Here is a 55831-nt window from a genome sequence, read left to right as displayed (position 1 = left end):
TTCCGAAAAAGCGAAAATTTGAAGAAGCTCGCGGAATGTCAACAGCCAGTGCTAAACTTAAAGGTTTACCATTGTCTTTTGCTTCGGCTTCAGCTAAATCGACCAATTTTTCTTCAATTAAATCTGCAATTTTCAGAAGAATTCGGCTGCGTTCGTCGATGGTTGTATTGCTCCATTTTGGGAATGCTTCTTTCGCGGCCTGATATGCATTTTCAATATCTTCTTTATTTGAATTCGCTATCTGTGAATACACTTCGCCATTGGATGGGTTATAATTGTCCAACCATTTTTTTGATAGTGGTTCAACGTATTCGCCGTTTATGTAGTTTAGGATTTTTTGCATATTTAACAACTTCCTTGAATTTCGAAAATCAAAATGCCTTCAGTAAGCAACTTAGTTTTAAGTTCATTTAAATAATCGAAAAATGGTTTTATGTTTTCTGAATTAATAGATTTTTTTTCCGGAATTGATTCGATTAATTTTTTTGAAATACTCCTTTGGATCTCTTGCAAATCTTTATCTTTTTTCCAGGATAGGATTAAAAAGCTTGACATTACTGAGTAGGATTCATTATAAACAAATTGAACATTAGGTTGGTGAAATTTTAGGAGTTCCATTTCTTTGGGTTCTAACTCAATAAGTCGTTGACCCATCGGATACTCCAAAATATCGCTATGGGAAATCGTTGAAATGTTTTTAAATGCTACTACTTTTTTATTTTGTTTTAGTGTAAAATCGACATCGCTAAACCCTAATTTATAAGTTGAAACAAAAGGATAAATCGGAATAGAATCCATTGGTTTGGCTTCTAAAAAAAAGCGTTTAATATCACTACCGTAATTTTGGACGTCAAATTCCTTATAGCTTCCAATATAAATATAGCCAGATATAGAATCTGAGCTATTTGTTACAACTACAACGCTGAATCGATATGTATTACCAGCATCTGCAAACATAGTCGAGATTGAAAAAATAAAAAATAGTATAGTAAATAGCGTCTTCATAAATTCAATTGTAACTGCATACTGCTACTGATTTCTGCGAACTGGTTTATACGCCATAGCCTTAATTTCCACCACTAACTGCGGATGTGGCAATTGATGCACCGCAACAGTAGTTCTGGCTGGCCCAGTTTCTTTATTGAAGTATTTAGCATACACTTCATTATAACCAGCAAAGTCATTCATATTCACTAAAAAGCTAGTTACATCAACTACGTCGGCCAATGTTGCGCCTTCGGTTGCAAGATAATCCTTGATGTTTTCCAAGACCACGCGAGTTTGTTCTCTAATATCGAAATGCATTGTGCCCATTTCATCAATTTTATTTACGCCTGCAATGGTATTGTCGGGCAAGCGTGAACTTGTGCCGCTGATAAATATGAAATCGCCCACGCGCTTTACGTGAGGATATGCGCCACGTGGCGTTGCTTTTCCTTCTACCACATTCCCGCGGAGGTTGGAATCTTTTTGATTGTTAGCCATAGTTTATTTTTTTCAAATTAGTTACTGGAAATTACCCCTTCCGTCTTCCAAATCGCTTTGGGCGATTTAGAATCCACCTTCCCCTGAAAAGGGGAAAGAACCATTATTTTTATCCAAATGCCACTTCATCATCGTGAAGGATGGCTTCGGTATGTTTTTTTACTAGTTCTAGTTTTTGTTTTAAAGACATTTCCTCTGTGATTTTACCATCGTCCAAAAGGTTTAAAATTGCTTTGTCTTGGGCTCTTCCGCGTTTCATTGCTTCGGAATATGTTATTGATTCTTTAAAGGTAACCAAAGAATATTTGCTGTAATAATCTTGTGGAAACTCTGCCTCAAAAGCTGTTTCCAGTTTTCGTTTTTTCTGAAAGATTTCCATCGCCGTGTGTTCTTTCATTTCGTGAAAATTGTCTACAGCCAAATCTGCAATTGCATCGGCGTCTTTTTTCCGAAGCGCTTCGTATTCTTTAAATATAACTTCCCAGTTTAACTCTTTCTCAGAATTGTATTTCTCTAAAACTTCGTCAAAAACCACGACATCTTCAAAGGAAGCGTTCATTCCTTGTCCGTAAAATGGTACGATTGCGTGAGCCGCATCGCCCATTAAAAGCACTTTTCCGAAGCTATTCCACGGAGCGCATTTTACAGTGCCGAGTGGACCAATTGGGTTATTGAAAAATTCTTCGGAAAGGTTTGGAATCATTTCAACTACATCTGGAAATTCCTTTTTGAAATATTCGTTCACCATTTCTGGAGTGGTCAAATTCGCGAAACAATATTCGCTGTTTTCATACGGAAGAAACAGTGTTACGGTAAAACTTCCATCTAGATTTGGGAGCGCAATGAGCATATCTTCGCCACGTGGCCAAATATGCAAAGCGTTTTTATAAGTTCGGTATCCAGCATTTTCAGCTGCTGGAATTTCAAGTTCTTTATAACCGTGACTAAGCCATTGTTGTGAAAAACTAAAAAGAAACTTATGACTATCGAACATACTTTTGCGAACTGAAGACCCTGCGCCGTCGGTTCCAAAAACAATATCTGCGGTAATCGTAGTTTCTTCTTTTGAATTGAAGTCTCTAAAAGTTGCCGAAGCATTTTCCAAATCAACACTTTCGCAACTCTGATTGAAAATGATACTTACATTCGTCATTTTTTCCGCTTCATCTAACAGCAGCATATTTAAGCCAGGTCGAGAAATGGAATTGATATATTCATCTTTACGACCGCTATACGGACTCAAAAATGTGTTTCCTGCTTTGTCGTGAATCATGCGCCCATTCATTGGGATACATTGCTTTTTAGCAGCTTCCTCAACTCCCGCTAAACGCAAACCGCGAAGTCCGCGATCACTTAGGGCGAGATTAATGGAGCGTCCGGCGTCTTGTGTGATTTTTCGTAAATCGGGACGCTTTTCTACTAAAGTAACTTGATAGCCACGTTGCGCCATTCGCAAAGCGAGTAAACTTCCGCAAAGGCCGGCGCCGATGATAAGTATATTATGGTTTTTACTCATATAATATTTCGTTGGACATTGGACGGAAAGACTTAAGACGTAGGACAAATATTGCAGAGTATGAGTCTTACGTCTTATGTCAATCAGTCCTGAGTCAATTTTTTAAAACTTCTTTTAATTTTTCCGAAAAGCGAAACACATCCTCGAAACTATTGTAAAGTGGGGCAGGGGCAACGCGAATTACATCGGGCTCGCGCCAATCGCTTATTACACCAGCTTCGGTGAGTTTAGTGTGTAACCTTTTGTCTGCATTTTTAACTTGAATTGAAAGCTGGCAGCCACGGTCGTCTGGATTACGTGGAGTTATAATTTTAATTGAATCATTTTTCATTTCGTCCAACAAAAACTCTAAATAGCCCGTTAGTTTTTCAGATTTCTTTCTAATATTTTCAAAACCTGCTTCGGAAAACGTGTCTAAAGAAGCACGAATTGCAGCCATTGAAAGTATTGGCGGATTGCTTAATTGCCATCCTTCAGCGCCGGGAAGTGCATCAAATTCATGGCGCATATTGAAACGTGTTTTTTTATTATGACCCCACCAACCCGCAAATCTATTTAGGTTTTCGTTATTTGCGTGGCGTTCGTGAACGAAGCAGCCGCCCAAACTTCCGGGGCCGCTGTTTAAATATTTGTAAGAACACCAAACAGCAAAATCGGCTCCCGTCTCGTGCAGATTTGGCTGGATATTTCCCGCACCATGCGCTAAATCGAAACCGACCATACAGTCGTATTTATGCCCCAGTTCTGTTATTTTTTTCAGTGGAAAAGATTGACCTGTGTAATAATTGGTGCTGCCAATCATTAACAAAGCAATTTCATCTCCGTGGTTTTTCATTATTTCTTCCAAATCCTCAAATCGGCAAAGTTCTTCGCCTTTTCTGGGTTTCCAAAGAATTAAGCCATCTTTTGGGTCTATTCCGTGAAATTTCAACTGACTTTCAACGGCATATTTATCGCTCGGAAAAGCATCGCTTTCCACTACAATTTTATATTTGGTTTTTGTGGGTTGGTAAAATGAAACCATCATTAAATGAAGATTAGTTGTAAGGGTGTTCATTACTACTACTTCCGAGGGTTTTGCGCCCACGATTTTTGCCATGTTTTCGGCTAAAAACTCGTGATACGGGAGCCAAGGATGCTCTCCTTCGGTATGCCCATCCACACCAAAATTTGCCCAATCTGTAAGTTCTTCTTTTATGTATTCTGCAGTAATTTTTGGTTGTAAACCAAGTGAGTTTCCGCAGAGATAAATAAGCGATTCGCCTGAAGCATTTTTTGGAATGTGAAATTTATTTCTGAAAGAGGCCAAAGAATCTTCGGCGTCTTGTGTTTTTGCGTATTCTAAAGAGTTTTGGAACATTTGGATACGTTGTATTTTATAGGCTTTTTACAAAAATAGGAATTTATATTCGTTTAATTTTCAGTTTCTTTTTTCACTGAAATGTTGGTGAAATACAGCTTAAAACCGGCTGTGCTATCCTTATGCATTTTTGCAATTTCAATTCCGTTGAAGTTTTCATAATCTTCCCAAGTGGTAATCATAGAAGGTTTTTCGGCATTTGCTTTTCTATAATTCCATTCTTTTATTTTGAAATTTTTATCATAAAAAAAATCGTAGGCATCGCCTGGAGTGTATCCACCTTCGTTTTTGTAAACAATTGTAAGTTGGTTTAACGTGTCTTTGGAAATTGGAGCGACAACATTTTCCTTTTCAGAAATCGTAATACCTTCATCCCAAATTAATTGAAAAGGTGCCAATAGCCAATATTTATCGTTAATAAAAGAAGCATCGGTTTTCATGATAATGCTGTCCATATTTGAATGGTTGTAGCTAACATTTTGTGTGGCGGTCCTCATTAGCACATTACCCGTTTTTGGTTTCCAAACCCAAGAGCGATCAAAATGATTTTCTCCCCGGTCTACGTTGAATGTAAACGCAATTTCTGAAACGTCTTTCCAATTTTGAAAGCCGTTGGCCTTTGCAATTTTATACCGAATATCTGTTTTTTGAAGTGAATTATTACCTTCCAATAATTCGTTCGAAGTAGATTTTTCAGTGTTATTACAGCTTATAAAAGTGAAAAATGTAAATAAAAGAGTGATAGTAATTTTCATAAAAAATATGTTTCTTGTAAAAGTAAGGAATACTTTTGGCTTTCATATTTTTTGTATTTTTAATCTGTAGAAACAATATAACTTCTGATTGGTATGCGAGTGATTGATAATAAAGAAAAGCATCGGTTTGAGGCCGAAGAGAATGGCTACAAAGCCATTATTGAATATTCTGTGAAGCCTGGCATCTTATCTCTTAACCATACCGAAGTGCCAAAAGAACTTAAAGGACAAGGTGTGGCCAGCGAAATGACCGAGAAAGTTTTATTGCAAATAGAACTTCGGGGTTTAAAAGTAGATCCCGTTTGCGCTTTTACTAAAAATTACATTGAAAGGCATCCTGAATGGAAATCTATTGTAGCCGAATAGGCCAAAATTAAAAGCCCTCTCAATTTTCTTGAATGGGCTTTTGTTTTAAATGTTTTGTATTATTAATCAACGGCGTCTTCTATATCGTCCGCTACGTCTTCAATTTTGTCTCCTACTGATTCCTTTTCTCTACAGCTAATAAAGCTAGTGCTTACTAATCCTGCTGCAAATAAAATTAAAAATACCTTTTTCATAATAGTTTGAGTTTAATAATTAATGGATAGTTTTTATTTTAATTATGGTCTGCGGCCGGTTGCTAATCGGTATAAAATACCAATAATTGCTAAGACCAATAAAATGTGAATTAGGCTTCCTACAGCGTCACCGAAACCGAAAAAACCTACGAGCCATCCTATAATAAGGAGTACTACAATTAACCAAATGATGTCACCCATGATGTTAGTGTTTAAATGTTAGTGTGATTAAAACTACAATAAAAGCAAATATCTTTTAAATTTTTAACCGATGTTTAACGAAAACAGTTCATAAATGTGAAAAGCATTAGTAAATGTGTTTTTTGAGTTAATTATATACCTTTATCAAAAACTAATATTTTGGATCATTCAGAAAAATTTGAAACTAATAGGAAAACATGGAATACTAAAGTCGCAGTTCATGCGAAGAGTGATTTTTACGATTTGGAAAATTTCAAAAAGGGTGAAACTTCATTAAATAAATACGAATTGAATGCTTTAGGCGATATCTCAGAGAAGAGCATTCTTCATCTTCAATGTCACTTTGGACAAGATACGTTGAGCCTTTCTAGAATGGGAGCCAAATGCACTGGCGTTGATCTTTCTGATGACGGAATTGAACTCGCACAGCAATTAAATGCAGAATTAAAGCTTGACGCAAAATTTGTTTGTTGCAATGTTTTGGATACTTCGGAATATGTTTCAGAAAAATTCGATATCGTGTTTACAAGCTACGGTACTATAGGTTGGCTGCCAGATTTAAGACCATGGGCAAAAATGATTTCAGAGAGATTAAAGCCCGGAGGTTTCTTTTATATTGTGGAGTTTCATCCAATTGCTTGGATGTTTGATTATACTGTTTCTCCACCCGTTATGAAATACGGCTACCATCAAAAGGATACTATTTATGGAGAATATGAAGGAACTTACGCCGATGCATCTTCAAAAATGAAAAGCAAGGAATACGGTTGGAATCACAGTTTGGGTGAAGTAATTACGTCGCTTTCAGAAGCGGGACTTCAAATTCAATATTTAAAAGAACACGACGCCTCGCCCTATGATATTTTTCCGGGTTTGGTGAAAAATGAGGAAGGCATGTTTGAGCTTAAAGACAAGCTTTATCCATTGATTTTTGAAGTAAAAGCAATAAAAAATTCCACAGTTTGAAGCTGTGGAATTTTTAAAAATATATGATTTTAGTGAAATTTAATGTCCAGAGTTTTTCTTTAACAACTCGGGTAGTTTTGCCTTAAACTTATTCAATCTAGGGATGGAAACATTCTGGATATATGGATTTCCGGGATTGTTGCGTTCGTAATTTTGGTGATAAGCTTCGGCTTCCCAAAATTTTTGGAACGGTAAAACTTGTGCCGCCACTTTATCTCCGCCTAATTCCTTGCTTAATGTGACTATTTTTTCATCAATTATTTTCTTTTCAGCATCATTTTGATAAAATGCGATGGAACGGTAAGAGGCGCCGTGGTCTGGTCCTTGTCCGTTTACTTGCGTAATGTTTTGTGAAGCAAAATACACATCTACCAATTGGCTGAAACTTACAACTGCGGGATCATAAATAACCTCTACCGCTTCGGCGTGGTCTGCGTGATTTTTGTAAGTTGGGTTTTCTGTTTTACCTCCGCTATAACCAGAAACCGCTTCTTTAACTCCGTTTACACTTTCGTATACTGCTTCTACACACCAGAAACATCCGCTGGCGAAATAGGCTTTTTTTAATCCATCTGCCGCGTCCGTCTGAACTGGAGTTTGTTCTTTTAGTGCCAAAGCTTCTTCTTTCTTAGAATCATTGGAAGGTTTGCAAGCAGCTTGAAGAGAAAATAGAAGAATACTTGCGATTAAAACTGTTATCTTTTTCATACGTTTTTTTTTGACGTTGGTCTTTTATAAAATAAAAACCTTGCATTTAAGGTACAAAAAAAGCCTTCACTTTATGTGAAGGCTTTGTTATAATAAATTTTAGACGCTTATTTAAGCTTGGTAAACAAAGCTTCCATTTTTTCGCGTTCTTCTGTAGCTAAATCTGGATCAACCAAAATACGGCCACTGTGTTCGTCTGTAATAATTTTTTTACGACCAGCAATTTCCATTTGCACTTGTGGTGGAATGGTAAAGAAAGAACCTCCAGATGCACCGCGCTCTACAGCAACTACTGCCAAGCCGTTTTTTACATTTGTACGGATTCTTTTGTATGCTTTTATAAGGCGTGGCTCGATCTGAGTTTCGTAATTTTCAGATTGCTTTAGTAGCGTTTGCTCTTCCTTTTCAGTCTCTTTTAAGATTTCATCAAGCTCGCTTTGTTTGTGCTTCAAGTGCTCAGAGCGTTCGTCGAAACGTGTTTTAGTTTCTTCGATTACCTGACTTTTTTGCTCAATCTGTGCGCGATATTCTTTGATATTCTTATCTGCAAGTTGAATTTCAAGTTCTTGGAATTCAATTTCTTTGGTTAAGGAGTTGTATTCGCGATTATTGCGAACGTTGTCCTGCTGGGTAGCATATTTTTTCATCAGAGTCTTAGACTCTTCGATGTTGTTCTTCTTTTCTTTAATTTGATCTTCAATAATTTCAAGATCAGATTTAAGTTTTTCCAAACGAGTGTTCATTCCTGCTACTTCGTCTTCAAGATCTTCTACTTCTAGAGGAAGTTCACCGCGAACATTTCTAATTTCATCTATTCTTGAATCAATAAGCTGAAGGTCATAAAGTGCTCTTAACTTCTCTTCAACAGTAACTTCGGTTTTTGTTGCCATAAATTATAAATAGCTAATAGGATTGGTATTTGTTTGTGATAAAAGGACTGCAAAATTAGTCATTTTTTTCTTAAGGAAAGAATGTAAAAGATCTTTTGTGTATTGTTCACTTTCATAATGCCCAATATCAGCCAAAAGCATAGTGTTTTCAGCCTTAAAGAAGTCGTGATATTTGAAATCTGCCGAAATAAAAGCGTCAGCTCCAGCGTTTTTTGCACTGTCAATAGCAAAACTACCGCTTCCGCCGAGCACAGCAACCTTTTTAATAGGCTTATTTAATAGTGCTGAATGACGTACACAATCTGTTTTCATGGTTTTTTTCAAAAATTGCAGAAATTCAGTTTCATCCATCGCATTTTTAAATTCACCTATCATTCCTGAACCCAAATGTTGATTTGAATTTTCTAGTGTAGTAATCTCATAAGCAACTTCTTCGTATGGATGCGCTTCAAAAAGTGCCTTTAAAATATGGCTTTGAAGATGTTTCGCATAAGTAATTCCTATCTGTGTTTCTTCTTCAAAGTGAATCTTCCCTTTCGTGCCAATAACGGGGTTTGAATCTTTATTTCCTTTAAAACTTCCGCTGCCTTGAATATTAAAACTGCAGTTTTCATAATTGCCTATGCTTCCGGCACCAGCTGCAAATAGTGCATTTCGCACTTTTTCAGCATTTTTTGACGGCACAAAAGTGATGAGTTTTTTAATCGTTTCTTTTTGTGGAATTAAAACCGATCCTTTAATTAGTCCGAGTTTTTCGCAAATCATTGCATTCACTCCATTCCAGGAATTGTCCAGTGCCGTATGGTTTGAAAAAATGGCAATATCGTTTTTTATTGCTTTTTGAACTACCCGTTCAACGTATGTTTTGCCTGTGATTTTTTTCAATCCAGAAAAAATAATTGGGTGAAAGCTAACGATTAAGTTGCAGTTTTTTTCAATGGCTTCATCCACCACAGCTTCTAACGTATCGAGCGTTACCAATACTCCTGTAATAGTTGCATTTGCATCGCCAACGAGCAAACCCGTGTTATCAAAACCTTCGGAATAAGAGAGTGGTGAGAGTTGCTCGAGGAGCGAAATGACTTCCTTTACCTTCATTTTTTTATAGTTTCAGTAAAGATAGTAGTTTAAATAATTTTTGAAGAAAATGGGCTCCACTTAAAATTTCGAAATGTTTGCAGTGTAGATTTCCACTTTCGTGGGAATTTGTACTTTCGTGAAATGAATTTGCTCCGAAAACTTCTTTTTCCCTTTTCGTTGTTATACGGTGGTATTACGGCGCTGCGTAATTGGCTTTACGATAATAACTGGCTTAAAAGTAAAGCATACGATATTCCAGTTATTTGCGTGGGAAACCTATCTACGGGCGGAACGGGAAAATCGCCGATGATAGAATTGCTCGTTTCATTTTTAAAAAATGACCATAGAATTGCAGTTTTAAGCCGTGGATATAAAAGAAAAACTACGGGATATCGTAATGTTTTATCATGCGATTCTGTAGAAGAAGTGGGGGACGAACCACTTCAGTTTAAAAAGAAATTTCCTGAGATTAGCGTTGCTGTCTGCGAAGATCGACAAACAGGTATTGAAAAATTGCAGAATACCGCTGAGGTAATTTTACTCGATGATGCTTTTCAGCATAGAAAAGTTAAGGCTTCGCTGAATATTTTATTAACGTCTTTTGATTCGTTGTATATAAAGGATTGTATGCTTCCAACGGGTAATCTGCGCGAACCTAAATTTGGAGCAAAACGTGCCGATGTAATTGTGGTAACAAAATGTCCAGAAAATATAAGCGAATCTACAATTGACACAATAAAACTTAATCTAAAACCCAAAAACAATCAAGAAATCTATTTTTCAAAAATTGGTTATGATTCTGAAATTTATAACGGCAACGAACAAAAACCGCTATCGTATTTGGCCCACCGAGAGTTCGTTTTAGTAACTGGAATTGCCAATCCGAAGCCTCTGATTTCGTATTTAAAAAATGAAGGGTTGCGTTTTGAAGAAAAGACTTTTGCTGACCATCATAATTTCACTATTTCTGAAATGGATGAGTTGAAAAAACAACCATTGATACTTACTACCGAAAAAGATTTTATGCGGTTGCAACCAATTGCTAGCACAACGGAAATTTATTATTTACCAATAAAAACGGTGATTCTAAATGATGCCGAGGCCGCTTTTAAAAGTAGAATTAAAAGTGCGGTAGCGTTGAAGAAGTAGTTACTTTATTAAAAATTCATTGCCGCGAATGGCGCGATTAATTTTTTCGAAGAAATCTTCGGCGTTGAAGGGTTTTGGGATAAATTCATTGAAACCTGCTTTGTAGAAATCTTCCAAATTTTCCTCAATAGTTATTGCCGTTAATGCAATAATAGGAACAGTTTTATTGAACTCACGAATCTTTCTAGTAGCCTCAATTCCGCTTATTCCAGGCATGTGAATATCCATTAATATAACGTCGAAGTCGGTCTCTTTTACATTCGCTATTGCATCCATTCCATTATCTACAACGGTACAGATCATTTTCTTCTTCTCGAGAATTTTCTTGGTAATCATTTGGTTAATTTTGTTGTCTTCAACAATCAAAACCTTTTTATCTTCGAGCATATTACTTTCAACTACTACTTCTAAGTTTTTAATGTTTTTACTATCCTTTTCAACCTCGGCGATATCATAACTTATATTAAACCAAAACTTGGAACCTTCACCCAATTTACTCTCCAGAAATATCTTACTTCCCATAAGTTCTAAGAGGTTTTTCACAATGGAAAGTCCTAATCCGGTGCCGCCGTATTTTCTATTTATTTGAAGTGATCCTTGCGAAAATGATTCGAAAATTGTGTTTTGTTTCTTTTTTGAAATACCGTCTCCAGTATCTTCAACTTCAAAATGAACTACTACTTTCTTTGCAGATTTTTCGGCGCTTACTATCCGAACCCATATATCACCGTTTTCTGTAAACTTGATTGAATTACTAATAAGATTGATTAAAATCTGAGAAATTTTTAAAGAATCGCCTAATACTATATTTGGGAGTGTAGTGTCGTAATCATAGTTTAGGTTGTTGTTTTTGGCCTCGGCAGATTTTTTTAAAGCTATTAAAACGCCGTCTATTCGCTTCTTTAAATTGAAAGGAACTTTTTCAATCTCCACTTTATTTGCCTCCAGTTTGTTGAGGTCTAAAATATTATTGATTAACGAAAGCAAATATTCTCCAGAAAATTTAAGGGAATTTAGGTGTTCTTTTTGTTCTGGTTTGGGGTCTTCTTCCAAAAGTAAATGGGTTAAACCAGTTACAGTGTACATTGGGGTTCGTAATTCATGCGTAATTGTAGAGAGAAACTGAGCTTTGGCTTGCGAGGCGCGTTCTGCATTTTCTTTTGCTTCTTGAAGTTCAGTATTTTTGTCTTGTAAAAGTTCGTTAGCCTTCGCTCTTAGATTGTTGTTTTTATAAAGTGAAAGCGTTAAAAGTGACAAAATTAGAATTAAAGCTATACTAAGCCAGCCTGTAAGTTTGCCAAAAAACAACGATTTATCTTGCTTCTTTAAATCGTTTTGCTGATTTTCAATAATTAGATTTAAGTCGCCAATGTCAGATTCTTCCTTTAATCCACGCTCAATTGCTTTTAAATGTACTTGACGCAGCGAGTCTTTTTGAGCTAAATAAAATTTAAACTCCTCTTCAGCTTGAGAACTCTTTTTCTCTGCAATAAAAATTTGTGAATTGATTCGGTGATTTTCTATCAGTATTTTTGTGTACCCTTTATCGGATGCAATATCAGTAGCATACTTTAAAAGTATTTTTGCTTCTGTCAAAGGAGATGGGTAGGTGGACGGATCTATAAGTGAAAGTGCGTCTGCAAGATTGCAATACGCAATTGCCTCTTGATAAGGCAATTGTTGAGTTTTAAAATCATTTGCTGCGCTTTTTAAATACTTAATGGCCTCGGCGTAATTTCCAAGACGGTGTTCTAGTAATCCTTTGCCATAAAGAAAATCTGCTTTACTATTTCGGGCGTTAAGTACAGTGTAAATAGAATCTGCTTTATCTAGATATATTTCAGCTTTGGCAGTCTTACCTTGAGAAATTAGAATTAAGGCATAAAGATTATAAGCTTTTCCCTGCTTAAAAGTATTTTTATAAATTTCTCCGTTCGCAATCGCTTTCTCGGTCTCTTCTTTTGCCTTTTCAAAATACTCCAATTTATAATAAAGCTCGGCTATATTAAGCTCTACATCTGTTTTGTAACTTTTATATTTCGGAATAGATGCAAGCTTATTGGCATCGTTAAGATGTTTAATAGCCTCCATAAATTTTTCAGCTTCCACGGCTTTACTTGCCGAAAACTGCAACTGTTTTATGGTTACAATGGTATCTTCTATTTGAATGGAAAATGACTTAACTGAAATCAGTAAACACAAAATAAGAGGCAAGAAGATTTTGTATTTTAGAATCAATTGGCGCATTTGTTGGTTTAAGAAGTCAATAAATATAGTTATTTCACAGAAATTCTTTCTATTAAATCAACAATTCTAGCTGAATAGCCGATTTCATTGTCGTACCAACCAATTATTTTCACCATTTTCCCAATTACCGAAGTCATTCCTGCATCAAAAATACATGAGTGTGGATTGCCAACAATATCTATGGAAACAATAGGGTCTTCGGTATATTCAAGTATTCCGGCTAAAGAGTTTTCAGCAGCTTTTTTAAAGGCTTCGTTTATCTCTTCAATAGAAACTTCTCTTTTTACGTTTAGTGTTATATCTGTTAAAGAGCCATCCGGCACTGGAACGCGAATTCCGCAACCCCCAATCACGTCGGATAATTCTGGGAAGATTTTCGTTAGCGCCTTTGCGGCTCCCGTTGTAGTAGGAACAATGGATTGTCCAGCTGCACGAGCTCTGCGAAGATCTCGATGTGGCTGATCGTGCAAACTCTGATCTGTTGTATAACTGTGAACCGTTGTAATATACGCCTGCTCAATACCACAAAGCTCGTTTATAATTTTGAGCATTGGTGCGGCATTGTTGGTGGTACAAGATGCATTCGAAATTATTAAATCGTCTGGTTCGAGAATAGAATCATTTACGCCAAGAACTACTGTTTTTATGTCATCATCCTCGGGTGGGACGCTAAGAATAACTTTTTTAGCGCCATTTTTTAAATGATTTTCAAGCTGACTTTTGGTCTTAAACTTGCCCGTACTTTCTATAACAACATCTACGTTGCCCCATGAAATGGCTTCAATGTTTTTTTCTGAAGTAAACGTGACTTTATTTCCGGCAACGATAATTTGGTTTTCAGTATGTACAATTTCTTCCTTTAAAACGCCGTGAATGCTGTCGTATTTTAATAGATGGCTCAACGTTCGAGTATCTGCCAAATCGTTAACTGCCACAACTTTTATGGAAGGATGGTTGAGCAATAATCTAAACACATTGCGGCCAATGCGACCAAAACCATTGATACCTACCGTTATTTTTTTGTCCATTTCAGAAATACTAATTAGGTAAGATGTTTTTGCGCTTTATACGAAGACCGCACTAAAGCACCACTTTCTACGTGGCGGAAACCCATCTCTAAACCTACGGTTTCATATATTTTGAATTGCTCTGGGGTAATAAATTCTTTTACCGGAAGGTGTTTTTTTGAAGGTTGCAAATATTGCCCGATGGTTAAAATATCTAAACCTATGTTTCTTAAATCTTCCATCGTTTGGAAAACTTCGTCTTCCTTTTCGCCCAAACCGAGCATAATACCACTTTTGGTTCGCGGCATTCCAGATAGTTTCAAATAATTTAAAACCTCAAGGCTACGTTCGTATTTAGCTTGTATCCGCACTTCGCGGGTTAGGCGCTTTACAGTTTCCATATTGTGACTTATCACTTCTGGTTTTACTGCAATTATTCTATCTATGTTGCGAGTGTTTCCTTGAAAATCTGGGATTAAAGTTTCCAAAGTAGTTTCAGGATTCATTCTGCGAATCGCCTTTACTGTTTCGGCCCAAATTATAGACCCCATATCTTTTAAATCATCACGATCTACCGAAGTTACAACCGCGTGTTTAATTTTCATGATTTTAATAGAGCGTGCTACCTTTTCAGGTTCGTCCCAATCCACAGTTTCGGGTCTTCCGGTTTTTACGCCGCAAAATCCACAAGAACGAGTACAAGTATTCCCTAAAATCATAAAGGTTGCAGTACCCTCTCCCCAACATTCGCCCATGTTTGGGCAACTTCCAGAGGCGCAGATGGTATTTAATTTATACTTGTCTACCAAGCCGCGGAGTTCGGTATATTTTTTCCCGGTGGGAAGTTTAACGCGTAGCCATTTTGGCTTCGGTCCCGAGGTTCCGGGTGTCTTTTGAATTTCCAAAGTTTCTGTGCTCATATAGGAAGCAAAAGTACGAAAAAAAGCCCCCTAACGCCCCAATGGATTACGCCATTTTTTTGGAATTAGAAATTTGAATTTTTATTCGGAATTTGAGTGTTTTAATCTTTTTGCGTAATAATTTCTGCAAGAAGTTTTCGAGCTCTCAATAGCCGTACTTTTACGTTATTTAGCGGCTCTTCAAGTGATTCGGAGATTTCATTATAACTCATTTCCTGAAAATAACGAAGATTAATTACTTCCTGATAATGTGGTTTTAATAACTTAATGTAACGTAGAAGTTCTGCGAGATTTTGCTCTCGTATTAATTTGTCTTCTGGAGTGGGAGCGTGGTCGGCAATTTTGTGAACCTGTTCGTTAAAGGCATCTGTGGTGTTTGAATAAATAGAGGCATTTTTTTTTCGAGAGCGGTCTATCTGAATGTTTTTTGAAATCGTAACAAGCCAAGTAGAAAATGCGTAGTTTTCGTCAAATTTTTCAATTTTATCGAATGCTTTTGCAAAGGTTTCAATAGTTATATCTTCGGCTTCGTGCTCATTGCGAACTCTTTTAAGTTGAAAGCCATAAACTTCGTTCCAATAATAATCTAAGAGAAATTTGAAAGCACCCTGCCTTCCTTTTTTCGCCTTTTCAATTTGGAGCCCTATTTCTTCTGAAGTCATTTCCATCGCGAATTTTTTTCGCCTCTGTTGGAAATAAAGATACTCAATTGTGTTACAACCAAAAACAATTCATATAAAGGAATAAAAGGAACCAAATCTTGTTCTTTTAGTTTTTTTGCGGCGTTGCCAATAATAATATATTGCACTAAAAACCTGATAAAGGTTATTGCAAGTCCAAAAATCCAATATTCAGTAAATAGCGTTATAATTGCTAGCGGCCAGAAAAGGAAATTAAAAGTATAATAGGCGCCTAAAAGTATACGGTGCTTGGGTTTGTAAAGTTTGGCAGTAGAATAATGTCTCTTTTTTTGAGTGAGCCATTTTTTCTTTTTCTTCTTCGGAATTGAATATGTAAATGCTTCTGCCTCGGTGCAAATAGCAACGTTTTTTGAAGTTGCTGCTTCATTTACAAAAAGATCGTCATCGCCCGATGGAATTTTCATATGGCTCATAAAACCTTTAGTGTCGTAGAACAATTCGCTTGTATAAGCTAGGTTTCTACCCACGCCCATATATGGATTTCCCGCTTTTGCGTACGAGAAATATTGCACTGCTGTCATCAGCGTTTCAAAGCGGATCATTTTATTTAGAAATCCTGGTTGCTTTTCATAAGCTCCATAGCCTAAAACCAATTGATTTTCGTTTGAAAATTTACTGGCCATTGTGGCTAACCATTCATTACTGGCGGGATAGCAATCGGCATCGCTGAAAACGAGTCGTGTGTTTTTTGAACGTTTTATACCCAATGTAAGGGCATATTTTTTGTTTGCCCAAAAGGCTTCGTTATTTTTTACGTTTACAATTTGAATGCGGGTATCATTTTCGGCAAAAGCTTCCATTACTTCTAAGGTGTCGTCCACTGAAGCATCATTGATAAGTATAATATCGAAGTTTGGATAATTCTGTTGTTGCCAAAGCGGAATGTGCTTTTGAAGATTTTCGGCTTCGTTTTTGGCGCAAATTATTAATGAAATAGAGTGGTTATCCGAAGTAATTTTCTTTGCAGTTTTTAGAAAAGCAAATTTCGAAAAGAGGAGGTAGTAAGCGCAGTTAATCAACGCAACTGCGCCGAAAACGTAAAGTAGCACCATAAAGATTTACGATTGAAGTCCCAATAACTTAATCGGGAGATGATTTTAGTTAGGCGCGTTTGCGCTTTAATTTATATTCTTGAAATTGATAATTATTCTGACGGTGCTTCTGGTTTGTGGCTTTCCTCTGCACAGTTTTCAAACTGGTCTGGGGTTTTTCCACAGAATCCGCAAGCTTGGCCTTCTTTATTCAAAAACGGACTTTGGCTAGCGCAAGTTCCAGCAAATTTTCCATCTTTTTTAGCCCAAATTTTTATTGCAATACCTGCAACGCCAAGTAATAATAATACTAATGTGATAAGTAAAAGTTTCATATCTAAAGATATTTGATAAAAAGTGTAGCTGTTATGCCCAAAAAATAACCGTCTATAGATTCAAAATTGTGATGGGCATTTCATCACTTTAAATTAGGCCACAAAAATACAATCTTTCTTGTCGTTGTCCTCGGAATTTAAGTATTTTTAGCCTTCATTTTAAATATTTTAACGATGCTGAAATCAATTACTTTCTTATCCATAGCAATGTTCACTCTATTAACTATTTCGTGTAAAAACGAAACGCAGGATAGCAAAAATAGCGATGTTGAAAATGTTACTACACAGGTGCCGGTAGATACTACTATAAAACGCGCAGCGAAAAAAGATTTAACACCGGCAGATATTGCATTGCTACAAAGTGTAATGGCGCGCGTAATGAACGAACCCCAATTGAAGAGGTTTGCGAGTTATCTTGTAACGGCTGCGTTGACCGATCAATTGGCAAACGAAGGAGCATTTACTGTTTTTGGACCATCAAATACAGCGGTGGAATCCTTAACTGCTGAACGCACAAAGTTCTATTCAATTCAAGAAAACAGAGCAAAGTTAGAAGAAATGCTGAAATCGCATATTGTTGTGGGAAAAATGGATAAAGAAACCTTGCTGCAAGCTATTGGAAAAAGCGGAAAAGCAAAACTAAAAACTTTGGCAGGAACTACTTTAACAGCAACGAAATCTGGTGAAGACATAGTTCTTTCTGACGGGAAATCAGGAAGTGCTAAGGTTACAAGTGTTGGTGTAGAGGGATCGAACGGAATGGTTTATATTATTGACGGTGTGCTAAACGCGAACTAAAATACATTTACTTCGGGCTCAATAAAAATACCCGTCATTTCCTTTACCTTTTTTTGAATATCCATTGCGAGCTGCCATATTTGTTTTCCGGTGGCGTTGCCATAATTTACCAAAACCAAAGCTTGATTTTTATGAACGCCTGCCTCGCCAAAACGCTGGCCTTTAAATCCTGCTTTTTCGATTAACCAACCTGCCGGAATTTTAAATTCGGTGGGTGAAACTTCGTAAAATGGTGCTTCTGGAAAATTTCTTCGGAATGCTTGAAATGTTTCAGAATCAACTACAGGGTTTTTAAAAAAACTACCACTGTTTCCCAAAACTTTCGGATCTGGAAGTTTTGATTGGCGAATTGCAATAACCGCTTCTGAAATATCTTTTATAGTAGGAACTTCAATTTTTCTTTCAGCTAAATTCTTTTGAATGTCGCCGTAAGAAATACTCGTTTTATGATTCTTTTTTGTTAGCCGAAAAGTTACGCTAGTAATAATATATTTTCCCTTCGCAGCATTTTTGAAGATTGAATTTCGGTATTCAAAAGCGCATTCGGCTTTGCTGAATTTTCGTTCTTTTAAAGTGTCTATTTCAACCGTATTACAGCTTTCGAAAGTGTCTTTCAACTCCGCGCCATAAGCTCCAATATTTTGAATGGGCGCTGTACCCACATTTCCAGGAATTAAGGAGAGGTTTTCTAACCCGCCAAAATCTTTCGCGATGCAATACTGAACAAACTCGTGCCAGTTTTCGCCAGCCATTGCTTTTACGAAAACTTCAGTTTCGGTTTCTTTTAGAATTTCAATTCCCTTTAAATTTACGTGAAGTACAAATGCATTTAAATCGGCGGTGAGCAGCATATTACTGCCACCGCCGAGTATAAATAGTTCTTCAGAAGGTTTTTTGGAAAGTACCTGTTTAAGTTCTTCAATGGTTTCCACCGAAGAGAAATAGCGCGCATTGCTAGCTATTCCAAATGTATTGTAAAGTTTAAGCGATTTGTTTTCTTCAACCCGCATTAATCCTTATATTTTTGAAGCGCAATTTTTAAGATTTTTACCGCTCTAATAAGGCTTTCTTTTTTCAGAACGTAAGCAATACGTACTTGGTTTAAACCAACGCCCGGGGTAGAGTAAAACCCTGCCGCTGGAGCAACCATAATAGTTTCGCCGTTGTCGTCAAAATCTTCTAACAACCATTGCGCAAATTTATCACTATTTTTTACGGGCAACTGAACGATGCAGTAAAAAGCGCCTTTAGGCTCGCCAACAACAACGCCAGGAATTTCTTTTAATGCCGCCACTAATGTATTTCTGCGATCTTGATATTCTGTTTTAACATTGTCAAAATAGCTCTGCGGGGTTTGTAGTGCTGCTTCACTGGCAATCTGTGCAAAAGTTGGTGGACTTAAACGTGCCTGTGCAAATTTAAGCGCTGTAGCAATTACCTCTTTGTTTTTGGATACCAAACAACCTATACGGGCGCCACACATACTATATCTTTTGGAAACAGAATCGATGATGATTCCATATTCTGCCAAGCTTTCTTCTTCAAGAATTGAGTAGTGCTTAGAGCCATCGTAGGTAAACTCACGATATACTTCATCTGCAACCAAGTACAAATCATGCTTTTTTACGAGTTTTGCTAAGGATTGTATTTCTTCTTTAGAATAAAGATAACCTGTAGGATTTCCGGGGTTACAAATTAAGATAGCCTTTGTTCTCGGAGTAATAAGTTTTTCAAACTCTGCAATAGCAGGTAAGGCAAAGTTGTCTTCAATTTTTGAAATAACGGGAACAATCTTTACATCGGTGGCTGTTGCGAAACCGTTGTAATTGGCATAAAATGGTTCTGGAATAATTATTTCGTCGCCAGCATCAGCGATGGTGCCCATTGCAAACAATAGTGCTTCACTTCCGCCTGTGGTAACTATTAGATCCTGCGCTTCAACGGGGATGTTGTTTTTTTGATAATATTTTGCAATTTTCTCGCGATACTCCTGCGAACCTTCGGAACGAGTGTATGCAAGAATCTCCAAATTATGGTTTGCCACAGCTTCCATCGCAATTTCTGGCGATTTAATATCAGGTTGACCAATGTTTAGGTGATAAACGGTTTTGTTTGCTTTGTACGCTTTTTCGGCGTAGGGCACCAACTTGCGGATGGGTGATTCCGGCATGTGTTTCCCTTTATTTGAAACTGAAGGCATAGTGGTTTATTTTGAGGCAAAGTTGCGAAATATATTTTATAATTCCATAGTGCCCAATACAACATTCGCCTTTTTTTTATACCTTCAAGTGTTTTCAAGGTAATTCTTAAAATTTTGTATAAATATCTAATCTTATGGTTTTTATTTAGTTTTTCTGCTTCATTAGTGGCCCAACCTGGATTTTTTCTTCTAAACAATAAAAAGAAAGATCGAATTCCTTTTAAATTGGTTAACAACGTACCAATAATTCAATTAGAAATTAACGGCACCCCACTTTCCTTTATACTCGATACTGGTGTAAAATCTACCATACTTTTTAGCTTAGAACAGGCAGATAGTATTCAACTTCGTAATACTACACCAGTGCTTTTGCAAGGTTTAGGTTCTGGGGGCTCTGTGGAAGCTTTAAAAAGTTTGGAGAATAAAGTGAAGGTGGGTAACGCGATAGACACGAACCACAAAATATATATAATTTTTGATAGCTCGCTGAATTTTTCACCAAGAATGGGAATTCCGGTGCACGGCATTTTAGGTAATGAGTTTTTTAAGAATTTTATTGTGAAGATTAATTATTCAACGCAAATTATAACTATTTATAATTCTAAGAAATACACGTTGAAGCCTTGCAAAAAATGTGAAGATTTACCGCTAAATTTTGTGGGTGGGAAACCCTATATTTCGCTATTAATTGAATCTGAAAATTTAAAGGAAAAAGTTACGCTATTAGTAGATTCTGGCTCGAGTGACGTAATGTGGATTTTTGACAATCGCGATTTTATAAAAGAATCTCCCAAGAATTATTTTAATGATTTTTTAGGCCTCGGACTTAGTGGTAACATTTTCGGTAAGCGTACTAGAATTCCAGGTTTGTCCGTTGGGAGTTTTCACTTAAACGATGTAAACACCTCCTTTCCTGAAGAGGATGCTATTCGGAAAGCGCGTTATTATGAAGAGCGTGATGGCAGTGTTGGTGGTGGTTTTCTGAGTCGGTTTACAGTAACTTTCGACTATGGCAACCAGTTGGTGCGCTTCAAGAAAAACCGAAAATTTAATGAACCTTTCAATTATAATATGAGTGGTTTAACTTTAGAGCACGAAGGTGTAGAACTTATAAGGGAAGAACGCCAAGCCTCTGTTAATACAAATCGGGAAAACTATAATGAGAGTTTAACAATGAATAGTATTTCCATTACTACGGAAGTTCACTTTTCACTTGTGCCGAAATATGTTGTGGTAGATGTGCGCAAAGACTCTCCCGCGGCATTAGCAGGGATTCAAAATGGAGATGAAATTATTACTATTAACGGGAAGCCTTGTTATCAATTCAAATTATACGAGTTAATAGCCATGTTTTCCACAGATGAAGGTAAAAGAGTATCTATGGAAGTAAAAAGAGGGGGTTACATTAATAAGGTGAAGTTTTATCTAAAAAGTGTATTCTAAAAAAAATCCGGTAAAAGCAATTTGCTTCCACCGGATTTGATTTATAATAAGTAAAGTTTTCTAGCTTTTTTCCAGCACACTTGACGAATCATTCATTACTTCACCTTTAATTTTTAAAGCAACCATTGGTTCGCTGGCGTTAGAATAAACTGTAATAGTTTTTCTAATCGGCCCAACACGGTTTGTGTCGTACTTTACTTGAATGGTACTACTTGCACCGGGTGCAATAGGTCCATCCGGTTTTTTAGGTACCGTACAGCCACAGCTGGATTTTACATCACTAATAATAAGCGGGGCATCGCCAGTATTAGTGAATTCAAATACACGAACTCCGTCACTACCTTTTGCAATAGTACCGTAATCCACGGTGTCTTCCTTGAAACTGATTTTTGCTTGTTGCGCCTGAGCGGCAAAACCGATAAAGGCAACAAGAGCCATAAGAGCTAATTTTTTCATGATTTTATATTTTTAATATCTGCTAAAGTATATAACTTTTGAACAATGAGCAAAATAACTTATTCACTTTTATTATCCTTTAGTTATAATTACTTTTGCAGCATATTACACAAATACCAGACCAATGTATGGCTTTAGAAGCAAAATATAATTCAAAAGAAATTGAAAACAAGTGGTATAACTACTGGATGGAAAACCGTTATTTCCATTCTGAAGTTGACGAAAGAACGCCATACACCATCGTCATACCTCCACCGAACGTTACAGGTGTCCTACATATGGGGCATATGCTCAACAACACCCTGCAAGATGTTTTAATACGTCGAGCACGTTTACAGGGCTTTAACGCTTGTTGGGTGCCTGGTACAGATCACGCTTCTATTGCTACAGAAGCAAAAGTTGTTGCGAAGCTAAAAGCAGATGGAATAGATAAAGCGAACCTTTCTCGCGAAGAATTTTTAGAACATGCTTGGGAATGGACGCATAAACACGGCGGAATTATCCTAGAACAATTAAAAAAACTTGGCGCTTCCTGCGATTGGGAACGAACTAAGTTTACCATGGATGAAGAAATGTCAGCCTCGGTGATAAAGGTATTTGTAGATTTATACCGAAAAGGAAATATATATCGTGGTTTCCGAATGGTTAATTGGGATCCGCAGGCAAAAACAACGCTTTCTGATGAAGAGGTTATTTACGAAGAAAAACAAGGTAATCTTTATTACTTAAACTATAAAATTGATGGTAGCGACGACACTTTAACAATCGCCACTACGCGTCCAGAAACCATTTTGGGCGATACTGCAATTTGTATTAACCCGAATGATGAACGCTTTGCACACCTTCGCGGTAAAAAAGCAATCGTTCCTGTTTGCAACCGTGTTATTCCTATAATTGAAGACGAATATGTAGATGTTGAATTTGGAACAGGTTGTTTAAAAGTTACTCCCGCCCACGACGAGAATGATAAAATGTTGGGCGATAAACACAATCTTGAAATAATAGATATTCTTAACGATAATGGAACTTTAAACAGTTTCGGTCTTCATTATGAAGGCAAAGACCGTTTTGTGGTACGTAAGGAAATTGTAAAGGAACTTGAAGAAATGGGCGTGGTTTCAAAAATTGAAACCCATATGCACAAAGTAGGTACGAGTGAGAGAACTGGTGCTGTTATTGAACCAAAATTGAGCGATCAATGGTTTCTTAAAATGAAGGAACTAGCGCAACCAGCATTGGATGCAGTACTTGACAAAGAAGTGCATCTTGTTCCCGAAAAATTTATAAATACCTACCGCCACTGGATGGAAAACGTGCGCGACTGGAATATTTCTCGCCAGCTTTGGTGGGGACAACAAATTCCCGCATATTTCTATGGCGACGGAAAAGAAGATTTTGTGGTTGCTGAAAATATGAACGAAGCTTTAAAGCTAGCTCAAGAAAAAACCAACAACCCACAACTTACGGCCGAAAACTTAAAACAAGACCCAGATGCACTAGATACTTGGTTCTCATCTTGGCTATGGCCAATCAGCGTTTTCAACGGAATCTTGGAGCCTGACAATAAAGAAATAAATTATTACTATCCAACCAACGATTTGGTAACCGCTCCCGAAATATTATTTTTCTGGGTAGCACGAATGATTATCGCGGGTTATGAATATAGAAACGAAAAACCATTCACAAATGTTTACTTAACCGGAATCGTTCGCGATAAGCAGCGCAGAAAGATGAGTAAATCTTTGGGTAACTCTCCAGATCCAATCGATTTGATGGAAACCTATGGCGCCGATGGCGTACGTGTAGGGATGCTTCTTAGTTCGCCAGCGGGAAACGATTTAATGTTTGAAGAAGACCTTTGCAAACAGGGGAGTGGCTTCGTAAATAAAATTTGGAACGCTTACAGATTAATTGATGGTTGGGAAGTTTCATTGGAAAAAGAACAATCGCAAAGCGACATAATTGCATTACAATGGTACCGCAGTAAATTTCAAAAAACCCTTGCCGAAATTGAAGATCATTACGGTAAATACCGAATTAGCGATGCTTTAATGTCTACTTATAAGTTGGTTTGGGACGATTTCTGCTCTTGGCTATTAGAAATGGTAAAACCACCTTTTGGCGAAAAGATTTCAGAAAAAACTTATTTGGAAGTTATTTCAGTTTTGGAGGATAACTTGAAAGTGCTTCATCCTTTTGTTCCTTTTATTTCTGAAGAAATTTGGCAGCACATTACCCAGCGCGATATTTCGGAAGCGTTGATAATTTCTGAATGGCCAAAGTTTGAAACTTTCGACGAAAAGATTATTAAAGATTTCGAATTTGCTTCCGAAGTTATTTCTGGAATTAGAACTATTCGAAAAGAGAAAAATATTTCATTTAAAGATACAATTCAGCTTTCAGTTTTAAATAATGATAATGCTTCAAAGGAATTTGATGCTGTGATTTCAAAACTCGGGAATATTTCAGAATTAAATTACATTTCAGAAAAACTGGATGGCGCATTAACTTTCCGTGTAAAAAGTAATGAATATTTCATCCCAATTGCTGGCGCTATAAACGTTGAAGAAGAAATAGCAAAACTTTCTGAAGAGTTGAAATATACTGAAGGTTTCTTAAAAAGCGTACAGGGCAAGCTTAAAAACGAACGTTTCGTAAGCGGTGCTCCAGAACAAGTTGTAGCCTTAGAAAAACAAAAAGAAGCAGATGCTTTGGCGAAGATTGAAACGTTAAAGGCAAGTCTCCAGGGATTGAAATAAAATAGCTAGCTATTTCTTTTCTTGGATTTCTACTGGTGTGAAGAATGGCCAATACGTATATGGCATTTTCTTCAATTATATAATGTATCCCGTACGGAAATGTTTTTGTGAAGCAAATCCTGATATTTCGATATTTTTTTTGAAAGTTCTCAGGCTGCAATTTAATGTAGTGAAGTGTGCTTTTTAATTCTGCGGCAAACCGTAACCCTAGATTCATGTCTTTGTTCACGTACCAATTTATAGCTTCGAACATTTCGAAATCTGCTTCCGGTTTTACGATCAATTTATAAGCCATATTTTTGGCTAAGTTCGGTCTCTATTTCTTCAATTGATCTGCCAGTTTGGGGATTATTGTTGTGCTTTTTAAGCCGCTCGTCTAATATTTCTTTATGCGCTTCAGAAACAATATAATCATCTTCGTTGAATATTTCAGCTGTTAGAAAATCATCAACTTTTTGTAATTTTTCGGGGCTCATCACGGTCATTAAGCGTTCTATCAATTTATATTTTTTAGCCGCGATATCCATAATTCACAATTTTATTTAGTTGTAACCGATCTTTCCACCTGTTATTGTGCTTGCTAATTTAAGGCATTATATTTATTTAATCTCAGTTAAAAATTCCTAAATTACTCAAAATGAAGGTTAATTATTTTTAAAAGAAGCGTGCTTGTTCGTAACTTGTATGAAAATAAAATAATTATGGATCAATCAAAGTATGTCGAAATGCAATCTATGCTTCACAAATTGGAAGACATTAAAAACAGTCAGAGAAGTATTATCGACAAAATTAACCACGTAATCACAGACCTTTTTCAGCATCCGGATTCCGACCTTGAAAAGGCTATGGAAGCAGCTCATCAAAAGTCTTCAGAAAATGTGGAGAAAATTAAAGAAGCAATCGAAGATTACGAAATAAAATTCAACAAGGCACAGCAGGCCTAGTTTATTTTCGGTATAAAAAATATTGATTTACAGCTTCAATATAAAGCTCTTTGGCCTCATCTGTCGTTAGTCCACGAGTTTGGAAAAGCGCATTGGTTTTAAATGCAGAAATGTGCGGTTTTCTGCCGCTGGGCTGGTGGGCTTCATTTGTAGCGCGTTTGTAATACGCATACAGTCGCAACAAAACATCAGCAGGAAAAGGGTCCTTGTGGTCGTTAATGCTTTTTACAGCATTTTTAAAAGTGATATCTAACTCTTCAGAAGTCATTATTTTTCAGCGATTATCGAGATTCCTCCTTTAACTTTTTGGTTTAGGACTACTTTTATTTTTGCGTCTAGCGGAAGAAAAATATCTACTCGCGATCCAAATTTTATAAAACCACTGTCCGACGCTTGATCTACTTCTTGGTCAACTTCGGCATAATTTACAATTCGTTTGGCCAATGCGCCTGCAATCTGACGGAATAAAATTTCGCCAAACGCATCATTCTTTACCACAACTGTGGTACGTTCATTTTCTTCGGAAGACTTCGGGTGCCACGCCACTAGATATTTTCCAGGGTGGTACTTGCTATAAACTATTTTTCCAGCTACAGGATAGCGCGTAATGTGAACATTTATTGGACTCATAAATACAGAAACCTGCATTCTTTTATCTTTGAAATATTCCTTTTCAAATACTTCTTCAATAACCACAACCTTGCCATCAACAGATGAAATCACTTGGTCTGGATGGATTAAAAAATTGCGTTTTGGGTTTCTAAAGAACTGCAAAACCAGTAATAAAAGAATAATTAAGGAAATAATAACTCCGCCACGAATTGTAGGGTGTTCAACAAATACATTTGCCAAAAGGCTTAGCCCGATAACTACTACCAGCGCTATAAAAATAATTTTGAATCCTTCTTTATGAAACATTGTCAACAATTAATAAAAATGCATAAACAAATGGACTGGCGTAAATAATGCTGTCAAGCCTATCGTACAACCCGCCGTGACCGGGCATAATAATTCCGCTATCTTTTACCCCTGCCTGTCTTTTAAACTTTGATTGGATTAAATCGCCAATTGTGCCAAAAACGGCTACAATAACTGCCAGCGTTATCCAAACCCACAACGGGTAATTTTGAGCCTCGAACTGGAAGTTGATTTGCAATACTTTAAAGATAATAAATCCTGCCAAAAGAGCCCCTATTAAACCGCCTACAAAACCTTCAATAGTTTTCTTTGGTGAAATACGTTCTAAGAGTTTATGTTTTCCAAAGTTCTTGCCAATAAGGAAAGCAAAAGTATCATTACTCCAAATTAGTATAAAAACTGCCACGATTATTTCGGGCATAAATTTACCGTTTATATTCATTATAGGAATAAGCGTAAGAAACACAAAGCCGCTAATGATGTAGAAAATTACAGTTATGTATTTTTTCTTTTCGAACATTGGTATTTTACTTGTCCAAAGTACGTCCTTTAATAGAAACAGATTTACAAAACCACTTAAAATTAGGAGTAGATAAATTGCATTGTCTGAAAAAACCGAATAACTTAAAAAATAAAATCCCGCGGCAAGTAGAAAGTACGCGAGATAACTGGTTAGATGTACAAGCTTTAAAAATTCGCTTAAGGTGATAATTCCAAGTACAAAGAAAAGCCCCATAAACCACTCGCGCGAGGTGAACATTGCAAAAATGATGATCGAAATGTATAATACGCCCGACAGGGTCCGTATGAGAATTTCCTTCATATTATAAGTCTTCCAGTAGCAACAAATATAGGTTTTTTGTGCTACTTCCATAACTCATAAAATCCTTTTCTTTTTCAGTTTCAAAGTCTTGAATAGTAGTGATGTTACTAGGAATATAGTTAGAACTTTGGTTTTTAATGGTTCGCAATCCTTCACTAATAGTGTCTACAAACTGACTAGTGGTTGCAAAAATAATTACGTTGAAAGGTAATTCTTTCAACTTCTTCTCCTTTATTTGATTTGATGAAAGTAAAATGGAGCCATTGTTCGCAATTAGCGATTCGCAGCTAGATAGAAAAAATGTAGACTCTGCAGACTTGCCAAAGTTGAGGTTGAAACCATCAAATTTTTGACACAGCTGTTCGTTGACACAGAATACATCTTGTTCGTACCAATCGTTTTCAAGCAATATATTATCAAAAGCTTCGGTAACTTCTTCCCAATTTTCACAGTAAATAAACTTGCCTCCATTGTTTTTGAAGTTGAAAGTGAATTTCTCGTCGATCGGAAGTTTTTGCTCTGGGTAATAACTACTTTGGTCGGTTTTGTCGGCTTTCTTAGCCTTCTCTTCCGACTTCTTATAATTGGGATTTAAAAGTCTTTTAAATAGACTCATTTATAGTGAATTGAGAAGTTTTTATACATGTTATACTTCAAATATATAAAATCTATATTGAAGTAGTAACACCTGCAAAGTAAAGTTTCGACCGCAAACTGAAAATGGCAACAATTAAGTTGTTGCCACTCTCGGTACTTCTTCTGGCACATCGAACGGACGGTCTCCAAATATTTTTTGAAGATTGTCTTTGAATATTACTTCTTTTTCAAGAAGCACGTTGGCCAACTCGGTCAATTTATCTTTGTTGTCTTCTAAAAGTTGTACAGCACGTTGGTACTGACCTTCTATTAGTGCAGATATTTCTTTGTCTATTAATTCTGCAGTTTTCTCGCTGTAAGGCTTAGAGAAATTATACTCATTCTGTCCGCTGCTATCGTAATAAGTTAGGTTACCTATTTTGTCATTCAAGCCATAAATAGTTACCATAGCGCGGGCTTGTTTGGTTACTTTTTCAAGATCGCTTAATGCACCGGTAGAAATTCTATTAAAAATAACTTTTTCTGCAGCACGACCACCAAGAGCTGCACACATTTCGTCAAGCATCTGTTCTGGGTGAATAATAAGTCTTTCTTCTGGTAAATACCAAGCTGCACCCAAAGATTGCCCACGAGGAACGATAGTTACTTTTACCAATGGAGCAGCGTGCTCTAGCATCCAGCTTACCGTTGCGTGACCAGCTTCGTGATATGCAATGGCGCGTTTTTCGGCCACTGTCATTATTTTGTTTTTCTTTTCAAGTCCGCCTACAATTCTGTCAACTGCATCTAGGAAGTCTTGTTTACCCACAGATTTTTTACCGTTTCTTGCGGCAATTAAAGCTGCTTCGTTACAAACATTCGCAATATCTGCTCCAGAAAAACCAGGTGTTTGTTTTGAAAGAAAATCTGTATCTAAGTTGTCATCCTTTTTAATGGGACGTAAGTGAACTTCAAATATTTCTTTACGTTCGCGAACATCTGGAAGATCTACATAAATCTGTCTATCAAAACGTCCCGCACGCATTAAAGCTTTGTCCAACACATCGGCGCGGTTTGTAGCTGCCAATACAATTACATTTGTATTGGTGCCAAAACCATCCATTTCTGTCAATAATTGGTTTAATGTATTTTCACGCTCATCGTTACTACCGGAGAAATTGTTTTTTCCACGAGCACGACCAATGGCATCTATTTCGTCAATAAAGATAATTGCTGGCGATTTTTCTTTCGCTTGTTTAAATAAGTCACGAACACGTGATGCGCCCACACCTACAAACATTTCAACAAAATCTGAACCAGAAAGTGAAAAGAAAGGCACTTTAGCTTCACCGGCTACGGCTTTTGCCAGCAATGTTTTACCAGTTCCCGGAGGACCTACCAACAATGCACCTTTCGGAATTTTACCACCTAATGAAGTGTATTTTTCAGGTTGTTTTAGGAAATCTACAATTTCTTGTACTTCTTCTTTTGCGCCTTCAAGACCTGCAACATCTTTAAAAGAGGTTTTTACGTCAGTCTTTTCATCAAATAATTTTGCTTTCGACTTCCCAATATTGAAAAGTTGACCGCCAGCGCCACCGCCGCCACCCGAAGACATTCGGCGCATAATGAAAATCCAAATGGCAATAATGATTACAAATGGTAAAATGCCCATTAGTATATCGCCCCAAACATTGGAGTCTGTATGCCATTCCATTTTCGTGGTTAGGCCATTCTCCGCTTTTATAGTTTTAAACGAATTTTCAAAATTTTGCAAATCTCCAAATTCAAACTGATAATCAGGATCATTTGGGCCTGGAGCCAAAAAGGCCGGAGTTTCTTCTTTTTTGGAATGAACTTCTTTAGCCTTAGCCTCTGTGGTAAGATATACCTTGGCAATCTTTTTATTTATTAAATCAACCTTTTCAACATCACCATTTTTCAGAAATTCTTCAAATTGGGCTTGATTCGTCTTTTCTGGTTGCGACCAACTGCCACCACCAAAAATTTGGATTCCAAAAAACAACAGAATTATTGCTGCATAGATCCAATAATAATTAGGTTTTGGTTTCTTTGAATCGCTCTTTTTACTTTTCTTTTCTTCGGCCATAAGGCTTGTATGTTTTTTAAAGTGTTGTTTCTATTTTAACCGATTTTGCATCGCCCCAAAGTCCTTCAATATCATAAAACTCGCGAATGTGCTTTTGGAAAACGTGTACAACTACGTGTACGTAATCCATAAGTACCCACTCCGAGTTGTCGCTGCCTTCAACGTGCCACGGTTTTTCTTTTAAAGCTTTGCTTACTGATTTTTGAACGGAATTTACAATGGCGTTTACCTGTGTGTTTGAGGTACCATTGCAGATTATAAAATAGTCACAAACGGTATTTTCTATATCTCTTAAGTCAAGTATTTCTATATCTTGTCCTTTTACATCTTCTATCCCTCTTATTATTTGGGCAATAAGTTGATCTGTTCCTGCTTGATTTTTCTGCATTAATTATTTTTCTTTTCTATTTCGCAAAGTTATTACTTTTTTGTTTCTTGAACCGCCTTTAAAGACGTAATACTAAACATATTTATCCTTTTGAATATAATCAAACTTAATGCCATCGATTCTACCAATACTTACTTAAAGCAGTTGGCAAAAGAAACGTCCATAATGGATGAAACCGTAGTCGTGACAGAAAACCAACTTTCGGGTCGTGGGCAAATGGGTAATGGTTGGTTGTCTCGAGAGGGTCAGAGCCTAACATTCAGCATGTTTAAAGCTTTTGAAGGCCTATTTGCCGAAGATCAATTTATAATTTCGGCAGCTGTTTCTTTGGCTATTGCCGACTCAATTGCCAAGTTAAATGTACCGAATGTTACTATTAAATGGCCTAACGACATATTGTCAGCCAAAACGAAAATTGGCGGTATTTTAATTGAAAACGTGCTGGAAGGCAGTTATGTGAAATATTCAATAATTGGAATTGGAATAAATGTAAATGAAACAGATTTTCCAAATCTGTCGCAAGCAAGTTCAATGAAGCTTGAATCTGGAGATACTTTTCAATTAGAAGAAGTATTACATACAATTTTGAAAGCTGTATACAGTAATTTAGAAAATCTTTCTAAAGCCAATTTTTCTGAAATAAAGCAACTATATGAAAACGATTTATTCCGAAAAAATATCATTTCAGTGTTTGAAACACCCGAAGGTTTACATTTTAACGGAATTATAAAAGGTGTTTCAGATATTGGGGAGCTTTTGGTAGAAACTGAAGATAATGCTGAACAGAAATTTCAACTAAAAGAAGTGAAACTAATTTATTGAAACTATCCTTCGGCTCCGCTCAGAAACCGAAGTTTAAATATAAAGAGAAATTAAAGCTAAACCTGCTCCATATTTGAGACAAGCGTGTCAATAAATTTAGTGATTGGCCCTTTTATCATCATAGCCATCATAGTATTGAATTCACCTTCAAAAAGTAGTTCAACCGTTGCAGTGCTTTCAGAAACTTCAGTAATATTTGCAATCAACGTAAAAGGAATTTTATCGCTAATAGCACCTAAAACAACTTTGTTTGGTTTTTCAACTTCTTTAACTTCCAATGCAATTTCGGGCATTCCTTTTAAGCCAAAAACAAATGCGTTGTCTCGTATCACTTCAAATTTGCTAATGTTCTCGGGCATTAGTTTTTCAAAATTTTTAACATCTGTCAAAAAATCACAAAGTTCTGGAGCTGATTTTTGAACGGTTACTTTTTTGCTGTTTAATTTCATCTAAACTATTTCTTAATAATTATTATTGTTTTTTGTTTGGAACCCTAAATTACTTCGGCGGTACTTAGCATTCAACTTTAAATCTTGAATTACTGTCCCCAAGTTTCAGGACTATTGCGCCATTCTCCCAGTAACTTAGCCTCTTCGGCATTTATATATTTAGAATTTTCGGCTTCTTCAACTAACATTTGGTAGTTGCTTAAAGTGTTTAAAGTAACGTCTGCATTTTTAAAATTGTCTTCCGCAGTTTTAAAACCGTAGCTAAAAATAGCTAACATGCCTTTTACATTGGCATTGGCTTCTTTTAGTGCTTCAACAGCCATTAAGCTGCTTTTTCCGGTGCTTATCAAGTCTTCCACAACAATAACATTGGTGTTTGGTGCTAAATAACCTTCAATTTTATTTTGGCGTCCGTGGCCTTTTGCTTCGGGCCGAACATAACAAAAAGGAACGTTTAAATAATCGGCAACTAACACGCCAATTCCAATTGCTCCAGTAGCCACACCTGCAATCATTTCGGGCTTTCCGTAAAGCTCTACAATTTGTTTTGCAAGGTTTTCGCGGATGTAATTTCGTATGTCAGGGTAGGAAAGTGTGATTCGATTATCGCAGTAAATTGGAGATTTCCATCCAGAAGCCCAAGTAAAAGGGTTTTGTGGTTGCAATTTAATTGCATTAATTTGCAATAATAATCCAGCGGTTTTTTTGGCCGTTTCTTTGTTTAATATCATAGTGCAAATGTATAAAGTTTTTGTAAAAGATATCCCCATTATTCTGTCAACAGAAAAAAATATTGGGGAGCATTACACCACCATTCCTTTAAAACAAGCGCGTTTTAAAAAATTGGTGAAGAAAATAAACAACGGCGAGCTGCTATATGTGAATTTATATCACAAAAATGCAGAGAAACTGGAACGCTTTCTTCGGAAGAAGATAAAGGTTGTAGAGGCTGCAGGTGGTTTGGTTTATAACAGCAAAAAGGAAATTCTTTTTATCCGCCGAAACAAAAAATGGGACCTTCCGAAAGGAAAAATTGAAAAAGGCGAAACCCATCGCGAAGCTGCAAAACGCGAAGTTATTGAAGAAACTGGAGTTCAAGATTTAGAAATCCGCGAGTTTATAATGACGACCTATCACGTTTTTACCCGCAACGATAAGTTTAGGTTGAAGATAACCTATTGGTACGAAATGTTCAGCGATTACGAAGGGCCGTTGATTCCCGAGCCACAAGAGGGTATTAAAAAAGTGAAGTGGAAAAACTTCGAAAAATCGCAAAAGGCATTGCAAGATTCCTACGAGAATATAAAGCTAATTTTCCCGAAAGAATATCTAACGAGCCACCCGAACGATAGGATAACGGAGGTGTGATTTTTCATAATAGGGCGATTGTTTATGAATCCAGTCTAATTGCAAATACCAATTTTTCGCAAAATCGGGTTCGTTGCTTTTTTTAGTTTCGAATGCTGTTTTAATCTTCGGATTATCTGCTAAAAACTTTTCAGCTATATCTTCCCAAACGTAGGGCGAAAAACCTTCCTTTTGCTGTAGAATTGCATCGAAAAAATTCCAATTAAAAAATGAGTCCGGGGCCGATGGTTCTAGTGTTTCCAAGAGGTAACGCACGCCAGGTTGCTGCGTTTTTATTAATATATCGCCTTTTCGTAGCACCACATTTTCTGTTCTTTTTGCAACTTCAGTTTTATAATGTAAATAATGTCCTTCGTATGCATTCTTTACTGTTTCGTAATTTTTTATTCGATATACTTGAGCAGAAATAGTGGAGTCGTTTTTAATTTCTGAAAATTCAATTTTATTGAGTTTTAGTAATTCAATTACATTCCAATAGCCTTTTGGAATAACGTAAGCAAAGGGAATTGTTACAGAATCTGCTGGTTTAAAATGATTATAATAGGTAACGTCTTTTGTAAATGGCTTGTCGCGGAAGTACTTTAATCGCTCTGCACCCGTGATGTTGCTCGGCACCATTTTTCCTTCAAAACCTTTAAATGAAAGTGTAGTTGTTTTTAACGAATCTACTTCCCAAGTAATAGGGTAGTGGTTTCCAACTTTATATTTTTCGAAATAGTTTTTCCGAAGTGTTTTAATTTTTTCGGCATCAACATCTACAATATTTATAAAAGATTTCATCAATTCGTAAGTTCCATCAACCCTTTGTTTATAGGTTTTTAGCATATGTGTTTCCACCATCATTCCCAAAGTATTGAATAATGTAGTATACCCTGTTGAATAGCGCGGCGAATCCATAAACTGCGTGAAACCATTATCTGGCACTTGGTTAAATACATTTACATATGGGGTAATGTCCCATTGTTTTTGATGAAGCGAATCTTCCAATTGCGGCATCAATGAATTGTGAAGATAGTCTCCCAAAGTACCGCCTAATTTATTATGTTGTGTAAAAAGATGGGTAAGCGCGTATTGGTAATCAGCACCATTGCTAACGTGATTGTCAATAAACAACTCAGGATTTAACCAGTGGAATATTTCGGCAAAAGCTCTCGCGTTTTTAGTGTCGGCTTTTATAAAATCACGATTCAAATCATAATTTCGTGCGTTGCCGCGAAATCCGTATTCCTCGGGGCCGTCTTGATTGGTGCGGGTGGTGCTATTTCTACTTAGCGCACCTCCTATATTATATATAGGTATTGTAGTAATGATTGTGTTTTTTGGGGTGCGAATTTTGTTTTCGGCAAAGTCGCGAAATAAAAGCATTGTGGCATCAATACCATCGGGTTCGCCAGGATGGATTCCGTTATTTATAAGTAATACGTTTTTGCCGTTTTTTTGAAATGCGCTATTGGTTTTCTTTGCATTTGAATTTTGCGGATTAAAAACCACCAAATGAAGCGGAAAACCACTATCGGTTTCGCCTATTTCATATATAGAAATTGCAGGGTAATTTTCCGATAAAGTCGAATAGAATTCAATTATTTGCGCATAAGTTTCCGTTTCAGTGCCTTGCGATTTTTCATAAGGAATAAGTGTTTGTGAATGAATTGGAGCGAAAGAACCTAAACATAGTAGCAGTAAGAAAAGCTTCATAATTCGATGAATTTGGACAAATATAATGGTCTAAACTGAACTTTTTTGAAAAATGGCGTATCAAAAAACCCTAAAAAAAAGTTAAAATTTTTATGATTGATTACACTAAAGAGATAGGCGCTAGTGGGTTATATAAACTGAATTTCCCATTCGTTTTATTGAGGTTGCAATTGCTTTTTGTCTTTCTATATAATTCTTAGCTTTGGCAGAGTTAATTATTAATAATTTTAAAAATAGTATAATGAAAAAAATTACTTTATTGCTTAGTGCAATGATGCTGACTTTAGCAGCACAATCTCAAACTCTTCTTACTCAATCTGCAGATCCAACTAGCGTTACTGACGGTGGCGTTGCTTGTTGGGATTCAGCAGGTGGAACTTACAGTGAAAACTCTTTTTTAAGAGCTTATGTTCTTGCTGATTTTGGCGTAACAGGTCAATTTGTAATCTCTGAAGTTCAATACGGACAGGGAACTGCTGACGACGGTAAATTAATCAACTTAAACATTTACACTGCTGATACAGATGATTTAGCTACTGCAACATTAACATTAATTGGAGGAACTACTCACGTTAGTAGCTCTGCTGATGATCTTTCTGTAGTTACTGAGCCTTTAGTTGCTACTATTCCTGCAGGATCTATAGTTGTTTTTGAAGTAAATGCTGGTGACAGTGGAGTTAACACTGGCGAGACTTACTTCCCAGGAATTAACCTTACAGGTGAAAATGATGATAGTTACTTATTAGCTGAAGATTGTGGTATTTTAGATCCTACAACTGCAACTACAATCGGTTTCCCAGACAATCAATACGTAATGAGCGTTCTTGGTGACGAGCTTCTTTCTGTTGGAGATAACTTAGCCGAAATGGTTTCTGTATACCCAAGTCCTGCTACTGATGTATTGAATGTAAGACTTCCTTCAAATGTTGTAGTTCAGAATTCTGCTTTAGTAAGCATTCTTGGTAAAACAACTGGTGTTACTCTTTCAAATGGTGTAATGAATGTTTCTGGAATTGCTCCAGGAGTTTACTTCCTTAACCTTGAAACTAACATGGGAACTTATACTCAAAAAGTTATTAAGCAGTAATTGCTTTTTCCTAAACGGAAATAACTTTTAGAAAAGCCTCAATCGAAAGATTGAGGCTTTTTTTTGTTCACTAAACTTAGAAGAAAGCGTTATAGTTTTATAGCCTTGATGAAGCTAAGTATGTGATTAATATTAAACTTACAGGTTCGTTTCAGCTTGTATTAGCAATAAAATGCTAAGTTGGCAAGCAAAGTATTGTGCAATAAAAAAAGTCCCTCAAACCTGTGTTTGAGGGACTTTTTAGCTATTGTATAATTAGTTGTTATCCGTTCATCGAAATCAAAAACTCTTCGTTGTTTCTGGTTTGTTTAATACGGTCGTTAATGAATTCCATTGCTTCTACAGGATTCATATCTGCAAGGTATTTGCGTAACACCCACATACGTTGAATTGTGTTTTCATCAAGCAATAAATCATCTCGACGTGTACTTGAAGAAGTAAGGTCGATTGCAGGGAAAATTCTTCGGTTAGAAATTTTTCTATCCAATTGAAGTTCCATGTTACCAGTTCCTTTAAATTCTTCGAAAATAACTTCGTCCATTTTAGATCCTGTTTCAGTCAAAGCCGTAGCGATGATACTTAGCGATCCACCATTTTCAATGTTACGTGCAGCACCAAAGAAACGTTTTGGTTTGTGTAATGCGTTTGCATCTACACCACCACTCAATATTTTACCACTGGCAGGCTGCACGGTGTTATATGCTCTAGCCAAACGCGTAATAGAATCTAAAAGAATTACAACATCGTGGCCACATTCTACCAAACGTTTTGCTTTGTCAATAACTAGGTTTGCAACACGAACGTGCTCGGTAGCCTCTTTATCAAAAGTTGAAGCAACTACTTCGCCACGAACATTTCGTTGCATATCAGTTACCTCTTCTGGGCGTTCATCAATTAAAAGTATAATTTGGTAAACCTCAGGATGGTTTGCTGCAATTGCATTTGCAATATCTTTCAGCAACATGGTTTTACCAGTTTTTGGTTGCGACACAATCATGCCACGTTGTCCTTTTCCTATAGGAGCAAAAAGATCTATAATTCTGGTTGAAATAGTACTTTGCTTATCTGCAAGGTTGAATTTTTCTTGTGGGAAAAGTGGCGTTAAATGCTCAAAAGAAACACGGTCGCGGACCACATTAGGGTTTAAGCCATTTATTTTATTCACCTTAATTAAAGGGAAATATTTTTCTCCTTCTTTCGGCGGACGTACTTCACCTAAAACTGTATCTCCAGTTTTTAGACCGAAAAGGCGTATTTGTGATTGTGAAACGTAAATATCATCAGGAGATGATAAATAGTTATAATCGCTAGAGCGCAAAAAGCCGTAGCCATCTTGCATTATATCTAGCACACCTTCACTTTCAATTATACCGTCAAATTCATAATCTGGCTCTCGGTAACGATTGCGTGAATCTTTGTTGCCATTACTTCTGTTGTCCTGCACATTACCGTCCTTTTGTCTGTGGCTTGGGTGTTTTTGACGATTATCAGAATTTGGATTATCGCTGCGCTGGTTTTTCTGTCTGTTGTCGTTAGCGTTGGGATTCGATTTTTGGTGTTGTGGTTTTCTGTCGCTTTCCTTTTTGTCGCCTTTATCGCTCTTATCATTGCTAGAACGCTTATCGGTTACAACTTTTTTATCGTCATCACCCTTATTGTCGTCATCGCTCTTTTTGTCATCATCACTTTTTTTGTCGTGATGTTGCTTTTTTGGCAATGGTTTTTTGTTTCTAGTGTCGTTTTTCTGCGGACGTGGTTTTTGTTCCTTGTCGCGATTATCGCTAGCAGCTGGAGTATTTTCCTCCTTTTTTGGTTCTGGGGAAGGTTCGTCCGCTTTTAGAACTGCTTTTACCGCCGTAGGATTGGCGGCTTGGTAATCGAGAATTTGATACACCAAGTCTAGTTTTTTTTGTGTGCGATATTTCGGCACATTGAGTTCTTTTGCTATATCCTGAAGTTCAGGTAGCTTTTTGTTTTTTAAATCTGAAATTTCAAACATGTATAAAATACTGTAGTTAAAGTTGATACTAATGTGTTCCTTTTGAGAAGATAAGTACGTTGAAAGTTTTTCGAAGACTAAGTAACCTTTATTGAGCTGGTTACGAATAGATACTGCAATAATACAATAATAAATTAAAAAGTACTGTTATTTTTTTTAAAAAGAAACTGTATTTTTGCTGCGCATTCAAGTTTTTTGCAAGATGATTCAACGTATTCAAACCATATATTTAGTAATATCTGCCATTATTATGGGAGCGTTGTTTATGTGGTTTCCTGTAATTTTAGGTGAAGACGGTTCTGTTATTGTAGAACGCAGTGAGCCTGTGGTTTCTGGATTGATATTCGTTTCAATTGCATTGGCTATAATTTCAATTTTAAGTTTCAAAAAGCGGCAGACACAATTTGTGTTTAACCGTTTAAATATAGTATCAAACTTTGTATTACTGGGAGTTTTCGTTTACAGATCGCTCACTTTATCCGGAGAAACATTAGTTTCAGAGAAGGGTATTGGGGTTCTTCTTCCTATCATTTCTATCGTATTTTTAGTGCTGGCCAATAAGGCTATTAAAAGGGATGAAGATCTTGTAAAATCTGTTGATCGTTTACGATAAACCAATCTTAGTATATTAGTGCAAGACCCTCAAAGGATGCCACCTTTGGGGGTTTTTTTTTGTCTTCTGCTGAATTAATCCTGAGCGAGAAAGAAACACCTAGGTTATAGGTGTTGGTCATTTCGGCTCCGCTCAATGACCGGTTTCTGAGCGGAGCCGAAGTCACCCTCCTCAAGTTTATTTTGCAAACTCAATTACTTCTAAATTTTGGATTTTCTCACCATCAATTTCAAAACGAAGCATGGTGCGCACCTGTTGAAATCCGTGCTTGCCAACGGCGCCGGGATTCATATGCAGTAATCCTGTGGTTTTATCGGGCATTACTTTTAAAATATGCGAATGGCCGCAGATAAAAATTTTAGGAGGATTGGAGTAAATTTCCTGCCGAATGGAAGGGTTGTATTTTCCGGGATAACCGCCAATGTGGGTTATCCAAACATCAACACCTTCGCACATAAATCGATTGTTAAGCGGAAATTCCATTCGGGCTTCCGTCCCGTCAATATTGCCATAAACGGCTCGTAATGGTTTTAATTTCTTGATGGCATCGGTAACTGCAAGATCGCCAATATCACCAGCGTGCCACACTTCATCGGCCTGTTTTATGTAGGTCAGGATTTTTTCGTCTATATAACTGTGGGTATCACTTAAGAGCAGAATCTTTTTCAAAGTAGGAGGAATTGTTGTTTGGCGAAGGTATTAAGTTTTTCAAAGTTATAACATAAATGCTGGCCTGTATATTGTAATTTTGTCGATTCTGAAAAAAAGCCAATTGCGATATTTTATTGAAATAGCCTACAACGGGAAAAATTACTTTGGATGGCAGCGCCAACCTAAGCAGATTAGCGTACAACAGGTTTTAGAGGAAACGTTTTCTACATTGCTTCGGAAGAAGGTAAAACTCACCGGAGCAGGAAGAACAGATACAGGAGTGCATGCAAAACAGCTTTTTGCGCATTTCGATTTTGATGCAATTAAAAATATTGAAAAACTCATTTTTAGAATAAATTCCTTTCTACCGAAAGATGTTTCAATAGTAAATATTTTGGAAGTAAAGGAAGACGCACACGCTCGTTTTCATGCAATTGAAAGAGAATACGAATATATAATTTCACTTGGCAAAGATCCTTTTTTACAGGATTTTGCGTTTCAAATTAAAAAAGCACCCAATGTTGATTTGATGAATCAGGCTGCGGAATTGCTATTGCAGCATAGAGATTTTCAATGCTTTTCGCGTTCTAAAACCGACGTAAAAACGTACAATTGTACAATTGTAAAAGCGAATTGGGAAGCTAAAAATAATAGACTTATTTTTACAATCGCCGCAGATCGTTTTTTGCGAAACATGGTACGTGCAATTGTGGGAACGCTATTGGATGTGGGTTTCGGAAAAACTTCTTTGGAAGATTTTAAAGCTATATTAAAAAGTAAAAGTAGGGAAGAAGCGGGCGCTTCGGCTCCAGCCCACGGGTTGTATTTAACGAAAGTGGCGTATCCGAAAGAGCTATTTTTGAAATAAAAAACAGAGACGAACGACAAACGAGGAGAAAGGGAAAAAATCTGATTAACGAATTCCAAATCCCGATTTTCAAATTAACGAATTAATAAATTACAGTGTCAGAAAATACAGGCAACGCATTCGATTTTAAGCTTTTTAAGCGCTTACTGGCTTTTACCAAGCCGTATAGCTTAATATTTTATTTTGTAGCATTTGCCGCGGTCATTATGTCTGGGCTGGCGGTGTTGCGTCCTTATTTACTAGAATTAGCCATTGATAATTCTATGGTTCCCAAAGACGGGGAAGGGTTTATGAAATATATCATCTTAATGGTGGTAGTTCTTTTTTTAGAGGTAATTTTTCAATTCGCCTTTATATTTTACACCAATTATTTAGGTCAGAGTGTAATTCGAGATATGCGCCAACAACTCTTCCGATTGATGATGAGTTTCAAAATGAAATATTTCGATAAAAGCGCCGTCGGAAGATTGACAACCCGAGCCGTAAATGATGTAGAAACTATTTCCAGTATTTTTAGTGAAGGTTTATTTATGATAATTAGTGATCTTCTAAAAATGCTTGTTATCGCTGGTTTTATGCTTTATCAAAGTTGGAAGTTGTCGCTTATAGCTTTTATTGTTTTGCCGTTCATTTTGTATGCAACTCGCGTATTTCAAAAAGCAATGAAAGTGGCTTTTGAAGACGTGCGTAACCAATTAGCCAACTTAAATACGTTTGTGCAGGAACGTATTACTGGAATGAAAATAGTGCAAATATTCACTCGCGAAAAAACCGAATACGAGCGTTTTCAGGAAATAAATAAGAGTCACAGAAAAGCTTGGATAAAGACAGTTTGGTATAACTCTATATTCTTTCCTATTGCAGAAACGGCGGGTGCTGTGGCTACTGGTTTGGTAGTTTGGTACGGTGGTTTAAATGTAATTAGCGGGGGAGCGGTAACTTTAGGTCTTGTTGTTGCATTTATTCAATATTCCGAAATGCTTTTCAGACCACTTCGTCAGATTGCAGATAAGTTCAATACACTGCAAATGGGTATGGTTGCTGCCAATCGTGTGTTTGGAATTCTCGATACCAAATCGCATATAGCAGATACGGGTACGGTAGAGTATAAAAGTACTAAGGGTGAAATTGAATTTAAAAATGTCTCTTTTGGTTATAATGAAGACGAAGAAGTAATTAAAGAAATTTCCTTTAGAGCAAATCCAGGTGAAACCGTTGCTATTGTTGGCGCTACGGGTGCCGGAAAAAGTACAATTATCAATCTACTAAATCGTTTTTACGAAATTAACAGCGGCGAAATCACGATTGACGATATTTCTATAAAGGATTATAAACTGGCATCACTTCGAAATCAAATAGCAGTCGTGTTACAAGATGTATTTCTATTTGCCGATACTATCTTGAATAATATTACACTCGGAAATCCAGATATTACTGAAGAAGAGGTGGTTGCGGCAGCAAAAGAAATAGGCGTCGATAAATTTATTGAATCACTCCCCGGAGGCTATCATTATAATGTGAAGGAACGCGGAAGTATGCTTTCTTCTGGGCAGCGACAGCTAGTTTCATTTTTGCGTGCCTATGTTAGTAAACCTAGTATTTTAATTTTAGATGAAGCTACGTCTTCCGTAGATACATATTCAGAAGAATTAATACAGACCGCGACAGACAAAATCACAAAAGGTCGTACTTCAATTGTAATTGCCCACCGTTTGGCAACTATTAAAAAAGCTGATAAAATTATTGTGATGGATGCTGGAAGAATTATGGAAGAAGGCACGCATAAAGAATTGCTAAAACTTGATAATGGGTTTTATAGAAATCTTTATGAAGTTCAGTTTATGGCAGAAGAGACAATTTGAAAAGTCTAAATCATCTTTTAATACGGTATTTTCCCTACATTTGATAAATAACTTTCGTTATGGAAACATTAAAGCTTAAAGTAAATAAAGAAATTCTAGGCCAAATTTTGGAGATATTAAAGCAATTTAAGTCTGAAGATTTACAGATTGTTGTTGAAGAAACAGAAGATATTCAGAGGTTGAGAAATAGATTTGATGAGCTAAATTCAAAAGATGCTAAATTTATTTCCTTAGAAGAATTAGATGCCAATTTAGAAAAAACCATTTTAAAATATGAAAATTAAGGTTCTTGAAAGCTTTAATTTTGATTTGAACGAGCAAGTAGCTTTTATAGCCAGAGATAAACCTAGAGCAGCCAGAAAGTTTAAAAAAGACGTGATTGTCTTGCTTAAAGATTTAAAAAAATATCCTTTTAAGAATAGACGCTCAATACATTTTGAAAATGAAAATATTCGAGATTTGATTTTTAAGGGATATACAATTATTTATCTCGTTAAGCCGAATGATGAAATAATTGAGGTATTTGGCTTGATAAAATATCGAGATGGCCTGTAGGTGTGATTTAACTTAAATCCTTTTTCAGAATTTTCGTTAGCTCTTCAATATTATCGTAAAGCACAAAATCGCCATCTTTTAGATAAGAAATCTGGCCGTTTTCTTCTGAAACTACCAAACAAACCGCATCTGTTTTTTCTGTAATTCCAACGGCTGCACGGTGCCTAAGTCCGAACCGTAATGGTATCTTTTTGTCGTTTGAAACTGGTAAAATAACGCGTGTTGCTGTAATTCTATTTTCTTCAATAATCATTGCGCCATCGTGCAACGGACTATTTTTAAAGAAGACACTTTCAATAATAGGTTGATTAACTTCAAGATTCATTTCATCTCCCGTAGTTTTCACAAAATCAAGGCTATTATTGCGTTGCAGAACGATAAGTGCGCCGGTATTTGTGCTAGACATTCTTTTACAAGCAGCTATTATTCCGTCTACATTTATTTGAAGAGTTTTATCATTTCCGGAAAATTTAAACTGCTTTAAAAATCTGCGTCGCGCATTGAAATTCGTGGAGCCCAACATTAAAAGGAATTTCCTAATTTCAGGTTGAAAAACAACTACCAAGGCAAACATTCCAACGCCCAAAAAGCCACCGAGAATCTTACTTAAAAGTTCCATTTCTAACAATTGCGTAAAAACGTAAAAGGTGTAAACAATAATTATTCCGACCAAAATATTGATGGCCACTGTGCCTTTTACCAAATTATAGAGATAGTAAAGCAGGAATGCTACCAGCACAATGTCTACAATATCAATAATTCGAATGTCGAGAAAATCCAAGGAGGTGTGTTTTTTGTAAAAGTAAATTAAAAAATGATTCTATTGAAACTGTTGTCGGTATTGTTTTTTCTTATACTATTTGCTGCGATTATTATGAAAACTATATTATGGACTTAAAATTAATTTTGAAGAATTTGTAGCAATTTCACACATTCTACAGCCTCCTTTACATCGTGCACTCTTAAAATTGAAGCACTTTTTAAAAGTGCAATTGTATTTAATGAGGTTGTTCCGTTTAAAGCATTTTCTGCTGAAGTATCTAAGGTTTTATAAATCATCGATTTCCGAGAAACTCCCGCTAAAATAGGAACTCCCAAGGTTTTAAAAAGTTCTAAATTATTCAAAAGCTGAAAACTTTGTTCTCGGGTTTTTGCAAATCCGAATCCAGGATCGGCGATAATATCGTTTATTCCTTCGGCTCGGGCGAGAGCGATCTTTTCAGATAAATCCTTTATTACTTCAACTGTTACATTTTTGTAATCGGTTAATTTTGTCATTGTTTTTGGGGTGCCCCGCATATGCATCAAAATGTACGGAACCTTTAATTTAGCAACGGTTTTATACATTTCTGTATCTAAAGTTCCGCCAGAAACATCGTTTACAATTGCGGCTCCAGCTTCAATTCCGCTCTTTGCAACCTCACTTCTAAATGTGTCCACAGAGATTAAAGCTTCCGGAAATTCATTCAAAATAATTTCTATTCCTTTTACAACTCTTTCAATTTCTTCTTTTTCAGAAATTTCTTCGGCATTTGGGCGTGTGCTGTATCCGCCAATATCTAAAAACGTAGCACCGTCCGAAAGCATTTTTTCGGCTTGCTTCAAAATTTCGTTTTCTGAAAACGTTTTTCCGCCGTCGTAAAACGAATCTGGTGTAACGTTGATTATGCCCATCACTTTGGGTTCGGAGAGATCTATGAGTTTGCCGCGGCAATTAAGGGTCTGCAATTTTTTAATTTTTTTATCGCTTTCAAAATTCAAAAACTTTTAGTCAATGTGCCATTTGGCGAATAACTTTCAACTTTCAACTTTGAACTTCGAACTATTTAAGCGAAATTTACGCAAAATCTTACAATTCAGTAATGGCGGATACTTCAAATCAATACAACGACCAGATAGAAAAATGCAGGACGCTGTTTATCAACAAAATGCACGACTACGGTAGTGCGTGGCGAATTCTTAGGCTTCCTTCGTTGACAGACCAAATTTTTATTAAAGCACAACGTATTCGAGGTTTGCAACAAAATGCGCAGCAAAAAATTGAAGAGGACGAAACTAGTGAGTTTATTGGGATTGTAAATTATTCTATCATGGCCCTCATTCAACTTGAAAAAGGAGTTGTGGAGCAGCCAGATTTTTCTTTGGAAGTTGCTACCCAACTTTACGATGAACATGTTGCTGCAACCAAGCAATTAATGCTGAATAAGAATCACGATTACGGCGAGGCTTGGCGAGATATGCGAGTGAGTTCGCTTACAGATTTGATTCTTCAAAAATTGCTTCGTGTAAAGCAAATTGAAAATAATAGCGGGAAAACGTTAGTGTCTGAAGGCATTGATGCAAATTATCAAGATATGGTTAATTATGCTGTTTTTGCGCTAATTCATTTGGAAGAAAGTAAAGAGAAGGAAGAAAAAAGAGGAAAGAATAAAGAGTAAAGAAAGTCTTGACCGATAAATTTTCCAAGACTTCCTGCAAGGTTTTCAAAACCTTGTAGGTGTTAAAATAAAATAATGATAATACTTGCGAGATACCCACTGAGACGGAAATAGCTTGCAGAATATAAATAGTACGTATGAAAATAATAGTAGGAATATCTAGAATTATAGTTGGAGCACTTTTTATAATTAGTGGATTGATAAAACTGAACGATCCCGTTGGGTTTTCATTTAAACTAAAAGATTACTTCGCCCCCGAAGTTTTAGATCTTAATTTTCTTGTGCCGTACGCATTATTGATTGCAATTTTCGTTGTAATTTTTGAAGTATTGCTAGGTGTTGCGCTGCTTTTGGGCTATTTAAAAAAGTTTACACTTTGGGCGTTATTGCTAATGATAGTGTTTTTCACATTCCTGACTTTCTATTCGGCATATTTTAATAAAGTAACAGATTGCGGTTGCTTTGGCGATGCAATAAAACTAACGCCTTGGGAATCTTTCAGCAAAGACATTGTATTGCTGGTTTTGATTTTAATTCTTTTTGTGGGACAAAAATATATCCAGCCCTTTTTTACAAAAGGAACGCGCAGTATTTTAATTTTCGCATCATTTGTGGCTTGCCTTGGAATAACTTATTACGTGCTGCTACACCTGCCAATTATAGATTTTCGTCCGTATAAAATTGGGGCAAACATCAGAGAGGGAATGGCTGTTCCAGAGAATGCACCCGGACCTATTTATGAATACAAGTGGACTTTTAATATTAATGGCGAAGAAAAGGTGATAACTACTAATGGCGAATATCCGCAAGTTGATGGGGAGCTAATTAATACCGAGACTGAAATGATTCAGGAAGGCTACACACCGCCAATCCACGATTTCACAATGGAACGCGACGGTGAGGATTATACCACGCAATTTTTAGAAGAAGAAAATCTCGTGGTTATTATAGCATATAGCCTGGGAAATACGGAGAAAGACGGTTATATTCCAATTAAGGAAATTACAGATAAGGCTTTGGAAAATGGTTATAATGTAATAGGTCTTTCAGCCTCTTCGCAAGAAATGACAGAAGCGCTGGTGGAACAGTATAAACTGAACTTCAAGTTTTATTTCTGTGACGAAACTACGCTGAAAACGATTGTGCGAAGTAATCCAGGAATTTTGGAACTGGACAACGGAACAATCAAACAAAAACTTCACTGGAATGATACCTCAAAGCTGCAACTTCCAACTGTGAAAAGTGCAAGTTTAAAATTAGACCTTTCCTTAAAACAACGATTGGACAGTATTGGAATGCTAGACCAGCGATACCGACTATTAATGCAAGCTCAGTCTTTGGAAGAACGTAAAAAGTTGGGTGAAAAAATGGGTCTTACTGAAGCTGAATACAGCGGCGATTTGGCAAATATGCAAAGCGTTTTGGATAGTGTAAACATGCTTTTTGTTGAAAAATATTTTATTGAAAAAGGATATCCCGGAAAATCTGTGGTGGGTGAAGAATCGAGTCTTGTGGCGTGGAATGTTTTACAGCACAACCCCGATAAAATTCCGCTTTATTTGCCATTGGTAAAGAAAGCCGCTGACGCTGGAGAAATACCTAAAACTTCTGCAGCAATGATGGAAGATCGCTATTTAATGATGGAGGGGAAGCCACAAATTTACGGTACTCAAGGAATGAGTTATGACGATGCTCGTGGTTCTTTTATTTGGCCAATCGCGAATCCAGAAAATGTAAATCAAAGAAGAAAAGCAGCGGGTTTTGACGAAACTATTGAAGCATATTCAAAAATACTTTTTGGTAAAGATTTTCAATACGAGCCACGTACAATGGAACAAATAAACCAACAATAAAGTGGCAGTTTACATACTTCAAAAATTGGGTTATGCATTGCTTACTTTGTTTGGGGTTGTAACTGTTATTTTTCTTTTATTTACAATACTTCCCGGCGACCCCGCACGAATGATGTTGGGGCAAAACGAAACTGCAGAACAGCTTGCAATTGTAAAAAAGAAGTATGGTTTTGATCAGCCCGTTTCAATACAATATGTCCGGTATTTAAACGATCTGTTGCCTATTTCTTTTCACAGTACAAACCCAGACGATTATACGTTTCTTTCGAAGGGAAAATATAATGCCGCAGAATTATTTTCAGTTGGAAATACAAACGTAGTTCTAAAAACGCCGTACTTGCGCGAATCTTTTCAAAAGAATGGAAAAGAAGTAAGCGCAGTAATAGCTGAAACTCTCCCGAACACATTTATTTTGGCAGTTTCAGCAATTATTATTGCAATAATTATAGGGGTTTTTCTCGGAATTATTTCGGTGCTCTTCAAAGATGGATTTATAGATAAATTTATTCAATTAGTTAGCACCTTGGGGATGAGTGTTCCGTCGTTTTTCAGTGCAATTATTTTTGCATGGATTTTCGGTTTTTTACTTCACGAGTACACAAATTTGAATATGACCGGAAGCCTTTACTCAGTCGACGATTTTGGAAACGGCAAGCACATTCAGTGGAAAAATTTAATACTTCCGGCTATCGTTTTGGGTATTCGTCCGTTGGCTGTCGTAAGTCAGTTGATGCGTAATTCGTTACTCGAAGTTTTGAACCAAGATTACATTCGCACTGCAAAAGCAAAAGGGTTATCCAATTATCAAATTATAAAAAAACACGCGCTTAAAAACTCACTAAATCCTGTTGTTACTGCAATTTCAGGTTGGTTCGCAAGTATGCTTGCAGGTGCTGTTTTTGTGGAATACATTTTCGGGTGGAATGGTTTGGGAAAGGAAATAGTGAATGCATTAAACACCTTAGATTTACCTGTAATTATGGGCGCTGTAATAGTAATTGCCACATTATTCATTATAATTAATATTTTTGTAGACATAATTTACGGTTGGCTGGATCCTAAAATTAGTAGACAGTAGGCTCAGGATTTATCGTGTGCAATTCATCAGTCAGAAAACAATAAATTTGCAACAGTATCAACGTACCAATAATCAAAACTCATGAAACTATCAATAACATTTATTTTATTTGTAAGCTTTGCACAAGCGCAGCAAAAAACGTTTTCTGAAGCTGCGTTGAGCGAGAAATTTCTAGCTGAAGACAACACTGAAATCAGCTTTTCAGAAATACTTCAACAATATAAAGGCAAAACCGTTTTAATAGATATTTGGGCTACTTGGTGCAAAGATTGTATTGAAGGAATGCCCGCGCTGCATAAGCTTCAAAAGGATAATCCCGAAATTGTATTTTTGTTTCTTTCTTTAGATAAAGAAATAGAAAGTTGGAAACATGGAATTGAAAAGTACGGCGTGGTGGGCGAAAATTATTTTATACCCGCAGGTTGGAAAGGTGCCTTTTGCTCTTCCATAGATTTAGATTGGATTCCAAGATATATAATCGTAAATCCCGAAGGCGAAATAAGTCTTTACAAAGCCATTGAAACAAATGACGAAAATTTATTAAAAGCATTGAATAACTAATATTAAAAAGATACTCGCTGAAGTTTATATTGAGCGTAGTCGAAATACGGGCATGATTATGAGAAAAAAAATAGTAGCTGGAAACTGGAAAATGAATTACGATTTATCGGAAACTGAAATGTTTTTAGTTGACTTGAAAAAACAAGTTTATCCGGAAAATGTAGTAATAATGATAGCGCCGCCTTTTACGAGTTTGAACCATGCGTTCAATTCTTTGCGCGAGCATCCTGTTACGGTTGTCGCGCAGAATATGCACCAAAGTAATGATGGTGCTTTTACGGGTGAAATCTCTGCTAAAATGTTGAAAAGTGTAGGTACAAACACCGTTATTTTGGGCCATAGCGAACGTCGGGCCTATTTTAAAGAAGATGGTGCTACGCTTGCCGAGAAGGTAAATACCGCACTTGAAAATGAAATGACAGCTATTTTTTGTATCGGTGAAGAATTGGAAGATCGAAAAAATAACAACCATTTTGAATTGATAAAAACCCAGCTTACTGAAGGACTTTTTCATATTTCAGATGACGCTTGGGAAAATATAATTGTTGCCTACGAACCTGTTTGGGCAATAGGCACAGGCGAAACTGCTAGCCCAGAGCAAGCTCAAGAAATGCATAAATTTATACGTAAAACCATTGCCGAAAACTATTCAAAAGAGATTGCCGAAAAGGTTTCAATCTTGTACGGCGGTAGCGTAAAACCCGATAATGCAGCCGAAATTTTTGGACAAGCTGACGTTGACGGTGGGTTAATTGGCGGTGCGTCGCTGAAAGTAGATAGTTTTATGAAAATTGTAAATTCTTTTTAATGTCACATATATATATTGAATACATTTTTAAAGTAAGTCCGCTTCAACCTGGAACCGAAATTCTGATTGCTGAATTAGGCTACGCAGGCTTTGAAAGTTTTGTGGAAACTGAAGACGGCGTTACTGCATATATTCAGAAAGATGAATGGAACGAAAATATTTTAGAAGACATAAATATTTTGGATTCGGAAGAATTTGAAATCGATTTTACTACTTCTGAAATTGCACAAGTAAACTGGAATTCTGAATGGGAGAAAAATTTCGACGCAATTGAAGTTGATGGAAAATGTACCGTACGCGCGCCATTTCACCCAACTAAAAATTTTGAGTATGAAATAGTTATCGAACCAAAAATGTCTTTTGGGACGGGCCACCATGAGACTACTTTTATGATGCTTCAATTTATTTTGGAGAGGGATTTTAAAGAAAAAACTGTGCTCGATATGGGTTGTGGAACCGCTGTTTTGGCAATTCTGGCAGAAATGCGTGGGGCGTCAAAATTAGACGCAATAGATATTGACGAATGGTGTTTTGAGAATTCCATGGAAAACATTGAAAGAAACAGTTGTAAAAGCATTTCTGTTTTCTTGGGCGATGCTTCTTTGCTTTCCGACAAAAAATACGATGTTATTATTGCCAATATCAACAGAAATATTCTTTTGAACGATATGGAGACTTATAGAAAATGTTTAGATAAAGGCGGCGAACTTTATTTAAGTGGGTTTTATAACGAAGATTTGCCGATTATTACAGAAACTTGCAATAATCTAGGACTCAGTTTCGTTGAAAATAAAGAAAAAAACAAATGGGTTGCCGCAAAATTCGTAATTTAGTGAAAACGAATTTTCGAATCCCGGATTAATGAATTAACATGTATCGCGTTTTGAGTACTAAAGAAAAAATACAAGAAGATGTAGCGGTTGCCGAAAAAGAGAGCAACCTCAATGAAATTGTACTTTATAATGATGAAGTAAATACATTCGACCACGTAATTAATAGTCTTATATTTGCTTGTGAACACACGCCAGAACAAGCTGAGCAGTGTTCCATTATTGTACATTACAAAGGAAAATGCACCGTGAAAACGGGTGAGTTTAATGATTTAAAACCGCGCTGTAGTATGCTTTTAGAAGCTGGGTTAAGCGCAGAAATTGTTTAATACCAATCAAAATATATTGCAGAAAATATTACGGCGATTATAAGAATAATTAAAACAGTAATAATAAAACCTGCTCCAAAGCGGGTTTTTTTATTGTCTTGAAAGATGTAGTCTCTTTCCTGTTCGTTATCAGCGTCTTTTACGATTTTGGTCATAATAATGGATTTGAAGTATCCAAATTACTCAAAAATCTGCAATAGTTATAAAAATTATTTCATAAAAAAACCACGTTTTTTAGAACGTGGTTGCTTTAGTGTAGTGACCTTGCCAAGATTCAAACTTGGAACCTCCTGAGCCGTAATCAGGTGCGCTATTCAGTTGCGCCACAAGGCCATTTAATTCTCGCTTTAAGCGGGTGCAAATATATTTCTTTTTAAATTGCAAGACAAATTAAACTCGAAAAAAAATGGATTTATCAAAATATATTCGAAATATTGAACATTTTCCTAAGGCTGGTGTTCACTTTAAAGACATTACACCGCTGCTTGCAAGTAGCGAAGCAATGGAAAATTGTGTGGAACAACTTCTGGCAATGGTTGGTGATCAAAAAATTGATAAGGTAGTGGCTATAGAGTCTCGTGGGTTTTTCTTCGGAACTCTTTTAGCCCAAAAACTTAACGCTGGTTTTGTGCCAATCAGAAAACCAGGGAAACTTCCTTACAATACATTAAAGGAGCCGTACCAATTAGAGTATGGAATGGATGCCCTTGAAATTCACGAAGATGCCATAAAAAAAGGTGAGCGTGTGTTATTACACGACGATGTTTTGGCTACCGGAGGCACAGCAAAAGCAGCTTGTAATTTAATTGAAAGTTTAGGTGGAGTAGTTGTGCAGTGTAATTTTATGCTGGAAATTGAATTTTTAAAAGGCATTAATAAATTGCGAGGCCAGACGGTTAAATCTCTTTTAAAATATTAATCCAAGGCATTTTTAGTAACCCATAATTTATAGGCGAACACAGCCATTTGAAGTTTGGAGGCCTTTTCAAGTTCAACACCACTTTTAGTGAAACTTGGCAGTACCTTACTATTAGCTTTGGCAAGCAATTTAAAAAACTTCTTTTTCATCTTAGTTTAAATATATTTTGAAATTAAGCATTTTGAATTGATATTATTGAAAAACTTAAGTTAAAAACTAATGATGAGATTATCGTAATAATTCAGGTTAGCACTGATTATGCTATTGATTCTTTTTAGCATTTACTATCTTCGCGAACAATTATTTTTCGATGGATTATTTAATGCTTTTTTTAGGTTTAGTTTTATTAGTTGTTGGAGGTGAATTTCTGGTTCGATCTTCTGTAGCGCTTTCATTCAAGCTACATCTTTCCAAGATGGTTATTGGGCTAACGGTAGTATCTTTTGCTACTTCGGCGCCAGAACTGTTGGTCAGCTTGCAGGCTGCACTCAACGGATTTTCAGATATTTCTATTGGTAATGTAATAGGCTCAAATATTGCCAATATTGGGCTGGTTCTTGGTATAACCGCAATTATTTCGCCACTGGCAATAGATAAAGATTTTTACAAACTTAATTGGCCTGTAATGATGGTGGCTTCAATTGCGCTTTATTTTATTCTGAAAAGCGGTAGAATAATAAGTCATTCCGAAGGCGTGGCATTGCTGCTGATGCTTTTTGTATATCTCTGGATTTTAATCAAAAGAGCAAAAGGACAGCGGAGCACTGAGCCGGTGGATGATAGTATTGACGATGGACTATCTCAAACTTCAAATTTTAAAATTACCATTTGGTTAATAATTGGAGCTGTTTCACTTTATGCAGGTAGTGAATTTTTGGTGAGTGGCGCAGTTTCCTTAGCGGAACAATTTGGCGTAAGCGAACGAGTTATTGCCATAACTATGATTGCTGTTGGAACAAGCATTCCAGAGTTGGCAGCTTCGGTTATTGCAGCCTTAAAAAAGGAGAAGGCTATTTCGCTCGGAAACCTAATAGGCTCTAATATTTTCAATATTTGTTCTGTTTTGGGTATTACGGCAATAATTCAACCTATAGTAGTTAAGAGTGAAGAAGTACTTACTAATGATATTTTCTGGATGATAGGATTTGCTGGAATTCTACTACCATTAGCATTTCTTCCTAAAGCATTCCAACTTGGTAGAAAAAGGGGCATTCTTTTGCTCGCAGCCTATGCTATTTTTATTGGAATGACGATTTTAAAATAATTTCAAAATCGTTTATCGCTAATTTATTAGGGGGTGTTCATAACTATTTTACTAATTTTTGCAAATTAACTGCCAAAATTTAGGGGGTGTATCTGTGTTTTTTCTATTTTTGCCTCGTCGAACCATAAAACAGAATCATGCCAACTTTAAGATTTTTTGCCATTAAGGAAACTTTTAATAGAGTTCCCGTACCAGTTTCAGAACCAGAAAGACGTTCAGAGATCTTCGGAAAAAACGTTTTTAATGAAGGTGCCATGCGGCAGTTTCTAACAAAAGATTCTTTTAAGAGTGTTATGGATGCCATTGAAAATGGTTCCAAAATAGAGCGACACATTGCAGACCATATTTCTACAGGTATGAAAGAATGGTCTATTGCAAAAGGTGCTACGCATTACACACACTGGTTTCAACCTTTAACTGGGGCAACTGCAGAAAAACACGATGCCTTTTTTGAAACGATGGAAAATGGCATGGCTATCGAAAAATTTGGAGGTGGTCAGTTGGTTCAGCAAGAACCGGATGCGTCAAGTTTTCCAAATGGCGGAATCAGAAATACATTTGAAGCTCGTGGTTATACAGCTTGGGATCCAACTTCACCGGCGTTTATTTATGGTACAACTTTATGTATTCCAACGGTTTTTGTTTCCTATACAGGCGAAGCTTTAGATTATAAAACACCATTACTCCGTGCGTTGCTATCAATAGATAACGCTGCAACTGCGGTGGCTAAGTATTTTGATAAAAACGTTACTAAGGTAAATGCAACTTTAGGTTGGGAGCAAGAGTACTTTTTAGTTGATAGTGCTTTGGCGGCATCTCGTCCAGATATTTCTTTGGCGGGAAGAACCTTGTTAGGGCATTCTTCAGCAAAAGGACAACAATTGGACGATCACTATTTTGGATCTATTCCTGCGAGAGTGTTGAATTTTATGCGTCATTTGGAAACCGAATGTATGCTTTTGGGTATTCCCGTAAAAACACGACATAATGAAGTTGCTCCAAACCAATTTGAATTGGCGCCTATTTTTGAGGAAACCAATTTGGCGGTAGACCACAATTCATTATTAATGGATTTGATGCACAAAGTAGCCGAAAAGCATAATTTTAAAGTTTTATTCCATGAAAAACCATTTGCAAATGTAAACGGAAGTGGAAAACACAATAACTGGTCTTTAGCTACTAATACAGGTGTTAACCTTTTAGGTCCTGGTAGCACACCAATGAAAAATCTTCAGTTTTTAACCTTCTTTATTAATACTATCAAAGCGGTTAATGATCACGAAGAGTTGCTTCGAGCTTCTATTGCAAGCGCGGGTAACGATCACCGTTTGGGCGCTAATGAAGCACCGCCGGCAATTATTTCGGCATTTATTGGATCACAACTTACTGAAGTTTTAGATGAGTTAGAAAAAGTAACTAGCGGTAAATTATCACCGCAGGAAAAAACAGACTTAAAATTAAATGTGGTTGGTAAAATTCCAGAAATTTTATTAGACAATACAGATAGAAATCGTACTTCACCTTTTGCTTTCACTGGTAATAAATTTGAATTTCGTGCTGTGGGTTCTACGGCAAACTGCGCGAATCCAATGACAGTGCTTAATGCAATTGTAGCAAGACAACTTATTGATTTTAAAACAGAAGTAGACATTCTTATCAAGGATAAGAAAATGAAGAAGGATGATGCTATTTTTAATGTTTTGAAGGAATATATAAAAGATTCTAAAAGAATTCGTTTTGAAGGTGATGGTTACGGAGAAGCTTGGGAAAAAGAAGCTAAAAAACGTGGTTTAAGCAATCACAAAACAACGCCACAGGCATTAAAAGCGAAAGTTTCTAAAAAATCCATCGCACTTTTTGAAGGGCTTGGCATTATGAGTAAAATAGAATTGGAGGCTCGTTATGAAATTGAAATGGAAGATTACGCAATGCGTATCCAAATCGAGGGACGTATATTGGGTGATATCGCGAGAAACCACGTTATTCCAACTGCTATTCAGTATCAAAATATTTTAATTGAAAATGTTCAAGGATTAAAAAATATTTACGGAACAGACTTTAAAAAGTTGGCTACTGAGCAAATGCAACTTATTGAACAAATAAGCGAGCACATTGCGAAAATAAACAAGGGCATAACCGAAATGATTGACGCGCGTAAAAAAGCAAACAAAATTGAGGATACAGTAGAAAAAGCCTTTGCTTATTGTGACGATGTAAAATCATATTTTCAGGTAATTCGCTACCATTGCGATAAGCTTGAATTGCTTGTAGATGATGAGCTTTGGCCACTAACTAAATATCGTGAGCTACTTTTTACTAAATAATTAATTAGCGAAAATTTTAATGTTTTATATTCTGAAACCGTCCAACTATTGTTGGGCGGTTTTTTAGTTATTAGGATTAATCTGTTCAATTTCCTAAAAACGTTGAAAGTTCACCTTTGTGGGCTTTTTTTTAATACGTATTTTTGCTACCATAATCATGAACAATGAGTAAAGAGATTTCAAAACGTTACGCGCAAAGAGGCGTATCTGCCGGTAAAGAAGATGTGCACAATGCTATCAAAAATGTAGACAAAGGATTATTCCCAAAAGCGTTCTGCAAAATTGTTCCAGATTACTTAACGGGCGATGAGGATCACTGCTTAATTATGCACGCAGATGGCGCAGGAACCAAATCATCTTTGGCGTATGCGTATTGGAAAGAAACAGGCGATTTATCGGTTTGGAAAGGAATTGCACAAGATGCGTTAATAATGAACATTGACGACCTTTTATGTGTTGGAGCGGTTGATAATATTATGCTTTCTTCGACTATTGGAAGGAATAAAAATTTAATTCCAGGTGAAGTAATTTCGGCTATTATTAACGGTACGGAAGAGCTAATTTCAGAAATGAAAAAGTTCGGAGTTACCATTCATTCCACTGGAGGCGAAACGGCAGATGTGGGCGATCTTGTACGAACAATCATCGTAGATTCTACGGTTACCGCTAGAATGAAGCGCAGCAATGTAATAAACAACGCCAATATTAAACCGGGCGATGTTATTGTTGGTTTGGCTTCTTTTGGACAAGCTACTTATGAAAAAGAATACAATGGTGGAATGGGCAGTAACGGCTTAACTTCTGCAAGGCACGATGTTTTCGAAAAATATTTGGCCAATAAATATCCTGAGACTTTTGATTCGTCAGTTCCTTCAGAACTTGTTTATTCTGGTTCAAAAAAGTTTGACGATGTTATTGAAAATAGTCCATTAAACGCTGGGAAATTAGTGCTTTCGCCAACGCGAACATACGCTCCAATTATTAAAGAAATTTTGACGCAATTTAGCAGCAATGAAATTCACGGAATGATACATTGTAGCGGAGGCGCACAGACAAAAATTCTACATTTTATTGAAAACCTTCATATTATAAAAGATAATATGTTTGATGTTCCGCCACTCTTCAAACTTAT

At 36.5% G+C, this 55831-nt stretch carries 62 protein-coding genes, 1 tRNA gene and 1 pseudogene (2 of these 64 cut by a window edge); 26 read left to right on the top strand and 38 right to left on the bottom strand.

Annotated features, from left to right (window positions below; genetic code table 11):
• The 6 genes from AC3RVG_RS12850 to AC3RVG_RS12825 all read right to left on the bottom strand — a co-directional run.
• Window positions 1–343: the 5' portion of an aldehyde dehydrogenase gene (locus tag AC3RVG_RS12850; RefSeq protein ID WP_489691870.1), read on the bottom strand. The gene continues 1103 nt to the left of window position 1, outside the view; 343 of the gene's 1446 nt are visible here — the first part of the coding sequence; the start codon lies at window positions 341–343; its stop codon lies off the left edge, out of view.
• 2 nt (window positions 344–345) lie between these two features.
• Entirely contained in the window at window positions 346–957 is a 612-nt protein-coding gene (locus tag AC3RVG_RS12845) for a hypothetical protein (protein ID WP_489691869.1), read from the bottom strand.
• Window positions 958–1029: 72 nt separating this feature from the next.
• Window positions 1030–1485 (bottom strand): RidA family protein, encoded by a 456-nt coding sequence (locus tag AC3RVG_RS12840; protein WP_489691868.1) that lies wholly within the window; start codon window positions 1483–1485, stop codon window positions 1030–1032.
• A gap of 109 nt (window positions 1486–1594) precedes the next feature.
• Window positions 1595–3001: an FAD-dependent oxidoreductase gene (locus AC3RVG_RS12835; RefSeq protein WP_489691867.1), complete on the bottom strand. Its 1407-nt coding sequence runs from the start codon at window positions 2999–3001 to the stop codon at window positions 1595–1597.
• Window positions 3002–3095: 94 nt separating this feature from the next.
• Window positions 3096–4361 carry a kynureninase gene (gene kynU / locus AC3RVG_RS12830; protein WP_489691866.1) on the bottom strand — a complete coding sequence of 422 codons (1266 nt, stop codon included), beginning with the start codon at window positions 4359–4361 and terminating at the stop codon, window positions 3096–3098.
• 53 nt (window positions 4362–4414) lie between these two features.
• A complete protein-coding gene (locus AC3RVG_RS12825; RefSeq protein ID WP_489691865.1) occupies window positions 4415–5116 on the bottom strand; it encodes a hypothetical protein in 702 nt (233 codons plus the stop codon).
• Between the two features lie 93 nt (window positions 5117–5209).
• Here AC3RVG_RS12825 and AC3RVG_RS12820 point away from each other — a divergent pair, with 93 nt between their 5' ends.
• Window positions 5210–5482 (top strand): GNAT family N-acetyltransferase, encoded by a 273-nt coding sequence (locus AC3RVG_RS12820; protein ID WP_489691864.1) that lies wholly within the window; start codon window positions 5210–5212, stop codon window positions 5480–5482.
• 62 nt (window positions 5483–5544) lie between these two features.
• Here the strand turns inward: AC3RVG_RS12820 and AC3RVG_RS12815 are convergent, their stop codons facing one another.
• Together AC3RVG_RS12815 and AC3RVG_RS12810 are read right to left on the bottom strand one after the other, a co-directional pair.
• The gene (locus AC3RVG_RS12815; protein WP_489691863.1) at window positions 5545–5676 is read right to left on the bottom strand and encodes a hypothetical protein; all 132 of its coding nucleotides are present in this window, start codon (window positions 5674–5676) and stop codon (window positions 5545–5547) included.
• A 42-nt stretch (window positions 5677–5718) separates the two neighbouring features.
• Window positions 5719–5877 carry a lmo0937 family membrane protein gene (locus AC3RVG_RS12810; protein ID WP_489691862.1) on the bottom strand — a complete coding sequence of 53 codons (159 nt, stop codon included), beginning with the start codon at window positions 5875–5877 and terminating at the stop codon, window positions 5719–5721.
• A 159-nt stretch (window positions 5878–6036) separates the two neighbouring features.
• Between AC3RVG_RS12810 and AC3RVG_RS12805 the strand changes: the two genes are divergently transcribed.
• On the top strand, window positions 6037–6843 hold the full coding sequence (locus AC3RVG_RS12805) for a class I SAM-dependent methyltransferase (protein WP_489691861.1): 807 nt from the start codon (window positions 6037–6039) through the stop codon (window positions 6841–6843).
• Between the two features lie 39 nt (window positions 6844–6882).
• Here the strand turns inward: AC3RVG_RS12805 and msrA are convergent, their stop codons facing one another.
• The 3 genes from msrA to AC3RVG_RS12790 form a co-directional block, all read right to left on the bottom strand.
• Window positions 6883–7551: a peptide-methionine (S)-S-oxide reductase MsrA gene (gene msrA / locus AC3RVG_RS12800; protein ID WP_489691860.1), complete on the bottom strand. Its 669-nt coding sequence runs from the start codon at window positions 7549–7551 to the stop codon at window positions 6883–6885.
• Between the two features lie 107 nt (window positions 7552–7658).
• Window positions 7659–8441 (bottom strand): zinc ribbon domain-containing protein, encoded by a 783-nt coding sequence (locus AC3RVG_RS12795; protein ID WP_489691859.1) that lies wholly within the window; start codon window positions 8439–8441, stop codon window positions 7659–7661.
• Between the two features lie 3 nt (window positions 8442–8444).
• Window positions 8445–9539, bottom strand: coding sequence for a Nif3-like dinuclear metal center hexameric protein (locus AC3RVG_RS12790; RefSeq protein WP_489691858.1), 1095 nt, complete (start codon window positions 9537–9539; stop codon window positions 8445–8447).
• 123 nt (window positions 9540–9662) lie between these two features.
• Here AC3RVG_RS12790 and lpxK point away from each other — a divergent pair, with 123 nt between their 5' ends.
• Window positions 9663–10670 carry a tetraacyldisaccharide 4'-kinase gene (gene lpxK, locus AC3RVG_RS12785; RefSeq protein ID WP_489691857.1) on the top strand — a complete coding sequence of 336 codons (1008 nt, stop codon included), beginning with the start codon at window positions 9663–9665 and terminating at the stop codon, window positions 10668–10670.
• Here the strand turns inward: lpxK and AC3RVG_RS12780 are convergent, their stop codons facing one another.
• The 6 genes from AC3RVG_RS12780 to AC3RVG_RS12755 form a co-directional block, all read right to left on the bottom strand.
• The gene (locus AC3RVG_RS12780; RefSeq protein ID WP_489691856.1) at window positions 10671–12917 is read right to left on the bottom strand and encodes a tetratricopeptide repeat-containing hybrid sensor histidine kinase/response regulator; all 2247 of its coding nucleotides are present in this window, start codon (window positions 12915–12917) and stop codon (window positions 10671–10673) included. It lies immediately after the preceding gene.
• A gap of 29 nt (window positions 12918–12946) precedes the next feature.
• Window positions 12947–13945, bottom strand: a complete 999-nt coding sequence (gene gap, locus AC3RVG_RS12775; RefSeq protein ID WP_489691855.1) for a type I glyceraldehyde-3-phosphate dehydrogenase — start codon at window positions 13943–13945, stop codon at window positions 12947–12949.
• A 14-nt stretch (window positions 13946–13959) separates the two neighbouring features.
• Window positions 13960–14844, bottom strand: a complete 885-nt coding sequence (lipA, locus tag AC3RVG_RS12770; RefSeq protein WP_489691854.1) for a lipoyl synthase — start codon at window positions 14842–14844, stop codon at window positions 13960–13962.
• A 101-nt stretch (window positions 14845–14945) separates the two neighbouring features.
• Window positions 14946–15512, bottom strand: a complete 567-nt coding sequence (locus AC3RVG_RS12765) for an RNA polymerase sigma factor (RefSeq protein ID WP_489691853.1) — start codon at window positions 15510–15512, stop codon at window positions 14946–14948.
• Window positions 15503–16597 carry a glycosyltransferase gene (locus AC3RVG_RS12760; RefSeq protein WP_489691852.1) on the bottom strand — a complete coding sequence of 365 codons (1095 nt, stop codon included), beginning with the start codon at window positions 16595–16597 and terminating at the stop codon, window positions 15503–15505. The genes AC3RVG_RS12765 and AC3RVG_RS12760 overlap by 10 nt, the downstream gene beginning before the upstream one ends.
• Before the next feature lie 92 nt (window positions 16598–16689).
• The gene (locus AC3RVG_RS12755) at window positions 16690–16911 is read right to left on the bottom strand and encodes a membrane or secreted protein (protein ID WP_489691851.1); all 222 of its coding nucleotides are present in this window, start codon (window positions 16909–16911) and stop codon (window positions 16690–16692) included.
• A gap of 174 nt (window positions 16912–17085) precedes the next feature.
• Here AC3RVG_RS12755 and AC3RVG_RS12750 point away from each other — a divergent pair, with 174 nt between their 5' ends.
• On the top strand, window positions 17086–17709 hold the full coding sequence (locus AC3RVG_RS12750; protein ID WP_489691850.1) for a fasciclin domain-containing protein: 624 nt from the start codon (window positions 17086–17088) through the stop codon (window positions 17707–17709).
• Here AC3RVG_RS12750 and murB read toward each other — a convergent pair.
• Both murB and AC3RVG_RS12740 read right to left on the bottom strand, forming a co-directional pair.
• Window positions 17706–18719, bottom strand: a complete 1014-nt coding sequence (murB, locus tag AC3RVG_RS12745; protein ID WP_489691849.1) for a UDP-N-acetylmuramate dehydrogenase — start codon at window positions 18717–18719, stop codon at window positions 17706–17708. The two genes, AC3RVG_RS12750 and murB, sit on opposite strands and share 4 nt — an antisense overlap.
• Window positions 18719–19909 carry a pyridoxal phosphate-dependent aminotransferase gene (locus AC3RVG_RS12740; RefSeq protein WP_489691848.1) on the bottom strand — a complete coding sequence of 397 codons (1191 nt, stop codon included), beginning with the start codon at window positions 19907–19909 and terminating at the stop codon, window positions 18719–18721. The genes murB and AC3RVG_RS12740 overlap by 1 nt, the downstream gene beginning before the upstream one ends.
• Window positions 19910–20023: 114 nt before the next feature.
• Between AC3RVG_RS12740 and AC3RVG_RS12735 the strand changes: the two genes are divergently transcribed.
• Window positions 20024–21352 carry an aspartyl protease family protein gene (locus tag AC3RVG_RS12735; RefSeq protein WP_489691847.1) on the top strand — a complete coding sequence of 443 codons (1329 nt, stop codon included), beginning with the start codon at window positions 20024–20026 and terminating at the stop codon, window positions 21350–21352.
• A gap of 60 nt (window positions 21353–21412) precedes the next feature.
• Here the strand turns inward: AC3RVG_RS12735 and AC3RVG_RS12730 are convergent, their stop codons facing one another.
• Window positions 21413–21808 carry a DUF1573 domain-containing protein gene (locus AC3RVG_RS12730; protein ID WP_489691846.1) on the bottom strand — a complete coding sequence of 132 codons (396 nt, stop codon included), beginning with the start codon at window positions 21806–21808 and terminating at the stop codon, window positions 21413–21415.
• A 128-nt stretch (window positions 21809–21936) separates the two neighbouring features.
• On the opposite strand from AC3RVG_RS12730, the gene AC3RVG_RS12725 reads away from it, so the two are divergent.
• The gene (locus AC3RVG_RS12725; RefSeq protein ID WP_489691845.1) at window positions 21937–24567 is read left to right on the top strand and encodes a valine--tRNA ligase; all 2631 of its coding nucleotides are present in this window, start codon (window positions 21937–21939) and stop codon (window positions 24565–24567) included.
• Between the two features lie 34 nt (window positions 24568–24601).
• On the opposite strand, the pseudogene AC3RVG_RS12720 reads toward AC3RVG_RS12725, so the two are convergent.
• Both AC3RVG_RS12720 and AC3RVG_RS12715 read right to left on the bottom strand, forming a co-directional pair.
• Window positions 24602–24862, bottom strand: a pseudogene (locus tag AC3RVG_RS12720) (type II toxin-antitoxin system RelE/ParE family toxin); the annotation flags it as partial.
• Entirely contained in the window at window positions 24852–25094 is a 243-nt protein-coding gene (locus AC3RVG_RS12715) for an addiction module protein (RefSeq protein ID WP_489691844.1), read from the bottom strand. The gene AC3RVG_RS12715 and the pseudogene AC3RVG_RS12720, both read right to left, overlap by 11 nt.
• A gap of 174 nt (window positions 25095–25268) precedes the next feature.
• Between AC3RVG_RS12715 and AC3RVG_RS12710 the strand changes: the two genes are divergently transcribed.
• Window positions 25269–25511 carry a hypothetical protein gene (locus AC3RVG_RS12710; RefSeq protein WP_489691843.1) on the top strand — a complete coding sequence of 81 codons (243 nt, stop codon included), beginning with the start codon at window positions 25269–25271 and terminating at the stop codon, window positions 25509–25511.
• Between the two features lies 1 nt (window position 25512).
• On the opposite strand, the gene AC3RVG_RS12705 is transcribed toward AC3RVG_RS12710, so the two are convergent.
• The 6 genes from AC3RVG_RS12705 to rsfS all read right to left on the bottom strand — a co-directional run bounded on the left by AC3RVG_RS12705 (window position 25513) and on the right by rsfS (window position 30326).
• Window positions 25513–25779 (bottom strand): acyl-CoA-binding protein, encoded by a 267-nt coding sequence (locus AC3RVG_RS12705; protein ID WP_489691842.1) that lies wholly within the window; start codon window positions 25777–25779, stop codon window positions 25513–25515.
• Window positions 25779–26429 carry a phosphatidylserine decarboxylase family protein gene (locus AC3RVG_RS12700; protein WP_489691841.1) on the bottom strand — a complete coding sequence of 217 codons (651 nt, stop codon included), beginning with the start codon at window positions 26427–26429 and terminating at the stop codon, window positions 25779–25781. The genes AC3RVG_RS12705 and AC3RVG_RS12700 overlap by 1 nt, the downstream gene beginning before the upstream one ends.
• On the bottom strand, window positions 26419–27252 hold the full coding sequence (locus tag AC3RVG_RS12695; RefSeq protein ID WP_489691840.1) for a phosphatidate cytidylyltransferase: 834 nt from the start codon (window positions 27250–27252) through the stop codon (window positions 26419–26421). Before AC3RVG_RS12695 ends, AC3RVG_RS12700 begins: the two co-directional genes overlap by 11 nt.
• Before the next feature lies 1 nt (window position 27253).
• Complete coding sequence (locus AC3RVG_RS12690) at window positions 27254–27868, bottom strand: LUD domain-containing protein (protein ID WP_489691839.1); 615 nt, start codon at window positions 27866–27868, stop codon at window positions 27254–27256.
• A 114-nt stretch (window positions 27869–27982) separates the two neighbouring features.
• Window positions 27983–29938, bottom strand: coding sequence for an ATP-dependent zinc metalloprotease FtsH (ftsH, locus tag AC3RVG_RS12685; RefSeq protein WP_489691838.1), 1956 nt, complete (start codon window positions 29936–29938; stop codon window positions 27983–27985).
• A 16-nt stretch (window positions 29939–29954) separates the two neighbouring features.
• Entirely contained in the window at window positions 29955–30326 is a 372-nt protein-coding gene (gene rsfS, locus AC3RVG_RS12680; protein WP_489691837.1) for a ribosome silencing factor, read from the bottom strand.
• Window positions 30327–30416: 90 nt separating this feature from the next.
• On the opposite strand from rsfS, the gene AC3RVG_RS12675 reads away from it, so the two are divergent.
• Window positions 30417–31148 carry a biotin--[acetyl-CoA-carboxylase] ligase gene (locus AC3RVG_RS12675; RefSeq protein ID WP_489691836.1) on the top strand — a complete coding sequence of 244 codons (732 nt, stop codon included), beginning with the start codon at window positions 30417–30419 and terminating at the stop codon, window positions 31146–31148.
• A gap of 56 nt (window positions 31149–31204) precedes the next feature.
• Here the strand turns inward: AC3RVG_RS12675 and AC3RVG_RS12670 are convergent, their stop codons facing one another.
• Both AC3RVG_RS12670 and pyrE read right to left on the bottom strand, forming a co-directional pair.
• Window positions 31205–31597, bottom strand: a complete 393-nt coding sequence (locus tag AC3RVG_RS12670) for an SRPBCC family protein (protein WP_489691835.1) — start codon at window positions 31595–31597, stop codon at window positions 31205–31207.
• Between the two features lie 89 nt (window positions 31598–31686).
• The gene (gene pyrE, locus AC3RVG_RS12665) at window positions 31687–32328 is read right to left on the bottom strand and encodes an orotate phosphoribosyltransferase (protein ID WP_489691834.1); all 642 of its coding nucleotides are present in this window, start codon (window positions 32326–32328) and stop codon (window positions 31687–31689) included.
• Window positions 32329–32335: 7 nt separating this feature from the next.
• On the opposite strand from pyrE, the gene AC3RVG_RS12660 reads away from it, so the two are divergent.
• Window positions 32336–32965 carry an NUDIX hydrolase gene (locus AC3RVG_RS12660; protein WP_489691833.1) on the top strand — a complete coding sequence of 210 codons (630 nt, stop codon included), beginning with the start codon at window positions 32336–32338 and terminating at the stop codon, window positions 32963–32965.
• Here the strand turns inward: AC3RVG_RS12660 and AC3RVG_RS12655 are convergent.
• The gene (locus AC3RVG_RS12655) at window positions 32927–34660 is read right to left on the bottom strand and encodes a M14 family metallopeptidase (RefSeq protein ID WP_489691832.1); all 1734 of its coding nucleotides are present in this window, start codon (window positions 34658–34660) and stop codon (window positions 32927–32929) included. The genes AC3RVG_RS12660 and AC3RVG_RS12655 overlap by 39 nt on opposite strands.
• A gap of 241 nt (window positions 34661–34901) precedes the next feature.
• On the opposite strand from AC3RVG_RS12655, the gene AC3RVG_RS12650 reads away from it, so the two are divergent.
• Window positions 34902–35747 (top strand): T9SS type A sorting domain-containing protein, encoded by an 846-nt coding sequence (locus tag AC3RVG_RS12650; protein ID WP_489691831.1) that lies wholly within the window; start codon window positions 34902–34904, stop codon window positions 35745–35747.
• 262 nt (window positions 35748–36009) lie between these two features.
• Here the strand turns inward: AC3RVG_RS12650 and rho are convergent, their stop codons facing one another.
• Complete coding sequence (rho, locus tag AC3RVG_RS12645) at window positions 36010–37746, bottom strand: transcription termination factor Rho (protein ID WP_489691830.1); 1737 nt, start codon at window positions 37744–37746, stop codon at window positions 36010–36012.
• A 202-nt stretch (window positions 37747–37948) separates the two neighbouring features.
• On the opposite strand from rho, the gene AC3RVG_RS12640 reads away from it, so the two are divergent.
• Window positions 37949–38359: a DUF4293 domain-containing protein gene (locus tag AC3RVG_RS12640; protein ID WP_489691829.1), complete on the top strand. Its 411-nt coding sequence runs from the start codon at window positions 37949–37951 to the stop codon at window positions 38357–38359.
• 177 nt (window positions 38360–38536) lie between these two features.
• Here AC3RVG_RS12640 and AC3RVG_RS12635 read toward each other — a convergent pair whose 3' ends face one another.
• Window positions 38537–39028, bottom strand: coding sequence for a metallophosphoesterase family protein (locus AC3RVG_RS12635; RefSeq protein ID WP_489691828.1), 492 nt, complete (start codon window positions 39026–39028; stop codon window positions 38537–38539).
• A gap of 103 nt (window positions 39029–39131) precedes the next feature.
• Here AC3RVG_RS12635 and truA point away from each other — a divergent pair, with 103 nt between their 5' ends.
• From truA to AC3RVG_RS12615, 4 genes are all read left to right on the top strand, one after another.
• A complete protein-coding gene (truA, locus tag AC3RVG_RS12630; protein ID WP_489691827.1) occupies window positions 39132–39878 on the top strand; it encodes a tRNA pseudouridine(38-40) synthase TruA in 747 nt (248 codons plus the stop codon).
• 95 nt (window positions 39879–39973) lie between these two features.
• Window positions 39974–41740, top strand: coding sequence for an ABC transporter ATP-binding protein (locus AC3RVG_RS12625; protein ID WP_489691826.1), 1767 nt, complete (start codon window positions 39974–39976; stop codon window positions 41738–41740).
• Window positions 41741–41799: 59 nt separating this feature from the next.
• Window positions 41800–42024, top strand: coding sequence for a hypothetical protein (locus tag AC3RVG_RS12620; protein WP_489691825.1), 225 nt, complete (start codon window positions 41800–41802; stop codon window positions 42022–42024).
• Window positions 42014–42295, top strand: a complete 282-nt coding sequence (locus AC3RVG_RS12615) for a type II toxin-antitoxin system RelE/ParE family toxin (protein ID WP_489691824.1) — start codon at window positions 42014–42016, stop codon at window positions 42293–42295. The genes AC3RVG_RS12620 and AC3RVG_RS12615 overlap by 11 nt, the downstream gene beginning before the upstream one ends.
• A 7-nt stretch (window positions 42296–42302) precedes the next feature.
• Here the strand turns inward: AC3RVG_RS12615 and AC3RVG_RS12610 are convergent, their stop codons facing one another.
• Together AC3RVG_RS12610 and folP are read right to left on the bottom strand one after the other, a co-directional pair.
• A complete protein-coding gene (locus AC3RVG_RS12610; protein WP_489691823.1) occupies window positions 42303–43076 on the bottom strand; it encodes a diadenylate cyclase in 774 nt (257 codons plus the stop codon).
• Window positions 43077–43195: 119 nt separating this feature from the next.
• A complete protein-coding gene (gene folP / locus AC3RVG_RS12605) occupies window positions 43196–44023 on the bottom strand; it encodes a dihydropteroate synthase (protein WP_489691822.1) in 828 nt (275 codons plus the stop codon).
• A 134-nt stretch (window positions 44024–44157) separates the two neighbouring features.
• On the opposite strand from folP, the gene AC3RVG_RS12600 reads away from it, so the two are divergent.
• The 7 genes from AC3RVG_RS12600 (at window position 44158) to AC3RVG_RS12570 (ending at window position 50192) form a co-directional block, all read left to right on the top strand.
• On the top strand, window positions 44158–44733 hold the full coding sequence (locus AC3RVG_RS12600) for a DUF1599 domain-containing protein (protein WP_489691821.1): 576 nt from the start codon (window positions 44158–44160) through the stop codon (window positions 44731–44733).
• A gap of 137 nt (window positions 44734–44870) precedes the next feature.
• Window positions 44871–46586 (top strand): BT_3928 family protein, encoded by a 1716-nt coding sequence (locus AC3RVG_RS12595; protein WP_489691820.1) that lies wholly within the window; start codon window positions 44871–44873, stop codon window positions 46584–46586.
• Window position 46587: 1 nt separating this feature from the next.
• Entirely contained in the window at window positions 46588–47664 is a 1077-nt protein-coding gene (locus AC3RVG_RS12590; RefSeq protein WP_489691819.1) for an ABC transporter permease, read from the top strand.
• Between the two features lie 81 nt (window positions 47665–47745).
• Window positions 47746–48225, top strand: a complete 480-nt coding sequence (locus tag AC3RVG_RS12585; RefSeq protein WP_489691818.1) for a TlpA family protein disulfide reductase — start codon at window positions 47746–47748, stop codon at window positions 48223–48225.
• Between the two features lie 58 nt (window positions 48226–48283).
• Window positions 48284–49033 carry a triose-phosphate isomerase gene (tpiA, locus tag AC3RVG_RS12580; RefSeq protein ID WP_489691817.1) on the top strand — a complete coding sequence of 250 codons (750 nt, stop codon included), beginning with the start codon at window positions 48284–48286 and terminating at the stop codon, window positions 49031–49033.
• Window positions 49033–49866 carry a 50S ribosomal protein L11 methyltransferase gene (gene prmA / locus AC3RVG_RS12575; protein ID WP_489691816.1) on the top strand — a complete coding sequence of 278 codons (834 nt, stop codon included), beginning with the start codon at window positions 49033–49035 and terminating at the stop codon, window positions 49864–49866. The genes tpiA and prmA overlap by 1 nt, the downstream gene beginning before the upstream one ends.
• 50 nt (window positions 49867–49916) lie before the next feature.
• Window positions 49917–50192: an ATP-dependent Clp protease adaptor ClpS gene (locus tag AC3RVG_RS12570; RefSeq protein WP_489691815.1), complete on the top strand. Its 276-nt coding sequence runs from the start codon at window positions 49917–49919 to the stop codon at window positions 50190–50192.
• Here AC3RVG_RS12570 and AC3RVG_RS12565 read toward each other — a convergent pair.
• Both AC3RVG_RS12565 and AC3RVG_RS12560 read right to left on the bottom strand, forming a co-directional pair.
• Window positions 50189–50347 carry a hypothetical protein gene (locus AC3RVG_RS12565; RefSeq protein WP_489691814.1) on the bottom strand — a complete coding sequence of 53 codons (159 nt, stop codon included), beginning with the start codon at window positions 50345–50347 and terminating at the stop codon, window positions 50189–50191. The two genes, AC3RVG_RS12570 and AC3RVG_RS12565, sit on opposite strands and share 4 nt — an antisense overlap.
• A 104-nt stretch (window positions 50348–50451) precedes the next feature.
• Window positions 50452–50525: transfer RNA gene (locus tag AC3RVG_RS12560), tRNA-Arg, on the bottom strand.
• A 73-nt stretch (window positions 50526–50598) separates the two neighbouring features.
• Here AC3RVG_RS12560 and AC3RVG_RS12555 point away from each other — a divergent pair.
• On the top strand, window positions 50599–51111 hold the full coding sequence (locus tag AC3RVG_RS12555; RefSeq protein WP_489691813.1) for an adenine phosphoribosyltransferase: 513 nt from the start codon (window positions 50599–50601) through the stop codon (window positions 51109–51111).
• Here AC3RVG_RS12555 and AC3RVG_RS12550 read toward each other — a convergent pair.
• A complete protein-coding gene (locus AC3RVG_RS12550) occupies window positions 51108–51260 on the bottom strand; it encodes an SsrA-binding protein (protein ID WP_489691812.1) in 153 nt (50 codons plus the stop codon). The two genes, AC3RVG_RS12555 and AC3RVG_RS12550, sit on opposite strands and share 4 nt — an antisense overlap.
• A gap of 161 nt (window positions 51261–51421) precedes the next feature.
• Between AC3RVG_RS12550 and AC3RVG_RS12545 the strand changes: the two genes are divergently transcribed.
• From AC3RVG_RS12545 to AC3RVG_RS12535, 3 genes are all read left to right on the top strand, one after another.
• On the top strand, window positions 51422–52375 hold the full coding sequence (locus AC3RVG_RS12545) for a calcium/sodium antiporter (RefSeq protein WP_489691811.1): 954 nt from the start codon (window positions 51422–51424) through the stop codon (window positions 52373–52375).
• A 137-nt stretch (window positions 52376–52512) separates the two neighbouring features.
• Window positions 52513–54699, top strand: a complete 2187-nt coding sequence (locus tag AC3RVG_RS12540; protein ID WP_489691810.1) for a glutamine synthetase III family protein — start codon at window positions 52513–52515, stop codon at window positions 54697–54699.
• Window positions 54700–54863: 164 nt separating this feature from the next.
• Window positions 54864–55831: the 5' portion of an AIR synthase related protein gene (locus AC3RVG_RS12535; RefSeq protein ID WP_489691809.1), read on the top strand. The gene runs 211 nt beyond the window's last position; the window shows 968 of its 1179 coding nt (coding positions 1–968); it begins with the start codon at window positions 54864–54866; the stop codon falls past the right edge of the window.

It is taken from the genome of Aequorivita sp. IT1282 (genome assembly GCF_058068205.1).
This window is presented reverse-complemented; position numbering and strand designations above follow the sequence as displayed.

What these genes read in the sequence shown, in the direction of transcription:
- AC3RVG_RS12845 (WP_489691869.1), bottom strand. Translation starts at nt 957, where the DNA reads ATGTTTGCAGATGCTGGTAATACATATCGATTCAGCGTTGTAGTTGTA.
- AC3RVG_RS12840 (WP_489691868.1), bottom strand. Translation starts at nt 1,485, where the DNA reads ATGGCTAACAATCAAAAAGATTCCAACCTCCGCGGGAATGTGGTAGAA.
- AC3RVG_RS12835 (WP_489691867.1), bottom strand. Translation starts at nt 3,001, where the DNA reads ATGAGTAAAAACCATAATATACTTATCATCGGCGCCGGCCTTTGCGGA.
- kynU (WP_489691866.1), bottom strand. Translation starts at nt 4,361, where the DNA reads ATGTTCCAAAACTCTTTAGAATACGCAAAAACACAAGACGCCGAAGAT.
- AC3RVG_RS12825 (WP_489691865.1), bottom strand. Translation starts at nt 5,116, where the DNA reads ATGAAAATTACTATCACTCTTTTATTTACATTTTTCACTTTTATAAGC.
- AC3RVG_RS12820 (WP_489691864.1), top strand. Translation starts at nt 5,210, where the DNA reads ATGCGAGTGATTGATAATAAAGAAAAGCATCGGTTTGAGGCCGAAGAG.
- AC3RVG_RS12815 (WP_489691863.1), bottom strand. Translation starts at nt 5,676, where the DNA reads ATGAAAAAGGTATTTTTAATTTTATTTGCAGCAGGATTAGTAAGCACT.
- AC3RVG_RS12810 (WP_489691862.1), bottom strand. Translation starts at nt 5,877, where the DNA reads ATGGGTGACATCATTTGGTTAATTGTAGTACTCCTTATTATAGGATGG.
- msrA (WP_489691860.1), bottom strand. Translation starts at nt 7,551, where the DNA reads ATGAAAAAGATAACAGTTTTAATCGCAAGTATTCTTCTATTTTCTCTT.
- AC3RVG_RS12795 (WP_489691859.1), bottom strand. Translation starts at nt 8,441, where the DNA reads ATGGCAACAAAAACCGAAGTTACTGTTGAAGAGAAGTTAAGAGCACTT.
- AC3RVG_RS12790 (WP_489691858.1), bottom strand. Translation starts at nt 9,539, where the DNA reads ATGAAGGTAAAGGAAGTCATTTCGCTCCTCGAGCAACTCTCACCACTC.
- lpxK (WP_489691857.1), top strand. Translation starts at nt 9,663, where the DNA reads ATGAATTTGCTCCGAAAACTTCTTTTTCCCTTTTCGTTGTTATACGGT.
- AC3RVG_RS12780 (WP_489691856.1), bottom strand. Translation starts at nt 12,917, where the DNA reads ATGCGCCAATTGATTCTAAAATACAAAATCTTCTTGCCTCTTATTTTG.
- gap (WP_489691855.1), bottom strand. Translation starts at nt 13,945, where the DNA reads ATGGACAAAAAAATAACGGTAGGTATCAATGGTTTTGGTCGCATTGGC.
- lipA (WP_489691854.1), bottom strand. Translation starts at nt 14,844, where the DNA reads ATGAGCACAGAAACTTTGGAAATTCAAAAGACACCCGGAACCTCGGGA.
- AC3RVG_RS12765 (WP_489691853.1), bottom strand. Translation starts at nt 15,512, where the DNA reads ATGGAAATGACTTCAGAAGAAATAGGGCTCCAAATTGAAAAGGCGAAA.
- AC3RVG_RS12760 (WP_489691852.1), bottom strand. Translation starts at nt 16,597, where the DNA reads ATGGTGCTACTTTACGTTTTCGGCGCAGTTGCGTTGATTAACTGCGCT.
- AC3RVG_RS12755 (WP_489691851.1), bottom strand. Translation starts at nt 16,911, where the DNA reads ATGAAACTTTTACTTATCACATTAGTATTATTATTACTTGGCGTTGCA.
- AC3RVG_RS12750 (WP_489691850.1), top strand. Translation starts at nt 17,086, where the DNA reads ATGCTGAAATCAATTACTTTCTTATCCATAGCAATGTTCACTCTATTA.
- murB (WP_489691849.1), bottom strand. Translation starts at nt 18,719, where the DNA reads ATGCGGGTTGAAGAAAACAAATCGCTTAAACTTTACAATACATTTGGA.
- AC3RVG_RS12740 (WP_489691848.1), bottom strand. Translation starts at nt 19,909, where the DNA reads ATGCCTTCAGTTTCAAATAAAGGGAAACACATGCCGGAATCACCCATC.
- AC3RVG_RS12730 (WP_489691846.1), bottom strand. Translation starts at nt 21,808, where the DNA reads ATGAAAAAATTAGCTCTTATGGCTCTTGTTGCCTTTATCGGTTTTGCC.
- AC3RVG_RS12725 (WP_489691845.1), top strand. Translation starts at nt 21,937, where the DNA reads ATGGCTTTAGAAGCAAAATATAATTCAAAAGAAATTGAAAACAAGTGG.
- AC3RVG_RS12715 (WP_489691844.1), bottom strand. Translation starts at nt 25,094, where the DNA reads ATGGATATCGCGGCTAAAAAATATAAATTGATAGAACGCTTAATGACC.
- AC3RVG_RS12710 (WP_489691843.1), top strand. Translation starts at nt 25,269, where the DNA reads ATGGATCAATCAAAGTATGTCGAAATGCAATCTATGCTTCACAAATTG.
- AC3RVG_RS12705 (WP_489691842.1), bottom strand. Translation starts at nt 25,779, where the DNA reads ATGACTTCTGAAGAGTTAGATATCACTTTTAAAAATGCTGTAAAAAGC.
- AC3RVG_RS12700 (WP_489691841.1), bottom strand. Translation starts at nt 26,429, where the DNA reads ATGTTTCATAAAGAAGGATTCAAAATTATTTTTATAGCGCTGGTAGTA.
- AC3RVG_RS12695 (WP_489691840.1), bottom strand. Translation starts at nt 27,252, where the DNA reads ATGAAGGAAATTCTCATACGGACCCTGTCGGGCGTATTATACATTTCG.
- AC3RVG_RS12690 (WP_489691839.1), bottom strand. Translation starts at nt 27,868, where the DNA reads ATGAGTCTATTTAAAAGACTTTTAAATCCCAATTATAAGAAGTCGGAA.
- ftsH (WP_489691838.1), bottom strand. Translation starts at nt 29,938, where the DNA reads ATGGCCGAAGAAAAGAAAAGTAAAAAGAGCGATTCAAAGAAACCAAAA.
- rsfS (WP_489691837.1), bottom strand. Translation starts at nt 30,326, where the DNA reads ATGCAGAAAAATCAAGCAGGAACAGATCAACTTATTGCCCAAATAATA.
- AC3RVG_RS12670 (WP_489691835.1), bottom strand. Translation starts at nt 31,597, where the DNA reads ATGAAATTAAACAGCAAAAAAGTAACCGTTCAAAAATCAGCTCCAGAA.
- pyrE (WP_489691834.1), bottom strand. Translation starts at nt 32,328, where the DNA reads ATGATATTAAACAAAGAAACGGCCAAAAAAACCGCTGGATTATTATTG.
- AC3RVG_RS12660 (WP_489691833.1), top strand. Translation starts at nt 32,336, where the DNA reads ATGTATAAAGTTTTTGTAAAAGATATCCCCATTATTCTGTCAACAGAA.
- AC3RVG_RS12655 (WP_489691832.1), bottom strand. Translation starts at nt 34,660, where the DNA reads ATGAAGCTTTTCTTACTGCTACTATGTTTAGGTTCTTTCGCTCCAATT.
- AC3RVG_RS12650 (WP_489691831.1), top strand. Translation starts at nt 34,902, where the DNA reads ATGAAAAAAATTACTTTATTGCTTAGTGCAATGATGCTGACTTTAGCA.
- rho (WP_489691830.1), bottom strand. Translation starts at nt 37,746, where the DNA reads ATGTTTGAAATTTCAGATTTAAAAAACAAAAAGCTACCTGAACTTCAG.
- AC3RVG_RS12640 (WP_489691829.1), top strand. Translation starts at nt 37,949, where the DNA reads ATGATTCAACGTATTCAAACCATATATTTAGTAATATCTGCCATTATT.
- AC3RVG_RS12620 (WP_489691825.1), top strand. Translation starts at nt 41,800, where the DNA reads ATGGAAACATTAAAGCTTAAAGTAAATAAAGAAATTCTAGGCCAAATT.
- AC3RVG_RS12615 (WP_489691824.1), top strand. Translation starts at nt 42,014, where the DNA reads ATGAAAATTAAGGTTCTTGAAAGCTTTAATTTTGATTTGAACGAGCAA.
- AC3RVG_RS12600 (WP_489691821.1), top strand. Translation starts at nt 44,158, where the DNA reads ATGGCGGATACTTCAAATCAATACAACGACCAGATAGAAAAATGCAGG.
- AC3RVG_RS12595 (WP_489691820.1), top strand. Translation starts at nt 44,871, where the DNA reads ATGAAAATAATAGTAGGAATATCTAGAATTATAGTTGGAGCACTTTTT.
- AC3RVG_RS12585 (WP_489691818.1), top strand. Translation starts at nt 47,746, where the DNA reads ATGAAACTATCAATAACATTTATTTTATTTGTAAGCTTTGCACAAGCG.
- tpiA (WP_489691817.1), top strand. Translation starts at nt 48,284, where the DNA reads ATGAGAAAAAAAATAGTAGCTGGAAACTGGAAAATGAATTACGATTTA.
- prmA (WP_489691816.1), top strand. Translation starts at nt 49,033, where the DNA reads ATGTCACATATATATATTGAATACATTTTTAAAGTAAGTCCGCTTCAA.
- AC3RVG_RS12565 (WP_489691814.1), bottom strand. Translation starts at nt 50,347, where the DNA reads ATGACCAAAATCGTAAAAGACGCTGATAACGAACAGGAAAGAGACTAC.
- AC3RVG_RS12555 (WP_489691813.1), top strand. Translation starts at nt 50,599, where the DNA reads ATGGATTTATCAAAATATATTCGAAATATTGAACATTTTCCTAAGGCT.
- AC3RVG_RS12550 (WP_489691812.1), bottom strand. Translation starts at nt 51,260, where the DNA reads ATGAAAAAGAAGTTTTTTAAATTGCTTGCCAAAGCTAATAGTAAGGTA.
- AC3RVG_RS12545 (WP_489691811.1), top strand. Translation starts at nt 51,422, where the DNA reads ATGGATTATTTAATGCTTTTTTTAGGTTTAGTTTTATTAGTTGTTGGA.
- AC3RVG_RS12540 (WP_489691810.1), top strand. Translation starts at nt 52,513, where the DNA reads ATGCCAACTTTAAGATTTTTTGCCATTAAGGAAACTTTTAATAGAGTT.